Raw genomic sequence first — 56338 nt, forward strand, 5'->3', positions numbered from 1 at the left:
CCCGCATAGCGTGCAGGTCAGCCAGCAGGATGACTGGCTGGATATCGAAATTGGCATTGGCGGGTTGAGCTGGCACCGGGCCGAGGTCATTGCACAGAAGCTGCGTAACCTGGTGTGTGTGGGTGAGGTGAGCCTGACCAACTTGCAGCGAGTGGCGTTGGCAGTGGTCTGAACCACCCTCTCTGCCGGGCCGGTACCGCATGGCACTCAAGGCCCGTGCGATCCCTGTAGGAGCGGGTTCACCCGCGAAGCGTCCGGGACAGGCGCAGCAAAATCCCGAAACCTTTCACCTCCGATAGCCACCCGCCGCCCGGCTAGCCTTGATCAACACTACCCGATCAGGCACGGACGCCAACCATGCACACCCCCGACAACCTGGCACTCGACCTCAAGCGCGTGCTCCAGGCCCTGCTCGCTGACCAGCACCTGCACGCCAGCGATACCCTGCAAGTACTCGAACACGCCGCCGCCCACCCCGCTAGCCACCCGCTGGAACACATCGCCGCCTGCAGCCTGGAAAGCCGCCAGCACCCCGGCCAGCCCCTGGACCTGGAGCACCTTTGCCAGTGGCTGGCCGACAAGGTCGGCCAACCCTACCTGCGCATCGACCCCATGCAACTCGACCTGCCCCAGGTCACCGGCCTGATCTCCCCAGCCTTCGCCCAGCGCCACGGCATCCTCATCGTCGCGGCTGATGCCTGCAGCGTCACCGTCGCCAGCGCCCAGCCTTTCCAGGATGACTGGCAGGCCGACCTGGCCCGCAGCCTCGGCCGGTCGATCCGTCGCGTACTGGCCAGCCCGCAGCAGATCCGTCAGTCAGCGCAGTCGTTCCACCGCCTGGCCCAGTCGGTAAAAGGCGCGCAATACCAGCAGTCGGCCAGCCTGGGGGAACTTGAGCAATTGCTTGAGCTGGGCAAACGCCAGGCCGAGGCCAGCGCAGACGACGCGCATATCGTGCATATCGTCGACTGGCTGTTGCAGTACGCCATCGAGCAACGCGCCAGTGATATCCACCTGGAACCACGCCGCGAACAGGGCCAGCTGCGCTACCGTATCGATGGCCTGCTGCACACCGTCTATGCCTTCCCCGCCGGGGTCACCCTGGCCCTCGTCAGCCGCCTGAAACACCTGGGCCGCATGGACGTTGCCGAGAAGCGCCGGCCGCAGGACGGCCGGCTGCATAGCCGCCTACCCGGGGGTGGCGAAGTGGAGCTGCGGCTTTCGACCCTGCCCACCCCGTTTGGCGAGAAACTGGTGCTGCGCCTGTTCGACCCGCAACAGTTGCAAGAGGGCTTCGACCGCCTTGGCCTGCACGGCCAGCAACTGGCCCAATGGCAGCGCCTGCTTCGTCAGCGCCAAGGCATCATCCTGGTCACCGGCCCCACCGGCTCCGGCAAAACCAGCACGCTGTACACCAGCCTCAAACTGCTGGCCACCCCACAGGTCAACCTGTGCACCATCGAAGACCCGATCGAGCGCCTGGAGCCAGCCTTCAACCAGCTGCAGGTACAGCCCGCGCTGGACCTGGGGTTTGCCAACGCGGTCAGGGCCATGCTGCGCCAAGATCCCGATATCATCATGATCGGCGAAATCCGCGACCGCGAAACCGCTCTGGTGGCGGTGCAGGCAGCGCTGACCGGGCACCTGGTGCTATCGACCCTGCATACCAACGACGCCTGCGCAGCAATCACCCGTTTGCAAGAGCTGGGTGTGGCCGACTACCTGATCAAGGCGACGCTTATCGGGGTGATGGCCCAGCGCCTGGTGCGAACCGTCTGCACCGACTGCCAGGCAGGTTCATCAGCCACCTGCCGAGCCTGCCGCGGCACCGGTTTTCAGGGGCGCACGGGATTATTCGAACTGCTCGAGCCCAGCGATACCTTGCGCGCATTGATCGGCCCTGATGCCGACCTGACCTGTTTGCGGCGCCAGGCGCTGGCCGATGGCCTGGTTGACCTGCGCCATTGCGGCGAGGCCAAAGTAGCCGCTGGGCAGACCCGTGCCGAGGAAGTGCTGCGCGTCTGCAACTGACGAAAAGTCCTTTGTATTCAAGGAACTTGCCTTGTCCGAAAAGATCCAAGCGCGCATCTTCAACCATCACCCTTCGAGGTGTTTCAACATGCGTCTCAAAACCGCCATTGCCGCCGCTACCTTGCTTTCGCTGCCTATTGGCTCGGCCATGGCCGATACCTTCTGGCGTAACGTGATGACTTCCGGTGCTACCACGGCATCGAGCTACCTGACCTCGCGGGATCACAAGCTGGTAGTGGCCGCGCAGGATGACGCCAGCAGCTTCGTCGCCAGCGAAGGCGCGATCCGCGGGCCGTTCCTGGAAGCGGCCATGCGCGAGGCACGGGCAGAGAACCCAGGGATGCAGGCTTCCGACATGGAGTTGGCCAATGCCATCCTGGCCAAAAATGCAGTAGCCGAGTAACCGCGTCGCCTGCTTCGCGGGTAAACCCGCTCTACAGGCACCCGCGAAGCATCCAACACCAACCTTAGCGATAAGCCTCCACCGGCACACACGCACAGAACAGGTTCCTGTCCCCATACACGTTGTCTACCCGGTTCACCGCCGGCCAGTATTTGTGCTGGCGCACGTGAGCACTGGGGGCCACCGCCTGCTCCAGGCTATACGGCCTGTCCCATACCCCCAACACATCAGCCAAGGTATGCGGTGCATGTTTCAGCGGGTTGTTCTCCGCTGGCCAGTTGCCCTGCTGTACTTCGTCAATTTCCGCCCGTATCGCCAGCATCGCCTCGACGAACCGGTCCAGCTCGGCCTTCGATTCACTCTCGGTCGGCTCCACCATCAACGTACCCGGCACCGGGAACGACATGGTCGGTGCGTGGAAGCCATAGTCCATCAGGCGCTTGGCCACGTCCTCTTCGCTTATGCCTGTCAGTGCCTTCAACGGCCGCAGGTCGAGGATGCATTCATGCGCCACGCGCTGGTTGCGCCCACGGTAGAGCACCGGGAACGCCGCGCCCAACTGGCTGGCCAGGTAGTTGGCCGAAAGGATAGCCACCTCGCTGGCGTCGGCCAGCTGCGGGCCCATCATGGCGATGTACATCCAGCTGATCGGCAAGATGCTTGCGCTGCCCCAGGGCGCGGCGCTGACCGCGCTGTTGTTCGGGTCCAACCCAGGCACCGGCACCACCGGATGGCTGGCGACGAACGGCTTGAGGTGCGCGCGGATACCGATCGGCCCCATACCCGGGCCGCCGCCGCCGTGGGGAATGCAGAACGTCTTGTGCAAGTTCATGTGTGAAACATCGGCCCCAATGTCTGCGGGGCGCGCCAGGCCCACCTGGGCGTTGAGGTTGGCACCGTCCATGTAAACCTGGCCGCCGTGCTGGTGCACCACATCGCAGATTTCGCGTATCCCCTCCTCGTACACGCCGTGGGTCGAGGGGTAGGTAATCATCAGGCACGACAGACGCTCCCCGGCCGCGCGTGCCTTGGCTTTGAGGTCAGCCAGGTCGACGTTGCCATCGTTGTCGCAATCAACGATCACCACTTCCATGCCGGCCATCTGTGCCGATGCCGGGTTGGTGCCGTGGGCCGACGACGGGATCAGGCACAACGTGCGCATCGGCTGGTGGCGGCTGCAGTGATAGCGCGTAATGGCCATCAGGCCGGCGTATTCACCCTGAGCACCGGAGTTGGGCTGCATGCAGATCGCATCGAAGCCGGTGATCGCGCACAGCCAGCTTTCCAGTTCGTCGATCATCGCCTTGTAGCCTGCCGCCTGGGCCGCCGGGGCGAACGGGTGCAGCTGGGCAAAACCGGGCCAGGTGATGGGGATCATCTCACTGGTGGCGTTGAGTTTCATGGTGCACGAGCCCAGCGGGATCATCGACTGATTCAGCGCCAGGTCCTTGTTCTCTAGCTGCTTGAGGTAGCGCAGCATCTCTGTTTCGCTGTGATGCAGGTTGAACACCGGGTGGCCGAGGAATGACGTGCGTCGCACCAGGCTGGCGGGTATGCCTTCAGGCAGGGCCAACTGGTCGAGGGCGGTGATTTCCAGGCCATGATCCACCCCCAGGAAGATGTCGAGCAGGCGCAGCACCGTCTGTTCGTTGCAGGTTTCGTCCAGGCTCACGCCCAGGTGCCCGCGACCGAGGATGCGCAAATTGATGTGCGCGGCCTCGGCGCTTTCAATGATGGCCGCCTGGGCACCGCCAACATTCAGGGTAAGGGTGTCGAAGAAGTGCTGATTGAGGCGTTTGATGCCTTTGGCCTCAAGGCCGGCAGCCAGGATGAAGGTCAGCCGGTGCACACGCTGAGCGATGCGTTGCAGGCCTTCCGGGCCGTGGTACACCGCGTAGAAGCCAGCAATGTTGGCCAGCAGCACCTGGGCCGTGCAGATGTTGGAGTTGGCCTTTTCGCGGCGAATATGCTGCTCGCGGGTCTGCAGGGCCATCCGTAACGCGGTGTTGCCACGGGCATCGCGCGACACGCCGATGATGCGCCCCGGCATGGCCCGCTTGTAGTCGTCGCGACAGGCGAAATAGGCCGCGTGAGGCCCGCCGTAGCCCATCGGCACACCAAAGCGCTGGGTCGAGCCCAGCACCACATCGGCGCCCAGCTCTCCGGGCGGTGCCAGCACCACCAGGCTCAGCAGGTCAGCGGCTACGCAGGCCAAGGCCTGCTGGCTGTGCAACTGGTCAATCAGCGGGCGCAAATCGCGCACTTCGCCGTGGGTGTCGGGGTACTGCAGCAAAGCGCCGAACACCGAGTGTTTGGCAAGGTTATCCACAGAATCGACGATCAGCTCGAAGCCGAAGCCTTCGGCGCGGGTCTTGAGTACCGATAGGGTCTGCGGATGGCAGTGCTCGTCGGCAAAGAAGGCGTTGCTCTTGTTGCGTGCCACCCGCTTGGCCAGGGCCATGGCTTCGGCGGCAGCGGTGGCTTCATCGAGCAGCGAGGCATTGGCCAGAGGCAGGCCGGTGAGGTCGATGACCATTTGCTGGAAGTTCAGCAGCGCCTCCAGCCGGCCTTGGGCAATTTCGGGTTGATAGGGCGTGTAGGCGGTATACCAACCGGGGTTTTCCAGCACGTTGCGCAGGATGACCGTGGGGGTGATGGTGCCGTGGTAGCCCATGCCGATGAGACTGGTCCAAACCTGGTTCTGTTCGGCATAACCGGCGAGCTTGGCCAGGGCGGCTTGCTCGTCCAGTGCCGCTGGGAGGTCGAGGGGGCGATTGAGGCGGATGTCTGGCGGAACGGTCTGCTCGATCAGCTCCTTGCGGCTGGCGATACCCAGCGCGTTGAGCATGGCCTGCTGCTCTGTGGCATCGGGGCCCAGGTGGCGACGCAGAAATGGGTTGAGCTCTTGCAGTTGATGCAGGGATGGCGACTGGGACATGACGACGCTCTCTTCCTAGACCAGGTCTCATGGAGACTTACAAGTCTAGGAAGGGATTGCCGATTGTGCGGGGAAACTTGTTTGCAGGCCCGGCCTCTTCGCGGCTAAAGCCGCTCCTACAGGGGCTGCACCCGTCTCGAGTGCAGCGCTGCACCTGTGTAGGAGCGGCTTTAGCCGCGAAGCAAGCGACACGGTCTTACTCGCCAATCAGCGCCTGGTAACCAGCCGCATCCAGCAAGTTGTCCAGCTCGGCCGGGTTGCTTGGCTTCAATTTGAAGATCCACGAATCGTAAGGCTCTTCGTTGAGCAGTTCCGGGTTCTCAGCCAACTCTTCGTTGACCGCAATCACTTCGCCACCGACCGGGGCGTAGATGTCCGAAGCGGCCTTGACCGACTCAACTACACCCGCAGGGTCGCCAGCGCCAAACACTTTGCCGACTTCCGCCAGTTCGACGAACACCACATCACCCAAGGCTTGCTGGGCGTGATCGCTGATACCCACGGTCACACTGCCGTCGGCTTCCAGGCGAGCCCACTCATGGCTTTCGGCAAAACGCAGTTCGGCGGGGATATTGCTCATGTCTTGAATTCCTCGATTGGCTCAGCGGTACGCCCGCCGGTTATAAATTGTTCAGATCAGGATCTTGCCGTGGCGCACGAAGGTCGGTTTGACCACCCGCACCGGGTACCACTTGCCGCGAATTTCCACCTCGGCCCGATCACCGGTAGCCATAGGCACGCGCGCCAACGCAATGGACTTGCTCAGCGTAGGCGAGAAACTACCACTGGTGATCTCCCCTTCGCCAATGCCGGCTACACGCACGACCTGATGGGCGCGCAGTACACCACGCTCTTCCAGCACCAGACCCACCAGTTTTTCCTGCACGCCGTGCTCGATTTCCGCAAGCAGGCCGACACGGCCGATGAAGTTGCGCTCGGCCGGTTCCCAGGCGATGCTCCAGCCCAGGTTGGAGGTGAGCGGGGTGTGGTTTTCGTCGATGTCCTGGCCGTACAGGTTCATGCCGGCTTCCAGGCGCAGGGTATCGCGGGCGCCCAGGCCGCTTGGGGCGATACCGGCGCCGACCAGGTCATTGAAGAAGGCCACCGCCTGATCGCCCGGGAAAATGATCTCCAGGCCGTCCTCGCCGGTATAACCGGTGCGGGCAATGAACCAGTCGCCATCGGCAACGCCCTCGAACGGGCGTAGTTCGCGGATGAGTGCAGCGCGCGCGGGGCTGAGCAGGGCCGCGACCTTTTCGCGGGCCCGCGGCCCCTGGATGGCAAGGATGGCCAAATCAGGGCGAACCTGGAAGTCCACGGAAAAACCGGCACGCTGCGATTGCAGCCAATCGAGCACCTTGGCACGGGTGGCGGCGTTGGTGACCAGGCGATATCCGGTTTCAGTGCGGTAGACGATCAGATCATCGATCACCCCGCCCTGTTCGTTCAGCAGTGGGCTATACAGCGCCTTGCCGGTGTCGTCGAGGCGGGCCACGTCGTTGGCCAGCAAGTGCTGCAGCCAAACAGTGGCATCATTGCCGCCAACATCGATCACGGTCATATGGGAGACATCGAAGACGCCGCAATCGCTGCGCACCTGGTGGTGCTCCTCGACCTGCGAGCCATAGTGCAGGGGCATGTCCCAGCCACCGAAATCGACCGTCTTGGCGCCTAACGCCAGGTGCAGGTCATACAAAAGCGTGCGCTGTCCCATGGGTTTCTCCTTCCGGGCGTGGCGAAGCGGCGGCGGTCGATGACGTTGGGTCGTCAGCTTTTCTTGTTACTCACACCCGCCGCGCGAATGCCGCGCATTGTAGCCGCAAGGTCGCAAACTGACATCCTCAGTGACTGTGACCGGGTCGACGTGCCGAACGGCGAATCAGGCCGATGACCGGCAGCAGCCCCACCAATACCAAGGTCAGTGCCGGCAGCGAGGCTCGCGCCCACTCGCCTTCGCTGGTCATCTCAAACACCCGCACGGCGAGGGTGTCCCAGCCGAACGGCCGCATCAGCAAGGTGGCGGGCATTTCCTTGAGCACATCGACGAATACCAGCAGCGCGGCGCTAAGTGCCCCCGGCACCAGCAGCGGTAGATACACCGTGAAAAACAATCTTGTGCCGCCAACACCCAGGCTGCGCGAGGCTTCAGGGAGTGACGGGCGGATGCGCTCCAGGCTGCTCTCCAGCGGCCCGTAGGCCACCGCGATGAAGCGCACCAGGTAGGCCAGCAGCAACGCCGAGAGGCTACCTAGCAGCAGCGGCTTGCCGGCGCCACCCAGCCAGCTGGACAACGGGATGACCAGGTGGTTGTCGAGGTAACTGAAGGCCAGCATGATCGATACCGCCAACACCGAACCGGGCAGGGCATACCCCAGATTGGCCAGGCCAACCCCGGCGCGGATACCGCCCGTCGGTGCCTGGCGCCGGGCAAAGGCCAGCAGCAGCGCCACACATACCGTGACCAGCGCCGCCATGCTGCCCAGGTACAGGGTGTGCAGCACCAGGCCGACATAACGCTCATCCAGGTCATGCCGACCGCGTTGCCAGAACCACACCAGCAACTGCAACAGCGGGATGACGAAAGCGCAGGCGAACACCAGCAGGCACCAGCCACTGGCCAACAGTGCCTTGAGACCACGCAGGTGATAAAGCGCCTGCGCGCGCGGCCGTTCGTTGCCGCTCCGACTGGCACCGCGGGCGCGGCGCTCGCCGTACAGCACCAGCATCACCGCCAGCAGCAGCAGGCTGGCCAGCTGGGCCGCACTGGACAAGCTGAAAAAGCCGTACCAGGTCTTGTAGATGGCTGTGGTGAAGGTGTCGAAGTTGAATACGGCCACTGCACCGAAGTCAGCCAGGGTTTCCATCAGCGCCAGGGCGATACCGGCACCGATCGCCGGCCGAGCCATGGGTAAGGCCACCCGCCAGAAAGCCTGCAGGGGCGATAACCCAAGTACCCGCGCCGCCTCCATCAGGCCCTTGCCCTGAGCCAGGAAAGCCGTGCGCGCCAACAAGTAGACATAGGGATAGAAGACCAGCACCAGGACGGTGATTACCCCACCGGTGGAACGCACCCGAGGCAGGCGCATTGGCCCAAACACCTCGCGCAGGGCGCTTTGCACCGGGCCGGCAAAGTCCAGCAGGCCGACGAAGACAAACGCCAGCACGTAGGCCGGGATGGCGAACGGTAACATCAGCGCCCAGTCCAGCCAGCGTCGACCGGGGAAGTCGCAGAGGCTGGTAAGCCAGGCCAGGCTGACGCCCAGCACGGTCACACCAATGCCCACGCCCACCACCAGGGTCAGGGTATTGCCGAGCAGGCGCCCCATCTGGGTGTCGAGCAGGTGGGACCAGATCTGCAGGTCGATGGATTGCCAGGACAACAGCAGCACGCTCAGGGGCAGCAGCACCAAGGCGGCGATCAGGGAGACCGGGAGGTACCAGCGGCGTTGGGGGGTGTGGGGCAAATTGAATGTCTCTGTGGCTGATTTGCGACCGCTTTGCGGTCGTTCGCGGGTAAACCCGCTCCTACAGGGACCGCGCAGCCTTCAAAGGCAGTGCAGATCCTGTAGGAGCGGGTTTACCCGCGAAAGGGCCCTAACGGGCCCAAAGAGGATAAAGCCTGGCGCTTAGTTGTAACCAGCCCGATCCATCAGGCGAATGGCTTCAGCCTGGCGCTTGCCGGCAATTTCCACCGGAATGCTATCGGCCTTGAAGCTGCCCCACGCCGCCACTTCCTCCGATGGTTTCACCTTCGGGTTGGCCGGGAACTCCTGGTTGATATCAGCAAAAAGCTTTTGCGCTTCTTCGCCGGTCATCCATTCCACCAGTTTCTTCGCGGCTTCCGGGTGTGGCGCATGCTTGGTCAGGCCGATGCCCGACAGGTTCACGTGCACGCCACGGTCACCCTGATTGGGCCAGAAGATCTTCACCGGCAGGTTCGGGTTCTGCTTGTGCAGACGGCCGTAGTAGTAGGTGTTGACCACGCCCACATCACACTGCCCGGCCTCGATGGCCTGGATCACCGCGTTGTCGTCGGAGAACACATCGGTGGACAGGTTGTTGACCCACCCTTTGACGATTTTCTCGGTCTTGGCCTCACCGTGGGTTTCGATCAGGGTGGCGGTCAGCGACTGGTTGTACACCTTCTTGGCCGTGCGCAGGCACAGACGGCCTTCCCACTGTTTGTCAGCCAGGGCTTCGTAGGTGCTCAACTCCTCGGGTTTGACCCGCTCGGTGGAGTAGATGATGGTGCGGGCGCGCAGGCTCAGGCCGGTCCAGTCATGGGACGAGGCGCGGTACTGCGCCGGGATGTTCTGGTCGATGACGTCGGACTCGATCGGCTGCAGAATGCCCATCTGCTCGGCCTGCCACAGGTTGCCTGCATCGACGGTCAGCAGCAGGTCGGCCACACCATTGTCGCCCTCGGCCTTGATGCGCTGCATCAGCGGGGCTTCCTTGTCGGTGATGAACTTGATCTTGACCCCGGTCTTGGCGGTATAGGCATCGAACACCGGCTTGATCAGCTCGTCGATGCGCGAGGAGTACACCACCACTTCGTCCGCTGCCTGGGCAGTGCCGCCGAACAGGGTCAGGGCCAAGGCGGCCAGTAGGGGCTTGCGTGGCAACATTTTAAGCACTCCTCGATCATATGAGAGGTGCGAATGGTAGTGAATCCCATTTTCTGGCTCACCTATCTAGGCGTTACCGGATGTTGCAAAGGACTGCTACGCAGCCGATCACGACACAAGGCCACAGGTTGGTTGCGCTGTGGGAGCGGCCTTGTGTCGCGAAAGGGCCGCAGAGCGGCCCCGCCACTCTCAAGCCTTGGCCAGATCTGGCAGGTCACCACTCAAACCCAACGCCTGGCGCACAAATAGCGCCTTGGCCTCCGGCATTTGCTCAACCAGTTTCAACCCGCTGTTGCGCAACCAGCGCAACGGCAGCGGATCAGCCTGGAACAATCTCTCGAAGCCCTCCATCGCCGCCATCAACGCCAGGTTGTGTGGCATGCGCCGGCGCTCGTAACGGCTCAGCACCTTCACATCGGCCAGTCTCTCGCCGCGCTCGCAAGCATTGACCAGCACCTCAGCCAGCACCGCCGCGTCGAGAAAGCCCAGGTTCACACCCTGCCCGGCCAGCGGGTGAATGGTGTGTGCAGCATCACCGATCAAGGCCAGGCCTTCATCTACGTAGCGCTTGGCGTGACGCTGGCGCAGCGGCACGCACACCCGTGGGTCGGCCTGCAGCACCTCCCCCAGACGCCCTTCGAAGGCCCGCTCCAGGGCCTGCAGGAAGGCCGCTTCATCCATCGCCATCAGCTGCTCGGCATGCTCCGGGGTGGTCGACCAGACGATCGAGCACCAGTCCTGCTGACCATCGCGGGTCAACGGCAGGAACGCCAGTGGACCTTCGTCAGTGAAGCGCTGCCAGGCCGTGGCCTGGTGCCCGGCGCTGCAACGCACGCTGGTGACAATGGCATGGTGCAGGTAATCCCATTCGCGGGTTTCGCAGCCGGCCAGACGCCGCACCGCCGAATTGGCACCGTCGGCAGCGATCACCAACGGTGCCCGCAGTTGCCGGCCATCCGCCAGGGTCAGCAGCCACTCATCGCCGGAGCGACGTAATTGCTCCAGCCGCGCATTGGCCAGCAGGCCGATGTCGCTGTCGTGCAGGCGCTCCAGCAGGCCGTCCTGCACCACCCGGTTCTCGACGATATGGCCGAGCACCTGGGCATGCACACTGGCCGCCGAGAAGTGAATCTGACCGGTGCCGCTGCCATCCCACACATGCATGTCGGAATACGGCGTGGCGCGCCGCTGGGCAATGCCGTCCCAGGCGCCGAGGCGCTCGAGGATGCGCTGGCTGGCCGCCGATAGCGCGCTGACACGCGGTTCGAACGGAGCCTGGGCATCGAAGGGTACGACCGTCAGCGGGCCACCATCGAGCAACAGAATTTGCAGGCCACTGTGGCGCAACGCCAAGGCCAGGGCGCTGCCGACCATACCGGCACCGACAATCAACAGATCTGCGCGCATTTCCATGCCTTACGCCTGCCTCGCTTGCGGCTTGAGCCGCACGTATAGGGTTTTATCGACCCGCGCCACCAACTCGCCGGCGCCATCGCGGATATCGACCTGCAAACGCGGCAGGCATTTCTTGCCGGTGGCGGCCTGCTGGCGGATTTCGTCCAGCAGCGCATCATCGACGTGGAATTCGGCATAAACCGGGCCTTTGCCCGGCGAGATGAAATCGATGCTGGCGGCCTTGTCCCAGACGATGTAGTCGCGCCCCAGCTGCTCAATCAGCAACAGCATGTAGAACGGGTCGACCATGGCATACAGGCTGCCACCGAACTGGGTACCGACGTAATTGCGGTTCCAGCGAGTCAGTTTCATCGCCACCTTGACACTACGCAGGTCCGGGCTGATGTGCTGCACACGGATACCGGCACCCAGGTACGGTGGGTAGAGGTTCAGCATCCAGCGCAGCATGCGCGCCCGACGCGCCAGTTTACGCGGGTTGCTCATGCCTGGCCCCGCGGATCAGGGCGGGTGCCCAGGCCCATCGCCTGGCGTGCGAACCAGCTTTTTGCCGGTGGCAACAGGTCGAGCCCGAGCAGGCCAAGGTTGCGCCCGGCCGTCAGCAACGGCTGATTGCTGCCGAAGAGGCGGGTGACCTGGTCGGAGAAGCCGATGGTCATCGCCTGGTCCAGGCGCTGGCGCTGGTGATAGGCCTGCAACGTGGTCAGATCGCCAGGCTGCTGTGGCCCCGCCAGCAGCGCTTCGGCCAGGGCCTGCACATCACGCAACGACAGATTGAAACCCTGGCCCGCGATGGGGTGCAGGCTGTGTGCTGCGTTGCCCAGCACCACCAGGTGCGGCCGCACCTGCTCCTGGGCCTCGATCAAGGACAGCGGGTAGAGGTGCCGTGCGCCCACCTGGCGCAGCGCGCCCAGGCGGTATCCGAACACACCCTGCAGTTCGCGCAGGAAGCTGCGCTCGTCGATGTCGGCCAGACGCCGCGCATCCATGCCCTGGCGGGTCCACACCAGTGCGCAGCGGTTTTCCGGCAACGGCAGCAAGGCCATGGGGCCCTCTTCGGTGAAGCGCTCGAAAGCCTGGCCGCCGTGGGCCTCACCCGGGGTAATGTTGGCGATCAACGCGCTCTGCTGGTACGGCGTGTGGCGCACATGGATACCCAACTGCTCACGCAGGCCAGAGCGGCCACCATCGGCCAGTACCGCCAGGTCACATTCCAGCTGGGTGTCATCGTTCAGCCGCAGGCGATAACCGCGCTCGATGGCCTGCATCGAGGTCACTTCGGCCGGGCAGCGCCAGCTCACCACCTCGCTGTCCAGCCCTTGCCACAGGCACTGGCCGAGCCAGGCGTTTTCCACCACGTAACCCAGCGCCGGTACGCCCTCTTCCAGGGCATCCAGGCGGGTGGCGCCAAAGCGACCACGGTCGGACACGTGAATCTGGCGAATAGGCTCGGCGCGGCGACCGATGGCCTGCCACAGGCCCAGTTGCTGATAAATCTGCTGGGTGCCGAAGGACAATGCCGACGAGCGCGCATCGTAGCTGGGCTGGTAGCTGTCGCCGGGGGCGAACGGCTCGATCAGCAGGATCTTCCAGCCGCGCGCCTTGGCGCCGGCCTGCAGGGCCAAAGCCAGGCTTGCGCCAACCAGGCCACCGCCGATGATCGCCAGGTTTACCCGGCTCATGCCACGGCCTTGCGGGCAGCCTGCATCAGCGCCTCGATCTCGGCGACCGTACGCGGCACGCCCGAAGTCAGGATTTCACAACCTTGCCTGGTCACTACCACGTCGTCCTCGATCCTTACCCCAATGCCGCGCCACTTTTTGGCCACAGCCTGATTGTCGGCGCCAATGTAGATACCCGGCTCCACGGTCAGCGCCATGCCAGGTTCCAGTACCCGCCACTCGCCGCCCACCTTGTACTCGCCCACGTCGTGCACATCCATGCCCAGCCAGTGCCCGGCGCGGTGCATGTAGAAGGCGCGATACGCTTCGCTGTCGATCAGCGCCTGCACATCACCTTCGAGCAAGCCCAGCTCCACCAGGCCCGCGGTGATGACCCGCACGGTCGCCTCATGGGCGTGGTTCCAGTGCTTGCCGGGGGCTATTTCGGCAAACGCCGCCGCCTGAGCCTTGAGCACCAGCTCGTAGATGGCCTTCTGCTCTGGCGAAAACCGCCCACTGACCGGGAAGGTGCGGGTGATGTCGCTGGCATAGCAGTCGATTTCGCAGCCGGCGTCGATCAGCACCAGGTCGCCATCCTTGAGCGGCGCATCGTTCTGTTGATAGTGCAGGATGCAGCCATTGCGCCCGGCCGCAACGATCGAGCCGTAGGCCGGCATCTTCGCCCCGCCCTTGCGGAATTCGTAGTCCAGCTCGGCTTCCAGGCTGTACTCGTGCAGCCCGGCGCGGCAGGCCTGCATGGCCCGCACATGGGCCCGCGCAGAAATGTCTGCAGCAGCACGCATCACCTTCACTTCCGCCGCCGATTTATACAGGCGCATATCGTGCAGCAGATGATCCAGCGCAACGAACTCGTTCGGTGGCTGGGCGCCCAGGCGTGCCTTGGAGCGGATCACGTTGATCCAGTCCATCAGACGGCGGTCGAACTCCGGGTTGCTGCCCATGGCGCTGTAGACCCGCTCGCGGCCTTCGATCAGGCCAGGCAGGATCTCGTCGATATCCGTGATGGGGAAGGCATCGTCAGCGCCGAAATCGCGCACCGCCCCTTCCTGGCCGGCCCGCAGGCCGTCCCACAGCTCGCGCTCGGGGTTGCGTTCACGGCAGAACAGCACGTACTCGCCATGCTCACGCCCTGGAATCAAAGCAATCACCGCCTCGGGCTCCGGGAAGCCGCTGAGGTACTGGAAGTCGCTGTCCTGGCGGTACACGTGCTCGACGTCGCGGTTGCGGATGGCAACCGCAGCGGCGGGCAGAATGGCGATGCTGTTGGGGACCATCTGCGCCATCAGCGCCTTGCGCCGACGGGCATACTCGGCCTTGGGAATGTGGCTCATGGGCAGACTACCCTTGGTTGATCAGTGCAGCGAGGGCTTGGGCGCGGGTGCGGCCGGCTTGGCCAGCTCGGAGAACAGCAGCAGGGGCGCCACGCGCAGGTATTCCATGACTTCCATGTAGTCGCTCTCACCGTCCTCGGACTCTTCGAGCGCTTCCTGGACCTGCGAAATGGCCACCAGGTCCTGCAGCACTTCCTTGGCCTCGTCGGACAAGTCCTTACCGCCAGCGTTCAGGCCGAAACCGGTCACGAAGCCTTGGCACCACTGGCCCAGCGCGGTGGCGCGGTCGCTCAGTGCAGCATCATCGGAAGGCAGCAGCAGGACAATCGCCATGTCGTCGCTGGTCAGCTCACCCTTGACCATTTCCTGCAAGCCGACCAAGGCATTGCGGACACTGTCACCAGGCTCGATTTCCAGCAGTTGGGCGGCATCGGCCAACCAGGCATCGGCATCGAAGCCGGCGCCGGCGCAGCTGCGGCCAATCAGCAGGCCGTGCAGTTCGGCCGGGGTGACAGGATGGCCATTGCTCGAGAGCAGCATGGCGAAAGCGTTGTAGGGCGATTGAGTATTGGGCATGGGCAGCTAGGCGCCAGACGGCGCAATGTCTAGAATGAAGACCTTGTATCCTAGCACCGGCAGGCGCGCCAAGACCATCGGCACTGGCCGTTGCCGCCCAGGGAGAGGCATCATCGCCAGGTGAGTCAACGACGGAGCGAATCGAGTGCAACCCACGCAAGAGAACGACCTGCAGGCACTGATGAGCCGATTCGAGTTGCTGATCGAACGCGTCGAGCAACTAAAACGGCAAAATGCACTCCTAGTAGCTCAGGAAAAATCCTGGCGCGAAGAGCGCGCCCACCTCATCGAAAAGAACGAGATCGCCAAGCGCAAAGTCGAGTCGATGATTTTACGCCTCAAGGCTCTGGAGCAAGACTCATGAGTTCAAGCAATAGCGTCACCGTGCAGATCCTCGACAAGGAATACTCGATCATCTGCCCGCCGGAAGAGCGCAACAACCTGGTCAGCGCTGCGCGCTACCTGGACGGCAAGATGCGCGAAATTCGCAGCAGCGGCAAGGTGATCGGTGCCGACCGCATCGCGGTCATGGCAGCGTTGAACATTACCCACGAAATGCTGCACCGCCAGGAAGACCGCAACGACGCGCCAGTCACCGGCACGAACCGCGAACAGGTGCGCGACCTGCTGGATCGGGTAGATAAGGCTTTGTCCGACGACACGGATACCAAAATCGGCTGAGATTGGTATACTGGCGCCACTCCCTGGGGGATGCGCCAGTCGGTTATGTCCCTGAGCCGATACGCACAACCACGGGGGTTGCACGCTGGGGCCGGTGTGCATGTCCGCCCGACGGAAAGCCTTAACGCCCCCTGCAATCTCCACCTTGAACTTTCGGGTTCAAGGGCTACACCGATAGCGGTCTTATCGGGGAGCCTGAATTTCCTTGCCCGCCCACCGGCGGGCAATTCGTTTTGGCCGACTTTATTCAAGCTTTGTACGACGATTCACCCGCAGGCACTGTTCGTACTAAAGCCAGCACATCTGGGATCGCCCGTGCCATGACCGAAAACGTGCCGCTCACCCGCCCCCAGCTACGTCGCCTGCTTCGCAATGCCCGCCGCGCCCTTACCCCTGCCCAGCAACGCCAGGCCACCCTCGGCCTGTACCGCCAGCTGGCGCAACACCCCTTGTTCCGCCGCGCCCGCCACATTGCCCTGTACCTCCCCAACGACGGTGAAATCGACCCTCGCCTGCTGATGCGCGAAGCCCAGCGTCGCGGCAAGTGCATCTACCTGCCGGTACTGCACGCCTGGCCGCGCACGCGCATGGTGTTCCAGCGTTTTGAGCAGGGTGAGAAGCTCAAGCCCAACCGCTTTCGTATTCCAGAGCCGATTATCGATCGCAAACGCCAGCGGCCGATCTGGGCGCTGGACCTGATTCTGCTACCGCTGGTCGGGTTTGACGAAGTGGGCGGCCGCTTGGGTATGGGCGGTGGCTTCTATGATCGCAGCCTGGCCTACCAGGCGCGTCGGCAAACCTGGAAAAAACCATTGCTGCTGGGGCTGGCGCATGAATGCCAGAAGGTCGAGCGGCTGGCGCAGGCCAGTTGGGATGTTCCGCTGCAGGGCACGGTCTCGGACCGTGGCTGGTACCTGGCGCCACGTTGAGCGGCGCCAGCGGGGGGGGGGTATCAACGTTGTGGCTGGCTGGCGTCGACCGGCATCTGATAGGCGTTGTCCAGCTTGCGCTCCCAGAAGCCTTGCGCATAACCGGTAGTGACCACACCCAGGCCAAAAATGAACACCAGGATCCACAGCAGATCCGGCTTTTTACGTTGATTCATCGAAGATTGCCCCCCAGGCAAACTGTTCAGTACTCGGCGATATTCTGGGTACCGCCGGCGCACGCGCTTTAAACGGGGCGCATTTTCCGACAACATGCGTCCGCACGCAAACCTTGACGCCAACCGGCTGTCGGTTTGGTGCAACAGGTTATTTCAAACCTTTTCAGGAGCAGCATTCATGGCTTACTGGCTGATGAAATCCGAGCCCGACGAGCTCTCCATCGAAGCCCTTGCACGCTTGGGTGAAGCGCGCTGGGACGGCGTGCGCAACTATCAGGCGCGTAATTTTCTGCGGGCCATGAGCGTGGGTGACGAATTCTTCTTCTACCACTCCAGCTGCCCGCAACCCGGCATCGCCGGCATTGCCAGAATCACCCGCGCAGCCTACCCCGACCCGACCGCGCTGGACCCTGAAAGCCATTATCACGACGCCAAGGCCACGACCGACAAGAACCCGTGGAGCGCGGTGGATGTGGCCCACGTACAAACTTTCCCAAGGGTGCTGGAACTGGGGCGACTGAAACAGCAGGCCGGTCTGGTCGAGTTGCCGCTGGTGCAGAAAGGCAGCCGCCTGTCGGTCATGCCGGTAACGCCCGAGCAATGGGCGGTGATTGTCGCATTGCGCTGAATAGGCAGCTAAGGTCAAGGGCTTGACCGATATCAACACGCCACACATGGCCGCCAGGCATGATGTACCGTGCATGACCGCAAGGATGCTGAACGATGAACCGATATGCCCCTAGAATCTTCGCCACTGCACTGATCGCACTGCTCGCTGCAGCCGGCGGGCTGGGGTACTGGAAGTCGCTCCACGACCAGTTGCCCGAAGGCCTGAGCATGGGCAACGGCCGCCTTGAAGCCACCGAAGTGCAGATCGCCAGCAAGATCCCCGGTCGCCTGGCCGAAGTACTGGTCGATGAAGGCGACAACGTGACCCGTGGCCAGCTACTGGCGCGCATCGACACCCGCACCATGGAAGCCCAGCGCAGCCAGGCCGAAGCCGAAGTGCTGCGCGCCCGGGAAAACTACGCCGCCGCCCAGGCCAGCGTGCAACTGCGCCAGAGTGAACTGCTGTTGGCCAGCCAGGAGCTCAAGCGCGTACGCGAAATCTTCCAGCGCAAGTTCGCCAGCCAGCAGTTGCTCGACCAACAGCAGGCGCGCTTTGACACGGCAAACGCAGCAGTAGTGGCTGCCCGCGCCCAACTGGCAGCGATCAAGGCCGCCATTGGCGCCGCCGAAGCTCAAGTGGCGCAGCTCACCAGTGAAATCGACGACAGCAGCCTGCGTGCGCCCATCAACGGCATCATCCAGCTGCGCCTGGCCGAACCCGGTGAAGTGCTGGGTGCCGGCGGTCGTGTGCTGATGCTGATCGACCCCAGCGACCAGTACATGAACCTGTACCTGCCGGCGTCCACCAGCGGCCGACTGACCGTAGGCGACCAGGCGCGCATCGTGCTCGACGCCCTGCCCGAGCGCGCGCTGCCGGCCAAGGTGGCCTTTGTCGCAGCCAAGGCCCAGTTCACCCCTAAACAGGTGGAAATCCGCGACGAACGGCAAAAGCTGGTGTTCCGGGTCAAACTGCGCCTGAGCGACCCGGGCGCCGTGCCGCAAGCCAAACCAGGCATGCCAGGCGCCGGCTATGTACGCACGGCTGAGGTGGACTGGCCGGCCAACCTGCAATGAACGCCCCGGCACTGCTGGCCGAAGGCATCAGCCACCGTTACGGCGATCTGATAGCCCTCCACCCACTAGGCTTCAGCCTCCCTGTGGGTACCCGCTGCGCGCTGATCGGCCCTGACGGGGCTGGCAAATCGACCCTGCTGGGGCTGATCGCCGGCGTGAAACGCCTACAGCAGGGAGAGCTGCAGGTGCTGGGCGGCTCGATCCGCCAACGCCGCCATCGCACGGCGCTCTACCCCAAAGTGGCGTTCATGCCGCAGGGGCTGGGCAACAACCTGTACCCGGAACTGTCGATCAGCGAGAACATCCGCTTTTTCGCCACCCTGTTCGGGCTGGGCCGCCGCGAGAGTGAGCAGCGCATGGCCAATCTGTTGCAGGCCACCGACCTGCAGCGCTTTGCCCAGCGCCCGGCCGGCAAGCTGTCGGGTGGCATGAAGCAGAAGCTGGGCCTTTGCTGCGCGCTGATCCACGAGCCAGACCTGCTTATCCTGGACGAGCCGACCACCGGCGTCGACCCACTGTCGCGGCGGCGCTTCTGGGAGCTGGTTGAACAGGTTCGCGCACAACGCCCGCAACTGACCCTGCTGGTGGCTACCGCCTACATGGAAGAAGCCGAACAGTTCGAGCATTGCCTGATGCTCGATGGCGGCCGGCTGCTGGCCGCCGGCCCTAGCCACGAACTGGCTGCAGTCACCCCGAGCGGCAAACTGGATGACGCCTTTACCCATTACCAGGGCGCGGGCAAGGCGCAGCATCAACCACTGGCAATCCCGCCGCGCCAAGCCACGGACGGCCCGGTCGCCATCGAGGCACACGACCTGACCCTGCGTTTTGGCGACTTCACAGCGGTGAACAAGGTCAGTTTCGCCATTGGTCGCGGGGAGATCTTCGGCTTCCTGGGGTCCAACGGTTGCGGCAAGACCACCACCATGAAAGTGCTTACCGGCCTGATGCCGGCCAGCGAGGGCAGCGCCAGCCTGCTGGGTCGCCCGGTGGACGCCAGCGACCTGGCCACACGCAAGCGGGTCGGCTTCATGTCGCAGAGTTTCTCTCTGTATGGCGAGCTCAGCACCCGGCAGAACCTGGCCCTGCATGCCCGCCTGTTCGACTTGCCCAAAGCCGAGAGCGCCCAGCGCATCGATGAGCTGATCGAGCGCTTCGACCTTGCAGCTATCGCCGACCAACCGTCTGGCGCCCTGCCCCTTGGTTTGCGCCAGCGCCTGTCGCTGGCAGTGGCGGTTCTACATCGTCCGGAAGTGTTGATCCTCGACGAACCGACCTCCGGCGTCGACCCGGCCGCCCGCGACGACTTCTGGCGCCTGCTGGTAGAGCTGTCCCGCGAGCAGGGCGTGACCATTTTCCTCTCCACCCACTTCATGAACGAAGCCCAGCGCTGCGATCGTATTTCCCTGATGCACGCCGGGCGGGTGCTGGCCTGCGACACGCCCGATGCCCTGCAGCACCAGTACCAGGGCGACACACTGGAGGACGCGTTCGTCCGCTGCCTGGAACAGGCCCAGGAACTGGCGCCAACCGCCACCGACAGCAGTGTGCTGGAACAGGCGTCCACCCCCACCCTACCGCTACGCCAGGGCTTCAGCCTGCGCCGCCTGCTGGCAGTGGCCGGCCGTGAGGGCAAGGAGCTGCTGCGCGACAAGGTGCGCCTGGCCTTCGCCTTACTGGGTGCAGTGTTCATGATGGTGATCTTCGGCTACGGCATTTCACTGGATGTGGAAAACCTCGCCTTTGCCGTGCACGATCAGGACCAGAGCCCGCAAAGTCGTGCCTACCTCGAAGCCTTCCGTGGCTCACGCTACTTTGCCGAACAGGCGCCGATCCGCGACAGCAGCGAGCTGCACCAGCGCCTGCAACGCTCGGAAATCAAACTGGCACTGGAGATTCCGCCCGGCTTTGGCCGCGACCTGTACGCAGGGCGCCAGCCGGTGGTGGCTGCCTGGCTCGACGGTGGCATGCCGTTCCGCGCAGAAACCAGCCGCAACTACGTGGAAGCCGTGCACCAGGCCAACCTGGAGCAACTGGCAAAGGTCAGCCCACAACCGCAGCCACGCCAGGACCCGGTGCGCCTGGAAACGCGTTTCCGCTACAACCAGGATGTGGTCAGCGTGAACGCCATCGGACCGGGCGTGATGGCACTGATACTGGCCTTCATTCCGGCCATGCTCACGGCACTGGGCATCGTGCGCGAGAAGGAGCTCGGCTCCATCACCAACTTCTACGCCACCCCCCTCACCCGCCTGGAATTCCTGCTTGGCAAGCAGATGCCTTACCTGGCTGTGAGCCTGGTCAACCTGGCGCTGCTGGTGGCGATGAACCGCTGGCTGTTCGCCGTACCGCTCAAGGGCAGCGTACTGGCTTTGGCATGTGGCGGTGTGGCCTACCTGCTGGCAACCACCAGCCTGGGCCTGCTGATTTCGGCATTCACCCGCACCCAGATCGCCGCCATTCTCGGCACCATGATCATTACCAGCCTGCCGACCATCCAGTTTTCCGGGCTGATCGTGCCACGCTCGTCGCTGGACGGCGCAGCAGCGGTGATGGGCCAGTTGTTCCCGGCGGGCTACTTCCTCGACATCGCAGTCGGCACCTTCACCAAGGCGTTAGGCCTGCGCGAATTGTGGCCGCAGTGCCTGATTCTGCTGAGCTTCTTTGCCGCGTTCACCGGCCTGAGCCTGGCAATGCTGAAAAAGCAGGAGGCCTGACATGTCGCGCCTGAACCACACCCTGCGCGTGGGCCTGAAAGAACTGACCAGCCTGCGCCATGACAGCGTCCTGCTGCTGTTCCTGCTATATGCCTTCAGCGTGGCGATCTACATGCCGGCAGCCGGCTCGGTGATCGGCGTACACAACGCCAGCGTGGCGGTGGTGGATGAAGACCATAGCCTGCTCTCGCGCAAGCTCAGCGAAGCCCTGCAACCGCCCGAGTTCCAGCCAGCCGTGCCGCTGCCCCCGGACCGCCTGGACCAGGCCATGGACAGCGGCCAGTACACCTTCGTCATCAACGTACCGGTGAACTTCCAGAGCGACCTGCTGGCCGGGCGCTCGCCGGAGCTGCAGATCAACGTCGATGCCACGGCCATGAGCCAAGCGTTCATGGGCGCCGGCTACATCGGCCGCATCTTCGAGCGTGAGCTGCTCGACTACAGCCAACGTGGCAACGTGCAAAGCCCGGTGCTGATCAACCCCAAGGCGCTGTTCAACCCCAACCTGGAGGGGGGCTGGTTTCTGGCTGTGATCCAGATCGTCAACAACATCACCATCCTGGCGATCATCCTCACTGGCACCGCGCTGCTGCGTGAGCGTGAGCACGGCACCCTCGACCACCTGTTGGTGCTGCCGCTGACCGCGCTGGAGATCATGCTGGCCAAGATCGGCAGCAACGCGCTGGTGGTGGTGATCTGCACCTGGATTTCGTTGGTGGTAGTCGTCAAAGGTGCACTGGGCGTGCCGCTGTCTGGCTCGATGGGGCTGTTCCTGGCCGTGACCGCGCTGTACCTGTTCGCCAGTACATCGCTGGGTATTTTCCTCGCCACCCTGGCGCGCTCGACGCCGCAGTTCGGCCTGCTGGCGATCCCGGTGATCATCCCGATGCTGTTGCTGTCCGGCGGCAGCACACCTCTGGACAGTATGCCGCAGTGGCTGCAGTGGGTGATGCAAGGGTCACCCTCAACGCACTTTGTCAGCCTGAGTGCCGCAATCCTGTTCCGGGATGCCGGGTGGGCGGTGGTATGGCCGGATATCCTGGCGCTGGGCCTGATCGGCCTGGTGTTCTTCAGCGTGGCGCTGGTACGGTTTCGTCGGAGCCTGGCGTCTTGAAGGCATGCGCGAGCGTCCGCCGAAAATTGGAAAACTGGCACAAAGACAAAGGGCGCCTTTCGGCGCCCTACTCACAGACAGGTCGACTTGTCATCGCCATATACCTGCCCGGCTCTGTAATTGCTGGTCGAACCAGGATCCTCAGAGTCTTACAAGCCCCTTGCGGGAACAGGCTGATTATCACGCATCGAGCGTAACATTGACAACAGACCGCTCTGTTGCTGGATGTGTGAAACCCAGCGTAAAGCCAACTGCAGCCCTCACGGCGGCGAAATGCTCTGGCCGCATTTTAAAGGTCATGTATTCCCGACCACTTCCTTGCCGCGATTTGACCCGACATCTGTCCAATCTGGAGGTAGCCACCGTGTAGATCATGTCGCACTTGGCCCAGCATGGCTTACAGGAAAGACAGAAGGGTCCTACACACGGGGTAAGCCTGGATTCAATCCGACTTACCAGTGATGGACCTCACACTGTTTCAGGTCACTGCACAATCAGGTTGTTGAACAGCAAGTCTTCAACGATCGGCTTGCCCTCTTCCGCCTCCAGCACCTGCTGCACCTGTTTCAGCGCCTCTTGGCGAAGATGCTCCTTGGCCTCGACGTTGCTCATGCTGTCCACCGTCTGCTGGGTGAACAGTGCCACCAGCTGGTTACGGATCAGCGGTTCGTGGTGCTTCACCGTCTTGGCCGCTTCGTCGCCCGTCACGCGCAGGGCCACGTCAGCCTTGTACACGCGCAGCCGCGGGCTGCCGTCGAGCGCATAGTTGCCAACGAAGGGCGGGCTCAGACTGATGTAGGCGACCTTGGGCACCCCTTCCTTGGCTTCCTCGGCCATGGCCGCAGCCGGCAGCAGCAGCGCCAGCACCATCATGATCCACGCTTTCACGAATTCGCTCCTCAATACAGTTGGCGCCAGCTTACCCAGCACACCGCTCAAACCCAAGCCCGGGCTTATGCCGGCCCATCAGGGCGGGCCATGCTCGTTGACCTGCCAAGCGGCCCTCCTACACTTATCGGCCACTACCCGCAAAGGAATAGCCCCGATGAAAGCTGTGTTGTGCAAAACCCTGGGTCCGGCGCGTAACCTGGTGCTGGAAGAAGTGGCCAGCCCACTGCCGAAGAAGAACGAGATCCTGCTGGACGTGCAGGCTGCCGGGGTCAACTTTCCCGACACCTTGATCATCGAAGGCAAGTACCAGTTCCAGCCACCGCTGCCGTTCTCTCCAGGTGGCGAGGCAGCGGGCGTGGTGGCCGCCGTCGGCGAAAAGGCCGGCGCGTTCAAGGTAGGTGACCGGGTCATGGCGCTCACCGGCTGGGGTGCGTTCGCCGAGCAAGTGGCGGTGCCGTTCTATAACGTTCTGCCGATCCCGGTAAGCATGGACTTCACCACCGCTGCGGCCTTCGGCATGACCTACGGTACCTCGATGCACGCCCTGCGCCAGCGTGGCCAGTTGCAAGCCGGCGAGACCCTGCTGGTACTGGGCGCTTCCGGCGGGGTGGGCCTGGCGGCGGTGGAGATCGGCAAGGCCATGGGCGCGCGGGTGATCGCGGCGGCCAGCAGTGCCGAGAAACTGGCCGTGGCCAAGGCTGCCGGGGCGGATGAGCTGATCGACTACAGCCAGGCCAACCTGCGCGAAGAAATCAAACGCCTGACCGGCGGCCAGGGCGTGGACATGATCTATGACCCGGTCGGTGGCGAGCTGTTCGAACAAGCGGTGCGCGGGCTGGCCTGGAATGGCAGGCTCTTGGTGGTGGGTTTTGCCAGCGGCAGCATTCCACAACTGGCGGCCAACCTGGTGCTGCTCAAGGGCGCGGCAGTACTGGGCGTGTTCTGGGGGGCATTTGCCCAGCGCCAGCCGGAGGACAACGCGGCCAACTTCCACCAGCTGTTTGCCTGGCATGCCGAGGGCAAGTTGAAGCCGCTGGTGTCGCGGACTTATCCACTGGCAGAAGCCGGGGCTGCTATCGAGAAGCTGGGGCAACGGCAGGCTGTGGGTAAGTTGGTGGTGCTGGCCAGGTAAGGCAGTACGGGCCTCTGCGCGGTCGCCTGTAGGAGCGGGTTTACCCGCGAAGGGGGCGGGCCTGCCGGCCAATTCCACCCGCCGTTCACCGTTGTCGCCACCACCGTATTCGCGGGTAAACCCGCTCCTACAGGGTTTACCCGCGAAGAGGCCGGAACAGGTTGCTCAGACTTCGCGCAGATTGTGGCAACGCCTGAATCGCGCTTCCAGGTTGCGATCGGGCATCTGGTGACTGCGCAGTGCATTCAAGGTCTGCTCGACATAGTCCCGCGTGGTGCCATAACGCCCCTTGGCACTGGCCAGGATCTGGCTGAGCAAGGTATCCGGCAAGTTGCCGGCATAGCACGGCAGATGCCGCTCCAGTACAAAGCCCAAGGCCTGCACCTTGCTACCATCGCCCAGGCGGCAGTTGAGCCAGTGCGGCCGGTAGGCCGGATAGGGCATCTCGCGTTGCCACAAGGCCATCAGTGAGTCGTCCAGGTTGCGTTCATCCAGCCGGTAGGCAAAGCCGCTGCAGGAACCACCGCGGTCCAGGCCAAACACCAGGCCGGGCGTTTCCGGGGTACCGCGATGTTCATGCGACCACAGGTACAAGCCACGGTGATAGCCATGTACCCGCGCGCGCTGGCGCTCCACCGAATTGCACTCCGGGCGCCAGATCAACGAGCCATAGGCAAACAGCCACACCGGCCCGCCCTGGTGCCTGGACATGGTTGTTTTCATGGAGCTGAACAACTGTTCGCGAGTATGTTGCTGACCGAAATCGAGTGCCGGAGGGTATGAAACTTCCCAAGACATACTTTCAAGTGCCGACATAAGCTGCCGCCATTATTCCTGTGAACTACGGATGTAGCGAGATTCGATTACGCTGCGGCCCCAGGCCGCTGTACCAAGGGCGCTTGCAGTAACCATAGGCCAGAATTGCAGGAATACTCAAGCCTTTGAGCACGCGTTTCATACGCGTCTCCGACGATTGGGAAGTACTGTTTCAGCAGCGGTGAAAGTTATTGGCCAAGGCGGTAACAATTACCGCCTTATACCGACACTTTCAAACTTCGGTTATTAACCGCGCGGCGCGTAGGCAAACACATCGGCACGCATGCGGTGCGCATCCATACCGGCTTCGACCAGGGCGTCGAGCGTGGCATAGATCATGTTCGGTGAGCCGCTGGCATACACATGCACGCTATTGAGGTCGGCAATGTCTTCGCAGACCGCTTCATGCAGCATGCCGCAGCGACCTTCCCAGCCGCACAGGTCGCTGACCACTTGATGCAGGAACAGGTTAGGCAGGCGCTGCCATTCGTCCCAGTGTTCGATCTGATAGAAATCCTCCGGCCGGCGCACCCCCCAGTACAGGTGTACCGGGTGCTTGAAGCCCTGAGCCCGGCAGTGCTCGACCAGGCTGTGCATCTGGCCCATGCCGGTGCCAGCGGCAATCAGCACCAGCGGCCCGTCAGGCAGCTCGGCCAGATGGGTGTCGCCAAACGGCATTTCGATGCGCGCCAGGCCATTTCGCCTGAGCTGGTCGATCAGTTGCACCGCACTGGGCTCACGCGCCAGCACATGCAGCTCCAGTTCACGCCCGGCATGTGGCGCGGACGCCAGCGAGAAGGCTGCCTGCTTGCCGCCCTCACGTTCGATCATCAGGTATTGCCCCGCGTGGTAGCGCAGAGGCTTGCCGGCAGGCGCACGCAGGCGCACCCGCCAGACGTCGCCGCCGACGTCGACGCACTCACTGACGCTGCACGCCAGCTTGCGCACTGGCAGTTCGCCCAAGGCAAGCACACCGTCCCAGAGCAACACGCAGTCCTCCAGCGGTTCGGCAATGCAGGTGAACAACTCGCCATGGTCGCGGACTTCGCCATCCTGGCGAACCCGCCCTTCAACCAACAACGCGGCGCAAACATGGCAATTGCCATTGCGGCAGCTGTTTGGGCAGTCATAGCCCAGCCGCCGTGCTCCATCCAGGATCCTTTCCCCGGGTTCAAGCGCCAGCACCGCCCCGGACGGCTGCAACGTTACCTGCATCAATCTATTCCCAACTGATCCCACAGCTCATCGATACGGCGGGTGACGGCCTCATCCTTGACGATGACCCGGCCCCATTCGCGTGTAGTCTCGCCCGGCCACTTGTGAGTAGCGTCCAGGCCCATCTTCGAACCCAGCCCCGACACCGGTGACGCAAAGTCCAGGTAGTCGATCGGAGTGTTGTCAATCATTACCGTATCACGCTTGGGGTCCATGCGCGTGGTAATGGCCCAGATCACATCGTTCCAGTCACGAGCGTTGATATCGTCATCGGTGACAATAACGAACTTGGTGTACATGAACTGTCGCAGGAACGACCACACACCCAGCATTACGCGCTTGGCGTGGCCGGGGTACTGTTTCTTCATGGTCACCACCGCCATGCGGTACGAGCAGCCTTCCGGCGGCAGGTAGAAGTCGGTGATTTCCGGGAACTGCTTCTGCAGGATCGGCACGAAGACTTCGTTCAGCGCCACGCCGAGAATGGCCGGCTCATCTGGCGGCCGGCCGGTGTAGGTGCTGTGGTAGATCGGTTTTTGCCGGTGGGTGATGCGCTCGACAGTGAACACCGGGAAACTGTCCACTTCGTTGTAGTAGCCCGTGTGATCGCCGTACGGGCCTTCCGGGGCCATTTCGCCCGGGTGGATCACCCCTTCCAGAATGATCTCGGCGGTTGCCGGTACCTGCAGGTTGCTGCCACGGCACTTGACCAGCTCGGTGCGATTGCCCCGCAGCAGGCCGGCGAAGGCGTACTCGGATAGGGTGTCCGGGACCGGGGTCACGGCGCCGAGAATGGTCGCCGGGTCAGCGCCCAGGGCCACGGCGACCGGAAACGGCTGGCCGGGGTTCTTCTCGCACCACTCTCGGTAGTCGAGGGCGCCGCCACGGTGGCTGAGCCAGCGCATGATCACCTTGTTGCGGCCGATCACCTGCTGGCGGTAGATGCCCAGGTTCTGGCGGTCCTTGTTCGGGCCCCGGGTCACTGTGAGGCCCCAGGTAATCAGCGGCGCCACGTCGCCAGGCCAGCAGTGCTGAATCGGCAGCGTGCCAAGGTCGACATCGTCACCCTCGACCACCACTTCCTGGCACACCGCGTCCTTGACCACTTTTGGCGCCATCGACACGACCTTCTTGAAGATCGGCAGCTTCGACCAGGCGTCCTTCAGGCCCTTGGGCGGCTCGGGCTCCTTGAGGAAGGCCAGTAGCTTGCCGATTTGCCGTAGTTCGCTGACCGACTCGGCGCCCATGCCCATGGCCACCCGCTCCGGGGTACCGAACAGGTTGCCCAGCACGGGGATATCGAAGCCGGTGGGCTTTTCGAACAGCAATGCCGGGCCCTTGGCGCGCAGGGTGCGGTCGCAGACCTCGGTCATTTCCAGGACGGGGGAGATCGGTACCTGGATGCGCTTGAGCTCGCCGCGCTGTTCCAGGCCACGGATGAAGTCGCGCAAGTCGCGATACTGCATGCAGGAGCCTCGTGTTGGCCGTATCGGTCGGGGTGCAGAGTGTAGCGCCGTTCGGGCCTTGTTTGGGGGTGAAAATGCATTGGGGCCGCTATGCATCCCTTCGCGGGCAAGCCCGCTCCTACAAGGGCCGCAATGACCTGTGCAGGAGCGGGCTTGCCCGCGAAGGGCCGCAAGGCGGCCCCAATCAATCCAGCCTGAAACGCTCGCTTACTTGCGCTTCATCGACAGGAAGAACTCATCGTTGGTCTTGGTCTGCTTGAGCTTGTCGACCAGGAACTCGATGGCAGCGATTTCGTCCATCGGGTGCAGCAGCTTGCGCAGAATCCACATACGCTGCAGCTCGTCGTCAGCGGTCAGCAACTCTTCGCGGCGGGTGCCGGAGCGGTTGATGTTGATGGCCGGGAACACACGCTTCTCAGCAATGCGGCGGTCCAACGGCAGCTCCATGTTGCCGGTGCCCTTGAACTCTTCGTAGATCACTTCGTCCATCTTCGAGCCGGTTTCAACCAGCGCAGTGGCGATAATGGTCAGCGAACCGCCTTCCTCGATGTTCCGCGCAGCACCGAAGAAGCGCTTGGGCTTCTCGAGGGCGTGGGCGTCGACACCACCGGTCAGCACCTTGCCGGAGCTCGGGATCACGGTGTTGTAGGCACGTGCCAGTCGAGTGATCGAGTCCAGCAGGATAACCACATCTTTCTTGTGCTCGACCAGGCGCTTGGCCTTCTCGATCACCATCTCGGCAACCTGCACGTGGCGGGTTGGCGGCTCGTCGAAGGTGGAAGCAACCACTTCGCCACGCACGGTGCGCTGCATTTCGGTCACTTCTTCCGGGCGCTCGTCGATCAGCAGGACGATCAGGTGGCACTCGGGGTTGTTGCGGGTAATATTGGCCGCAATGTTCTGCAGCATGATCGTCTTACCGGCTTTCGGCGGGGCAACGATCAGGCCGCGCTGGCCTTTGCCGATCGGGGCGCAAAGGTCGATGACGCGACCGGTCAAGTCTTCGGTGGAGCCGTTACCGGCCTCCATCTTCAGGCGCTTGTTCGGGAACAGCGGCGTCAGGTTTTCGAACAGGATCTTGTTCTTCGCGTTTTCCGGGCGGTCGAAGTTGATGGTATCGACCTTCAGCAGGGCGAAGTAACGCTCCCCTTCCTTCGGTGGGCGGATCTTGCCGACGATGGTGTCGCCGGTACGCAGGTTGAAACGGCGGATCTGGCTGGGCGAGACATAGATGTCGTCTGGGCCGGCCAGGTAGGACGCATCAGCCGAACGCAGGAAACCGAAACCATCCTGGAGAATCTCCAGCACGCCGTCACCCGAGATCTCTTCGCCGCTTTTCGCATGCTTCTTCAGCAGGGCGAAAATCACGTCCTGTTTGCGCGAACGGGCCATGTTTTCGATGCCCATCTGTTCGGCCATTTCCAAAAGATCGGTAATCGGCTTTTGCTTGAGTTCAGTCAGGTTCATAAGGGGAATGACGTAATCATGTAAGAAGGGAGAATTAAGCTTCTGGCTTAATGAGGCCGCGCCGCTGGATGGCGACAGGATCGCGTACTGATTCGAATTAGGGATGCTTCGGCGACGGCATGTAGAGGGCACTGGAAAAGCAGTGCGAGGCCGAATGTAACACTTGCTTTTTTCTGCGTCTAGTGCTCTGAAAAAGAAAAGCCCCGCATTTGCGGGGCCTTTTCACATCACAGGTGGGCGTCGAGGAATGCGGCCAGCTGCGATTTGGACAGTGCACCAACCTTGGTGGCTTCGACGTTGCCGTTCTTGAACAGCATCAGCGTCGGGATACCACGCACACCGTGCTTGGCCGGGGTTTCCTGGTTCTCGTCGATGTTCAGCTTGGCGACGGTCAGTTTGCCCTCGTAGGTGGAAGCGATGTCGTCCAGAACCGGAGCGATCATCTTGCATGGACCGCACCATTCAGCCCAGTAGTCGACCAGTACCGCGCCTTCGGCCTTCAGGACATCGGCTTCGAAGGAGGCGTCGGTGACATGTTTGATCAGATCGCTGCTCATGGATATCTCCAGGGTCGTAAGCAAAAAACGTGGCCCATGATAGCCGCACCTACGCCGGACAGGAAGCCACGGACGATTGAGTGTAACTATAGTTGCGCAAGACGCCGCGAATCGAAACTGTCATATGGCCGTCATAGAATCGAATGGCACATTGCCTTGCATCAAGGCCAGTACAACGGCTGAGTGTCACGCGTTGGCGATAGCCTGCTATCGTGGCACGATTGCCAGGTTAACGACCGAGAACAACCAGATCATGCCGCATACCATCGCGAAGAACCTGTCCCTGATCGCCGCCATCGACCTTGGCTCCAACAGTTTTCACATGGTCGTGGCCAAGGCCCACCATACCGAAATCCGCATCCTTGAGCGGCTCGGCGAGAAGGTTCAACTGGCCGCAGGCATCGACGAAGAGCGCATGCTCAGTGAAGAGGCAATGGAAAGAGGCCTGGATTGCCTCAAGCGCTTTTCCCAGCTGATCAACGGCATGCCGGCAGGCTCCGTGCGCATCGTCGGCACCAACGCCTTGCGCGAAGCGCGCAACCGTAACGAATTCATCCAGCGCGCCGAAGCCATCCTCGGCCACCCGGTGGAGGTCATCTCCGGCCGTGAAGAGGCGCGCCTGATCTACCTGGGCGTGTCGCACACCCTGGCCGACACACCCGGCAAGCGCCTGGTGGCCGACATCGGCGGCGGCAGTACCGAATTCATCATTGGCCAGCGCTTCGAGCCGCTGCTGCGCGAAAGCCTGCAGATGGGTTGCGTGAGCTTTACCCAGCGCTATTTCCGCGACGGCAAGATCACCCCGGCCCGCTATGCCCAGGCCTACACTGCCGCGCGCCTGGAACTGATGAGCATCGAAAATGCCCTGCACCGCCTGACCTGGGATGAGGCCATCGGCTCATCCGGCACCATTCGCGCCATCGGCGCGGCCATCAAGGCCGGCGGCCTGGGCAATGGCGAGGTCAACGCCGAAGGCCTGGCCTGGGTCAAACGCAAGCTGTTCAAGCTGGGCGAAGTCGACAAGATCGACTTCGACGGCGTCAAGCCGGACCGCCGCACTATCTTCCCGGCGGGCTTGGCGATTCTCGAAGCCATCTTCGATGCCCTTGAATTGCACCGTATGGATCACTGCGACGGCGCCCTGCGCGAAGGTGTGCTGTTCGATCTGCTCGGCCGTCACCACCACGAAGATGTGCGCGAACGCACCCTGAACTCGCTGATGGAGCGCTATCACGTGGACCAGGGCCAGGCTGCGCGCGTCGAGCGCAAGGCGTTGCACGCATTCGACCAGGTGGCCGATGCCTGGGACCTGAAAGACGGAAACTGGCGCGATCTACTGGGCTGGGCCGCTAAAGTTCACGAAATCGGGCTGGACATTGCCCATTATCACTACCACAAGCACGGCGCCTATCTGATTGAGCACTCGGACCTGGCAGGCTTTTCCCGGGAAGATCAGCAGATGATGGCCCTGCTGGTGCGTGGCCACCGCCGCAACATTCCCAAGGACCGTTACGCCGAACTGGGTGATGAAGGGGTCAAGCTGCTGCGCCTGTGCGTGTTGCTGCGCTTCGCCATCCTGTTCCACCACATCCGCGGCACCCAGCAGATGCCAACGGTAGAACTGCACGGCGGGGACAACAGCCTGGATGTAGCCTTCCCTGAAGGTTGGCTGGAGCAGAATCAGCTGACCCAGGCTGACTTCGCCAACGAGGCGGAGTGGCTGGCCCGGGTCGGCTTCGTCCTCAGCGTACGTTGAGGACCGGGTTGCTCAGGCGCTCCAGCAGGGTCGCCTGAACGCTGCGCGGGTTCTGGTTGCCGGTCGGGGTGCTGCGCACGTAGCGCCCGTCGGGCTGCAAGGTCCAGGCGTGGGTATTGTCGGTCAGGTAGCCTTCCAGCTCCTTCTTCACCCGCAGCAACAGTTTCTTGCCTTCCACCGGGAAGCAGGTCTCGACACGCTTGTCGAGGTTGCGCTCCATCCAGTCGGCGCTAGACAGGTAGATCTGCTCTTCGCCGCCATTGAGGAAGTAGAACACCCGCGTGTGCTCGAGGAAGCGGCCAATGATCGAGCGCACCTGGATGTTGTGCGAAACCCCCGGAATGCCCGGGCGCAGGCAGCACATGCCACGCACCACCAAGTCGATTTTCACGCCCGACTGGCTGGCCTTGTACAGCGCCTTGATGACTTTGGCGTCGGTCAGCGAGTTGAACTTGGCGATGATGTGCGCCGGCTTGCCTTCGAGGGCAAACTGGGTTTCCCGCGCGATCATGTCGAGCATGCCCTTTTTCAGGGTGAACGGCGCATGCAGCAGCTTCTTCATGCGCAGGGTCTTGCCCATGCCGATCAGCTGGCTGAACAGCTTGCCGACGTCTTCGGTGAGCGCATCGTCAGAAGTCAGCAGGCTGTAGTCGGTGTACAGGCGGGCGTTGCCGGCGTGGTAGTTACCGGTACCCAGGTGCGCGTAACGCACGATCTCGCCCTGCTCGCGGCGCAGAATCAGCATCATCTTGGCGTGGGTCTTGAAGCCAACCACACCGTAGATCACTACCGCACCAGCCGCTTGCAGGCGGCTGGCCATCTGCAGGTTGGACTCTTCGTCAAAACGCGCACGCAACTCGATCACCGCAGTGACCTCCTTGCCGTTACGCGCCGCGTCCACCAGGGCGTCGACGATTTCCGAGTTAGCCCCCGAGCGGTACAGGGTCTGGCGCACGGCGAGCACGTGCGGGTCCTTGGCGGCCTGGCGCAACAGGTCGACCACTGGCGTGAAAGACTCGAACGGGTGCATCAGCAGGATGTCCTGCTTGCTGATCACACTGAAAATGTTGTCAGCGTTCGCCAGCAGCTTGGGGATCGCCGGGGTGAACGGCGTGTATTGCAGTTCCGGGTGGCTGTCCAGGCCGGTGATGCTGAACAGGCGGGTGAGGTTGACCGGGCCATTGACCTGGTACAGCTCGCTTTCGCTGAGGCTGAACTGCTTCAACAGGTAGTCCGACAGGTGTTTCGGACAGGTGTCGGCCACCTCCAGGCGCACGGCGTCACCGTAGCGGCGCGAGAACAGCTCGCCGCGCAGCGCGCGGGCCAGGTCGTCGACCTCTTCAGAGTCCAGCGCCAGGTCGGCGTTGCGCGTCAGACGGAACTGATAGCAGCCCTTCACCTTCATGCCCTGGAACAGGTCGTCGGCATGCGCGTGGATCATCGACGACAGGAACACGTAGTTTGCACCCGGGCCGCCCACCTCTTCCGGCACGCGAATAACCCGCGGCAACAGGCGTGGTGCCGGGATGATCGCCAGACCCGAGTCGCGACCGAAGGCGTCCACCCCCTCGAGCTCGACTATGAAGTTGAGGCTCTTGTTCACCAGCAGCGGGAACGGGTGAGTCGGGTCGAGGCCAATCGGGGTAATGATCGGGGCAATTTCGTCGCGGAAGTAGCGGCGTACCCAGGTCTTGAGCTTGGGTGTCCAGTAGCGGCGGCGGATGAAGCGGATCTGGTGCTTTTCCAGCTCAGGCAGCAGCACGTCGTTGAGGATCGCATACTGACGATCCACCTCGATGTGCACCAGTTCGCTGATGCGCGCCAGCGCCTGGTGCGGCTGCAGGCCATCGGCGCCGGCCTGTTCACGGGCGAAGTTGATCTGCTTCTTCAGGCCGGCGACGCGAATCTCAAAGAACTCGTCGAGGTTGCTGGAGAAGATCAACAGGAACTTGAGGCGTTCCAGCAGCGGGTAGTTCTCGTCCAGTGCCTGCTCCAGCACCCGGATATTGAACTGCAGTTGCGAGAGTTCGCGATGAATGTACAGGCTGCTGTCGTCCAGGCCAGGGACGGCGATGGCCGGGGACGGCGCGGGCACCGGAGCCACAGGCTCGACCACCTGTTCCGCTACAGCCTCGGCCACCGGAGGCAGGTCTGGCGGGGTCTGCAGCATCTCTTCTGGGAGCTCCTGAGCATCCTTGATCGCGACAGGGCTTAGCACTTCATTATTCATCTGGCGTTCCTGAGGACGTTAACGCCCTATCATCTATTGAGCGGCAAGATAAGCGCTCATTATGACGCCCGTGTTACACACATCGGCAAGCCGTGGCAAGTGGCCTCTGGCATTGTCTGCGCTGGAAATGTTCACGTCGAGACACATTTGGACACTTTCACGAACGCGCGCGAAGGGGTAGGCTGCGCGTTCATTTCGCCAGCACCTCAGAAAATGCTTCAACAATTCCTGCAGGATTTCGGCTACTTCGCCCTTTTTCTAGGCACCTTCTTTGAAGGCGAGACCATTCTGGTGCTTGCGGGATTCCTTGCGTTCCGCGGTTACATGGATATCAATCTGGTATGCCTGGTGGCCTTCTTCGGCAGCTACGCGGGCGACCAGTTGTGGTACTTCATGGGCCGACGCCACGGGCGCAGGATCCTGGCGCGCAAGCCGCGCTGGCAGGCAATGGGTGACCGGGCGCTGGACCACATCCGCCGCCACCCCGATATCTGGGTGCTGAGCTTCCGCTTTGTCTATGGTTTGCGCACGGTCATGCCGGTGGCCATCGGCCTGTCGGGTTACCCGCCACGCCGTTACCTGCTGTTGAACGGGATAGGCGCGGGCGTCTGGGCAGTGGCCCTGGGCGCCGCCGCCTACCACTTCGGCGCCATCCTCGAAGGCTTGCTGGGCAACGTCAAGCGTTACGAGCTATGGGTGCTTGGCGGCCTGGTGGCGCTGGGCGGCCTGCTGTGGCTGCGCCGGCGCTTCCGTACTCTGCGCGCAGAGCGCAGGGCGGCGAGCCAGGCCCAGCCCCCAGAGGCTGAGCAGGCTGTAGGCCACGAGCAGAAGCCAGGCCAGCGGCGCGACCACCGCTAAGCCCAAGGCGCCGGCCAGGTACAATGCCGGCGCATTCAGACACAACCGCGCCAACTCCAGGCGTGCAGACCAGGGCCGGTTCTCCAGCAACGCGCCCAGCACGAACAAACCAAACGCCATCAGTGACCAGCCGAGCACCAGCGCGGCGACCGACACGCGGTCGGCCACGTCCATCAGGTAGCTGCCCAAGGCCACATAAACCACGAACTGCGCCGCCACATAGGCTTGTTGCCCGCGCCCCAGGGCAATCTCGAACTTGCGAAACAGCGCCAGGTCCTGCTTGGCCTGTGGGTAGCGTGCGGCCACATCGGCCGGGCGCCAGCCGGTAGGCATGAACCAGATACGCAGCTTGTCCCACAGGCTGGTGGTGCGCCGGGCGTCATGCCAGAGCTGGGCATAGAACTGCAGGTTGGCCCATAGCGGGTTCCAACTGGCCAGCGGTGTGGTCACCCCGAACACCACCGGTTCGGCCGGGTCCTCCTCCTTGAAAGTGCCGAACAGACGGTCCCAGAGAATGAACACACCACCGTAATTGCGATCCAAGTAAGCAGGGTTTTGCGCATGGTGGACGCGATGATTGGACGGCGTGATCAACACCCACTCCAGCCAGCCAAGCTTGGGAATATGCCGGGTATGTACCCAGAACTGATACAGCAGGTTGAGCGAGGCCACGGTAATGAACACCAGTGGCGGCACGCCCAGCAGCGCCAGCGGCAGGTAGAACAGCCACGAGAAGATGAACCCGCTACTGGTCTGGCGCAGCGCCGTGGTGAGGTTGTACTCCTCGCTCTGGTGATGCACCGAGTGCGCAGCCCACAGCACGTTGCGCTCATGCCCCAGGCGGTGCAGCCAGTAGTAACAGAAGTCGTACAGGACGAAGGCCAGCAACCAGACCCACCCTGCCTGCGCCGGCAATTGCAGCAGCGCCAGGTGCTCGAAGACCAGGGCATAGGTGACCAGCCCTACGCCTTTGGTCAGCAGGCCGGTACTGGTCGACAGTGCGCCGGTACTCAGGCTGTTGATCGAGTCGGCCAGGGTGAAATTGCGCTGGCCGCGCACGCGGTCGGCGACCAGCTCTACGGCTATCAGCACAAAAAAGAACGGTACGGCCAGCAGTATCAGGTCCATGGGCGCGACCTCAGGCGTTATCCACCAAGATTAGGCCGCCCCCACAGGAATCCCTATGGCGACATCTGCCAAACTAGAGGACATTTAGCGCCTCGACACTGGAGTAATGAGCATGACAAAAAAAGTAGCGGTGATTCTTTCCGGCTGTGGCGTGTATGACGGCGCCGAAATCCACGAAAGCGTGATCACGCTGCTGCGCCTCGACCAGCGCGGTGCGCAGGTGCAGTGCTTCGCGCCGAACATCGCACAGATGCATGTAATCAACCATCTGACCGGCGAAGAAATGCCCGAATCGCGCAATGTGCTGGTGGAGTCGGCGCGCATCGCCCGCGGCGAGGTCAAGGATATCCGTGAGGCCAAGGCCGAAGACTTCGATGCGCTGATCGTGCCGGGTGGTTTCGGGGCAGCAAAAAACCTCTCCAACTTTGCCGTGGAAGGCGCCAATTGCAGCGTGAACCCAGACGTGCTGGCTTTGGCCGAAGCCTTCGCCGACGCCTGCAAACCCGTTGGCCTGATCTGCATCTCGCCGGCGCTGGCGGCGAAGATCTATGGGCCGGGCGTGGTCTGCACCATCGGGAGCGATGCCGGCACTGCGGCGGCTGTCGAAAAGATGGGTGGCACCCATGAAGAATGCGATGTACACGACATTGTCGAAGACACCCAGCGCAAGCTCGTGACTACCCCGGCGTACATGGAGGCCAAGTCGATCAGCGAGGCGGCGGGCGGGATCTACAAGCTGGTGGACCGAGTGCTGGAGCTGACGCACGAGTAAGTTACTGCGTTAGCTTCTTCGCGGGCATGCCCGCTCCCACAGGTCCAGCGCAGGCTTCAAGGCCACGCGGTACCTGTGGGGCAACTGTCTTGCTCAAATCTGAAAAGCCTGCGCGATCGCCTGTAGGAGCGGGTTTACCCGCGAACACCGGCAGAGCCGGTGCCATCCACCGCGCCAGGCTGGGCTGTCGCCTACAGGAATCTGTCAGCCTTTCGAGAGCCGGGCAATGATCCGGTCCAGTGCATTGGCAAACGCCTGTTTCTCACGTTCGCCATAGGCCGCCTGCCCGCCCCCCACCTGGCCCTGCTCACGCAGCTCGGTGAACAGGTTGCGCGCCGCCAGGCGGTCGCCCATGTTGCGCTCGTCGAACTCACGCCCACGCGGGTCCAGCGCGGCCACGCCCTTTTTCACCAGGCGGTCGGCCAGCGGCACGTCACTGCAGATCACCAGCTCGCCCGGCACGGCGTGCTCCACAATGTAATCGTCGGCCGCATCCATGCCGCTGGGCACCACGATCAGGCGCACGATCGCGAACGCTGGCTTGGCCACCGCCTGCCCCGCCACCATCACCACCTCAAACTTGCGCTTGAGGGCGAACTTGACGATCAGATCCTTGGCTGCCTTGGGGCAGGCGTCAGCATCGATCCATACACGCATTGGACACTCTCTACATGAACTCACTGCGCCCATCATGCCTGAAGCGCAGCGAAAGCTGGAGCAGCCGAACGCTGGAAAAATGGCGCCAAAATTTCAATTACCGCTTATCCGACCCCGCCACTCAGGCTAAACTCGCCACAGCTTCAATGGCCTGCCCGAGCGCGCAATGAACCACCCTCACGAAATCCGCCCTGACCTGGACGAAGGCATCGACCGCAAGGTCCTGGCGACATTGCGTGCGCGCTTCCTGCATCTGAACCAGGGCCGACTGCAGCGGGCAAAGGAAGGCCTGTCAACGCGCCAGCAACAGGTACTGTCATTGCTGCCGCTGCTGTTTCACGTGAACCACCCGCTATTGCCGGGTTACGTCTCCGGCAGCACCCCCGCGGGCGTATCGGCTTACGAGCCAAGCGCCGAACTGGTGGCAGATGCCCAACGCCTGGCCCGCTCGTTCACTTACAAGGCACAGCTTGGCAACCCGCCACGCCCGATCCACGGCCTGTTCCTGATGGGCAGCCTGGGCTCGCTGGCACAGGCCGAGCACAGCGACATGGACCTGTGGGTGTGCCATGCACCCGGCTTGCCCGAACAGCTGCTGGGTGAGCTGCGCCGCAAGTGCCAGCTGCTGGAGGCCTGGGCGGCAAGCCTGGGCGCCGAAGCACACTTTTTCCTGATCGACACACAGGGCTTCGCCCAGGGTCAGCGCGATGGCCAGCTCGGCTCCGACGACTGCGGCACCACCCAGCATTACCTGCTGCTGGACGAGTTCTACCGCACCACCCTGTGGCTGGCCGGGCGCACGCCGCTGTGGTGGCTGGTACCGGTGTACGAGGAGCACAACTATTACAGCTACACCCAGACCTTGCTGTCCAAGCGCTTCATCCGCAGCCAGGAAGCCCTTGACCTCGGCAACCTGGCGCACATTCCGCCCGGTGAGTTCGTCGGCGCGGGCCTGTGGCAATTGTTCAAAGGCATCGACTCGCCCTACAAATCGCTGCTCAAACTGCTGCTGACCGAAGCCTACGCCAGCGAACACCCTGCGGTGCGCTGCCTGAGCCTGGACTACAAGCAGGCAGTGTTTGCCAACCAGCTCGACCTCGACGAGCTGGACCCCTACGTGATGGTCTACCGGCGCATCGAACGTTACCTGCTGCAACGCGGCGAAACCGCGCGCCTGGAGCTGGTAAGACGCAGCCTGTACCTGAAGGTGAACAAGAAGCTCAGCGACCAGGGCCGCAGCCATGGCTGGCAACGCCGGCTGCTGCAGCGCCTGGCCGACGAGTGGGGCTGGGACCAGCGCCAGTTGGCCCTGCTGGACAGCCGCAGCCAATGGAAAGTGCAGCAGGTCGCCGTCGAGCGGCGTGAGCTGGTGGCCGAGCTTAACCTCAGTTATCGCTTCCTCAGCCAGTTCGCCCGCACCCAGAACGCCAGCAGCCGCGCCGACCAGCGCGATCTCAATGTGCTGGGCCGGCGCCTGTACGCCGCCTTCGAGCGCCGCGCCGGCAAGGTCGAAGTGATTAACCCCGGCATCGCCCCTGACCTCGCCGAAGACACCCTGACGCTGGTCCAGGCACCCAACCGCAAGGAGCCGGGCAGCTACCACTGGGAGCTGTACAGCGGCAACCTGAGCACCCATGAGGTAGAGCACTTCAGCCCGATGAAGCGCTGCCGTGAGCTACTCGAACTGCTGACCTGGGCCCATCGCAACGGGGTGATCGACAGCAGTACCCGCATGGCACTGCATCCAGGGGCCAGCGACCTCGGGGAGTTCGAGCTGTTCAACCTGCTGGGCTGTCTGCGGCAAAGTATCCCCCTGCCCTTGCCGACCGTCAGCGAAGTGCGCCTTTTGCAGCCCAGCGTTGCCGATGAAGTGTTGTTGCTGGTCAACGTCGGCGTCGACCCGCTGCGCCACCACCGCGACCTGAACGTGCTGATGACCACAGAGCGCACCGACGCGTTGAGCTACGCTGGCGTGCGCGAAAACCTGGTGCTGACCCTGGACCAGGTCACCGTCAACAGCTGGAACGAGGTGCTGGTCCAGCGCTATGACGGCGAACACGCGCTGGTGCGCTGCCTGCGCGACTTCCTCAACAGCCCGGCGCAGCGCGGCCACCGGCCACGGGTGCGGGTACGCTGCTTCTGCCAAAGCCGCGCCCAGCCTATCGGCCAGCGCGTAGAGGAAATTTTCGACACAGTGCAGCTGCTGCGGGACCAAGGGCTCCACCACCGCTACCTGCTACAAGTGGCCCAACACACCCATGTACTGGAGCTTTTGCCCGAGCATGTCAGCCTGACGACCCTGGCCGAGCATGAGGCGCTACTGGCCTACCTGGGCGAAGAACGCAGCGCCTACAGCCCGCTGTACCTGGATGCCAATGCCCTGCAGGATCACGACCTGCGCCTGGTGCTGGAGCAAGGCCGGCCAGCCTGTATTCAGGTGTTCTACCGCCTGCAGGGCGGCTGGGCCGACGTGTATGTGCTGGATGAATACAACGCATTGTGGCAACAACGCCTGCCGCTGCATGACGAAGCGCATCTGCTGTTGCCACTGCAACGCTTTCTGCGCTCGGTGGTGATGCGCCGCGATGCACGCCTGCCCCTCGATAGCCTGCGGCCCGCCTCGCTGGATATCCACTTCGCGCAACTGTTGCCCACCGGCCCAGGCAAGGCACGCAGCATCGAGGCGCGCCTGGCCCCGGCCGAGGGCAGTGACCAGCCTTACTATGAGGTACAGGCGATTATCCAGGCCGGTGTGGCGGGTGTGGCGCATGTGACGCTGTACTGCGACCAGCAGGAGTTTTCCGAACTGGAACATGGTGAGCAGCTGTATGCGGTGGTGGCCCGGCAGATCATCGGTCAGCGCCGTGGCGCAGAGCAGTACCGGTGCTATATCACCGACCTGGATTTGTCCGAGCTGCTGGATGACCGGCTTGGGGCAACGCAGATCTACCTGAGCTACAAGCGGGTGCTGGAGCAGGCTTTGAATGAGGGGCTGGAACAGGTTTTGGCGCAGGGCGCCTGAACTCGCAGCACAAGACCACTGTGGAACAGCCTTGTGCTGCAATCGTGCCGCGAAGCGGCCCCCTGGCCCTTACAGGTCGTAATCGCCCGCTGCTTCCGGCTGGTACTCCACTTCCAGCAGCTTCAGCTTGAGGGTCTTGCCCCCCGGTGCCGGCCAGTCGATCTGCTCGCCCACCGACAGCCCCAGCAAGGCGCAGCCAATCGGCGCCAGGATCGAGACCTTGCCTTCCGGCCCGGCATCCTTGGGGTACACCAGTGTCAGGTGGTAGTCCTTGCCGCTGGCTTCCTCACGGCAGTGCACCCGCGAGTTCATGGTCACCACGCCTGCCGGCACTTCCTCGTGACCGACCACCTGCTCGGCGCGGTCAAGCTCGTCCTGCAGGGCGAGCACACCCGGCGTACTCTCGTCGAGGCTGTCGATCAGACGCTCCAGACGTTGTACGTCCAATCGGGTGAGGATGAGGGAAGGCTTGGTGCTCATGATCCAGTCAGACTCCTTTGAACAGGCAGTTTTCAATGTGCAAATAAAGCAAAACCCCGCCCAAGGGCGGGGTTTGAGAAGGCTTTGGCGTCACCGACGCAGAACCCGACACTACCACAGCCGGGCAAATACTCAAGCCCCTGCGCTCAGTGTGCCTTAGCCTGCTCGCGCAAGACCTGGGCCTCGCGGCAGATCTGCCGGCGCCGTTCGTCATCGGCCGAGCGCCATTCGCGAATGTGCTCGACATGCCGATGGCAACCGGTGCACACCCGCTGTTCGTCCAGCCGGCATACGCTGATGCACGGTGACGGCACTGCAGGGCTGACGTTGCTGTAAAGCGGCTTGGGCGGCCGGGCCTGGGCGCTACTCATGTCAGATTTCGTCGAAGTCCAGCTTCTCGCCGGCCCGCTCCCAGACGATACGCTCGAGCATTTCACCCAGCAACTCTTCGCTCTTTTCGCACACCCACTTGCCACTGTCTTCATCGTAATCGAAGTGGAAACCACCGGAGCGGTCGGCAAGCCACAGCTGGCGCAGTGGCTCCTGACGGCTGAAGATCAGCTGGGCGCCACCCTCGAACTTGACGGTCAGGACACCGCCGGAGTTCTCCATGTCCAGGTCCAGGCCGCTCTCGTCGAACAGATCTTCCAGGGCCTGTTGGGTCGCGTCGACCAGATCATGGAAACGCGCTTCACTCAAACTCATTGCAGGAACCTCGAAATTGGCTGCGTTACAGGCAAGCCGGGCAAGATACGGGCGCTTGCCGCCGAATGCAAAGGTTTAGCCGTTGCGTTCACCGGCCTCTTCGCCGGCAAGCCCGCTCCTACGGGGGGCTGCGCAGAGGCTAAGCATAGCCCGCCCGGCGGACCGGTCCTTGCATAGGCAAGCCGCCGGTCGCTCGGTATACTCGGGCGCAATACTGCATTTTTCTAAGGATTTCACCCATGAAGCGCCTGATTTCCTCCTTCGCGGCGCTGGTCGCTGTTGCCTGCCTCGTTTCGGCCTGTGGCCAGAAAGGCCCGCTGTATCTGCCTGAAGATGGCGATAACGGCAAAGCGCACACGTCGCACCAGCACCAGCAAAAAGCCAAGCCGGCCCCGGCACAAGAACAGCAGCCCGAGCTGCAGTCCGAGTCCGAGCCCGAGCAGTCGCCAGCGCAGTAAGGAAACCAGATGAACGCTTTCAACTACCGCGACGGTGAGCTGTTCGCGGAAGGCGTGGCCCTGTCGGCCATTGCTGAACGTTACGGCACCCCCACCTATGTGTACTCGCGCGCCCACATCGAGGCCCAGTACCGTAGCTACGCAGACGCCCTGCAAGGCACCGAGCACCTGGTGTGCTTCGCGGTCAAGGCCAACTCCAACCTTGGCGTGCTGAACGTGCTGGCGCGCCTGGGCGCAGGCTTCGACATTGTTTCCGGTGGTGAACTGGAGCGTGTGCTGGCCGCTGGCGGGCGTGCCGACCGCGTGGTGTTCTCCGGCGTCGGCAAAACCCGTGAAGACATGCGCCGCGCCCTGGAAGTTGGCGTGCACTGCTTCAACGTCGAATCCACCGACGAGCTGGAGCGCCTGCAAGTGGTCGCCGCCGAAATGGGCAAGGTTGCCCCGGTGTCACTGCGGGTCAACCCGGACGTCGATGCCGGTACCCACCCGTACATCTCCACCGGCCTTAAAGAAAACAAGTTCGGCATCGCCATTGCCGATGCCGAGGCCATCTACGTACGTGCCGCACAGCTACCGAACCTGGAAGTGGTCGGTGTCGACTGCCACATCGGCTCGCAGCTGACCACCGTCGAGCCATTCCTCGACGCCCTCGACCGCCTGCTGGTGCTGGTCGACCGCCTGGCCGAGTGCGGCATACACCTGCGCCACCTGGACCTGGGTGGCGGTGTCGGCGTGCGCTACCGCGACGAACAGCCACCACAGGTGGCCGACTACATCAAGGCCATCCGCGAGCGCGTGGGCGAGCGCGACCTGGCCCTGGTGTTCGAACCAGGCCGCTACATCGTCGCCAACGCTGGCGTGCTGCTGACCCGCGTGGAATACCTCAAGCACACCGAACACAAGGACTTCGCCATCATCGATGCAGCGATGAACGACCTGATCCGCCCGGCCCTGTACCAGGCCTGGATGGGTGTCAGTGCGGTCAAGCCACGTGCAGGCGAAGGCCGTGCCTATGACCTGGTCGGCCCTATCTGCGAGACTGGCGACTTCCTCGGCAAGGACCGCGTCCTCAACCTGGCCGAAGGTGACCTGCTGGCCGTAGAGTCCGCGGGCGCCTATGGTTTTGTCATGAGTTCCAACTACAACACCCGCGGCCGTTGCGCTGAAATCCTGGTCGACGGCGACCAGGCGTTCGAAGTACGCCGCCGCGAGACCGTCGCCGAACTGTATGCTGGCGAAAGCCTGCTGCCGGAGTAAGCCCATGCTGCTGCGTTTTACCAAGATGCATGGGCTGGGCAACGACTTCATGGTCCTGGACCTGGTCAGTCAGCACGCGCACATTCAGCCCAAGCACGCCAAGCAATGGGGTGACCGCCATACCGGTGTCGGCTTCGACCAGTTGCTGATCGTCGAGGCGCCGAACAACCCGGAGGTGGACTTCCGCTACCGCATCTTCAACGCCGACGGCTCCGAGGTCGAGCAATGCGGCAACGGTGCGCGCTGCTTTGCCCGCTTCGTGCTGGACAAGCGCCTGACCGCGAAAAAGCGCATCCGCGTGGAAACCAAGAGCGGCATCATCGTGCTGGACGTGCAGAACGACGGCCAGGTGAGTGTCGACATGGGCCCACCCCGCTTCATCCCTGCTGAAATCCCCTTCGTTGCTGACGCGCAGGCGTTGAGCTACCCACTGGAGGTCGACGGCCAGCTGCATTCCATAGCCGCCGTGTCCATGGGTAACCCGCACGCCGTGCTGCGTGTCGACGACGTGCATACTGCCCCCGTGCACGAGCTGGGCCCGAAGATCGAAAACCACCCACGCTTCCCACAGCGGGTGAATGCCGGCTTCATTCAAGTCATCGACCGCCACCGCGCCAACCTGCGCGTATGGGAACGCGGCGCCGGCGAAACCCAGGCTTGCGGCACCGGCGCCTGCGCCGCGGCCGTGGCGGCGATCAGCCAGGGCTGGATGGACTCCCCGGTGTCCCTCGACCTGCCCGGTGGCCGCCTGCACATCGAATGGGCCGGCCCCGGCAAGCCCGTGATGATGACTGGCCCGGCCGTACGCGTCTATGAAGGACAGGTTCGTCTCTAAACGAGTAACCGCCATGACCGATCAGCCCAAGGTTGTACCCAAGCAGTCCGCCGAGCTCGATGCCGAAGCGGTGGTCGCCTACCTGCGCGCCCACCCCACCTTCTTCGCCGAGCACGACGAGCTGCTGATCGAACAGCACATCCCGCACCAGCGAGGAGACAGCGTGTCGCTGGTGGAACGCCAGCTCAAGCTGCTGCGTGACCGCAATATCGAAATGCGCCATCGCCTGTCGCAACTGATGGACGTGGCCCGCGACAATGACCGGCTGTTCGACAAGACTCGCCGGCTGATCCTTGACCTGCTCGATGCCGGCAGCCTGGAAGAAGTGGTAATGGCGGTTGAAGACAGCCTGCGCCAAGAGTTCCAGGTGCCCTTCGTCAGCCTGATCCTGTTCGGCGACAACGTCGCGCCGGTCGGGCGCTGGGTCAGCAATGCCGAGGCGCAGCAAGCCATCGGTGCCCTGCTGGGCGGTGGCAAGACCGTCAGTGGCAACCTGCGCGAGCACGAGCTGGCGTTCCTGTTCGGTGAAGAACAGCGCCGGGAAGTAGGCTCCAGCGCCGTGGCAGCTCTTGAGTACCAAGGGCTGCATGGGGTTCTGGCCATTGGCAGCCGCGACCCGCAACACTACAAGAGCAGCGTCGGCACCCTTTTCCTCGGTTATATCGCCGAGGTACTCGGCCGCGTTGTGCCACGCGTTACCCAGACCCTGCGCCCGGTACGCTGATGAAACGCCAGCTGGAGGCTTATTGCGCACACCTGCGCAATGAGCGCCAGGTGTCGGAGCACACCTCGCAGGGCTACCGTCGCGACCTGGAAAAAGTCATCGCATACTGCGAAGAACACGGCATTGCCGATTGGCAGGCGCTGCAAATCCAGCAGCTGCGCCAGCTGATCGCCCGCTTGCACCACCATGGCCAGTCTCCGCGCAGCCTGGCACGCCTGCTGTCGGCAGTGCGCGGCCTGTACCGCTATCTCAACCGCGAAGGCCTGTGCCAGCACGATCCGGCCACCGGCCTGAGCGCGCCCAAAGGTGAGCGGCGGCTGCCCAAAGTACTGGATACCGACCGCGCACTGCAGCTGCTCGATGGTGGCGTCGACGACGACTTCATCGCCCGGCGTGACCAGGCGATCCTCGAACTGTTCTATTCCTCGGGCCTACGCCTATCGGAACTGACCAACCTCGATCTTGATCACCTCGACCTCGCCGCCGGCCTGGTGCAGGTACTGGGCAAGGGTGGAAAAGCCCGCGTACTGCCGGTGGGTCGCAAGGCTCGCGAGGCGTTGCAGGCCTGGTACCGTTTGCGCGGCATCGGCAACCCACGCGACCGTGCAGTGTTCATTACCCGCCAGGGCAATCGCATCAGCCCCCGGGCAGTGAGGCTGCGGGTAAAGGTTGCCGGTGAGCGTGAGCTGGGCCAACACCTGCACCCGCACATGCTTCGCCATTCCTTCGCCAGCCATGTGCTGGAATCATCCCAGGACCTGCGCGCGGTGCAGGAGATGCTCGGCCACGCCGACATCAGCACGACGCAAATCTACACCCACCTGGACTTCCAGCACCTGGCCGCGGTGTACGACAGCGCCCACCCTCGGGCCAAACGCAGCAAAGGCACAGACTCATGAGCATCAAGCTGATCACCTTCGACCTCGACGATACCCTGTGGGACACCGCGCCGGTGATTGCCACCGCGGAAGTCGTGCTGCGCGACTGGCTCGAAGCCAACGCACCAACCCTCGGCAGCGTGCCGGTGGAACACCTGTTCGCCATCCGCGAGCGTCTGGTGCAAGCAGAGCCCGGCCTCAAGCACCGCATCAGCGCCCTGCGCAGGCGCGTGCTGTTCCATGCCCTGGAAGAGGTCGGCTACAGCGAGCAGCACGCACAGGCGCTGGCCAACGAAGGCTTCGAAGTGTTCCTGCATGCGCGCCACCAGGTGGAGATTTTCCCAGAGGTACAACCGGTGCTTGAGATCTTGCGCCATCAATACATCCTGGGCGTGGTCACCAACGGCAATGCCGACGTCAGCCGGCTGGGGCTGGCCGATTACTTCCGTTTTGCCCTGTGCGCCGAGGACTTGGGCATTGGCAAGCCAGACCCGGCGCCGTTCCTCGAAGCGCTACGCCGTGGCGAGGTGGACGCGGGTGCGGCGGTGCACATCGGCGATCACCCTGGCGATGACATTGCCGGTGCTCAGCGCGCCGGTTTGCGCGCGGTGTGGTTCAACCCGCAGGGCAAGGCCTGGGCTGGCGATCAGGCGCCGGACGCCGAGATCCAGCGCCTGTCGCAACTGCCCGACGTGCTCGCGCGCTGGCGCTGACGAGGGCCGCTTTGCGGCCCATTCGCGGGCACGCCCGCTCCCACAGGGACCGCGCAGGCCCTGGCCCCTGTGGTGAACCTGTGGAAGCGGGCATGCCCGCGAAGAGGCCGGCGCAGGCAACACAAAACCCACAGGCATAAAAAAGCCCGCAGCGACGGCGGGCTTTTTTGCGATCAGCCACTCAGATAGGGCGGCTGCCGTACTTGTTGTCCGGCTTCTTGGGCGGGTCAGCGACCACGTTGGCCTCGACTTCCTGCACCTTGCCACCACGAGAAAGGAATTCTTCCATCGCCTTGGCCAGTGCATCACGCTCTTTCTGCTTGGCTTCCATGCTAGGCATCTCGTCTACCGAGACTGCTGCCTTGGATTTGCCCTTGGCAACGGGTGCCGGGCTGCTGTCGTCATCGCCAGCGTCTTCCACGCCGTCGTCAGCCGCCCCTTCAAGGACCTCATCACCCTCGTCTTCGTCGCCTACTTCGAGGTCATCATTTTCCAGATCGTCGTCGCTCATGTTCTACCTCATGACTTGCGAAAAGCAGGTTGGTTATAGACCAGTGCAGCCGTAGACCGGCAACCACCAGTGAAAATTCAACTGGCCGTGGGTTAGGCCACTGCCCTTGGGTCGGCACTCGTGATGGGAGGCGGCACCCAGCAGGCCCTGCTCCTGGCAGGACCTGACAAATCCATTAGCCCCTGCTGGCCACACGCTATTGGCAAGCCTAGCAAAGGCTGGCGAAGTGTGTGGACTACTCGTCAAACACCCTTCGGCGCGCATTCTAGCGCGCCCGTGGAAAAAGCAAAGCACCATAAACGCCCTGTGGCTTGTAAGTTTTTTACCTACGTCACGAACGTGTCGAATAAACCGTTTGCCGTGCGGGAAATGCTGAAAAACTGGCAAAAAAATGCCCGGCAAGCCGGGCAAATTTTTACCGCGCCGCAGTTACAGGTTGTAGCCGCGTTCGTTGTGCTGAGCCAGGTCGAGGCCGACCGACTCTTCTTCTTCGTTGACCCGCAGGCCCATCACCACATCCAACACCTTGAGAATCACGTAGGTGACGATGGCGGTGTAGACCACGGTGAAAATCACACCTTTGGCCTGGATCCAGACTTGCATGCCGATGTCGGTGACGGTACCGAAGCCGCCCAGCGCCGGGGCCGCGAATACACCCGTCAGGATGGCGCCGATGATGCCGCCAACACCGTGCACGCCGAAGGCATCCAGCGAATCGTCATAGCCGAGTTTGCGCTTGAGCGTGGTGGCGCAGAAGTAGCAGAGCACACCCGAAACCAGGCCGATGATCAGCGCGCCAATCGGCCCGACGGTGCCCGCAGCCGGGGTGATGGCGACCAGGCCAGCAACCACGCCCGAAGCGATGCCCAGAGCACTTGGCTTACCGTGACCGACCCACTCGGCGAACATCCAGCCCAGGGCGGCGGCGGCGGTAGCGATCTGAGTGACCAGCATGGCCATGCCGGCAGTACCGTTGGCGGCAGCAGCAGAGCCTGCGTTGAAACCGAACCAGCCGATCCACAGCATCGCTGCACCCATCAGGGTATAGCCGAGGTTGTGCGGGGCCATCGGCGTGGTCGGGTAGCCCTTGCGCTTGCCCAGTACCAGGCAGCAGACCAGGCCTGCGATACCGGCGTTGATGTGCACCACGGTGCCGCCAGCGAAGTCCAGTACGCCCCAGTCCCACATCAGGGCACCGTCACCGCTCCACACCATGTGGGCGATCGGCGCATATACCAGGGTGAACCAGATACCCATGAATACGAGCATCGCCGAGAACTTCATGCGCTCGGCAAAGGCACCGACGATCAACGCCGGGGTGATGATGGCGAACGTCATCTGGAAGGTGATGAACACCGCTTCAGGGAACAGCGCGGTGGCCGAGGTCAGGCTGTCAGGCGTGACACCGCTGAGGAAGGCCTTGGAGAAGCCGCCAACGAAGGAGTTGAAGTTGAGCACGCCCTTTTCCATACCGGCAGTATCGAAGGCCATGCTGTAGCCGTAGACGACCCAGAGAATGCTCATCAGCCCGGTGATTGCAAAGCATTGCATCATCACCGACAGCACGTTCTTGGATCGCACCATGCCGCCATAGAACAGGGCCAGGCCCGGAATGGTCATGAACAGCACCAGCGCCGTTGCGGTCAGCATCCAGGCGGTGTCGCCGGAATTAAGCGCTGGGGCAGCTTCCTCTGCCAGGGCAAGCCCGGGCATTACGAGGGACAATAGGGCTCCTAGCCCTGCGATCTTACGCAGAGTCATGTTGTTTTCTCCTGGGGCGTTGGGTTTGGTGAGGCTTTTTTTGCTGCTTAGATCGCGTCGGTATCGGTTTCGCCGGTACGGATGCGGATCGCCTGCTCCAGATTCACCACGAAAATCTTGCCGTCACCGATCTTGCCGGTGTTGGCTGCCTTGGTGATGGCTTCGATTACCCGATCAAGGTCTTTGTCATCGATGGCGACATCGATCTTCACCTTGGGCAGGAAATCGACCACATATTCAGCACCGCGATACAGCTCGGTGTGGCCCTTCTGCCGACCGAAACCTTTGACTTCGGTGACGGTGATGCCCTGCACGCCGATTTCCGACAACGACTCGCGCACGTCGTCCAGCTTGAACGGCTTGATGATGGCTGTGACTAGCTTCATGAAACTCTCTCCCGATTTGGTGGACTTGCCCCAGGAAAACAAACCCGTCTCAAGTCTAAGCGCAGCGGTTGGCTTTGTAACGCGTCGTCGGCATCCGGCTCCGCGTGCGCACTGCCTGGTCACAAGGAACTGCTTCAGTGCATGGCTCGTACAGGTCTTTGCAGAAACCTTGCCAGTTCCGACAAAGCGCCGAAAAACAGAGCGTTATGTGATTTGGTCGGGATTGGCCAGTCGCCAGCATGGAAAACATGCACAATTTCGGTGCGCAGCAGCGGGGCAGGTTGCGCGAAAAATGTGCAACGGATTAGAAACCGCAGATCATTCTTTTGGGAGCAACTGTCTTGCTCAATTTCTAAAAGTTGGCGCGATCGCTGTGGGAGCGGGCTTGCCCGCGAACACGGGCGAAGCCCGTGGCATCCACCGCGGTGTCTTCTTCGCGGGTAAACCCGCTCCTACGAAGGCCAATGTGCACTCAGGCGCCAGGTTTGCGCGTGCTACACTGGCGGCCATTTTTCTCAGTTTCAGTGGACAGCCCCATGCTCCCGCCCAAAGCCCTTCTCGATGCCCTGAGCGAACAGGCCTCGCGCCTGTTCAGCAGCGATGCCGCCCAGCCCCGTGCGGAACTGGAAAGCCAGTTCAAAGTGTTGATGCAAGGCGCCTTCAGCAAGCTGGACCTGGTCAGCCGCGATGAATTCGACAGCCAGATGGTCGTACTGGCGCGCACCCGCGCACGCCTCGAAGCCTTGGAAAAACAGGTAGCCGAGCTGGAAGCCCGGCTGAACCCAACTTCACAGGATGAATGAATGCAGCCCTCCAGCGCATACCCGGTACTGTTGTTTTCCTACGGCACCTTGCAGGATAAAGCCGTGCAACTGGCCAACTTTGGCCGTGAGCTGAACGGCCAGGCCGACCGTATGCCGGGCTACCGCATGGACTGGGTCGAGATCACCGACCCAGGCGTACTGGCGACCAGCGGCAAGTCCCATCACCCCATCGTTTCCCCCAGCAGCCAGGCCAACGACAGCGTCGCCGGCATGGTCTTTCAGATCAGCGAAGACGAACTGGCAGCGGCGGACCTCTATGAAGTTGCCGACTACAAGCGCGTCGCTGTCACCCTTGCATCGGGCCTGACAGCCTGGGTTTACGTGCGCGCCTGAGCCCGTCCGCTGCAGGTTGAACTTGCAACGACTCGGCGTGGGTAAAGGTCTGTTTCGGTGGTAGCTCACTCGCATGCAGTGTGCCGCGGAACAACGCCGCCCCGCACTGAGTAAACAACGTCTTCACCCGGTTGTGCGAATTGAGGACCTGGGCCTGGATATCACCAATGGCCGTATCCCTCGGCTGCAAGCTGGCCGCTCGGTTGACCCATTGGATGGCGGCAAAGCGGCTTTGCTTGCGGGTGCCACGCCCCTGCATCCAGGCCAGCCCCAGTTCGGCGCTGGCACGCCCTGCAAGCCACGGGTCCGGGTGCTCGACCAGGCTCAGCAGGTAAGCAACCGCCTCACTTCGCTCCTGCGCCTCACCAAACCGGCGTAACAAAATCCCCAGGTGCAACCGCGCACACGCATTGGTCTGCCCGTTGCCCAGCGCGTCGACAAGCAGGCGCCTGACCGCCAGCATGGCACTGCGCTCGTTCAAATCCTCATCGCCGTCCATGCGCAGGCAGGCCAGGTTGTATTTGGCCTGCCTGCTGCCCGCCTCCACCGCACGCTGCAGCCAGTACCCGGCTGCCTCGTCATCTAGGTAATGCGCCGGGGTGTTGGCCAGGCCGCCATGGTGCAGCTCGTACAAGGCCAGGGCAGCACCCGGCAGGTTCAGTTCGGCGCAGCGTTCATACAGGTAGCAGGCCACTTCATGCCGGTTGGCTGCCCACAGCAGCCGTGCCACTTCAAGCACTTCGAACCCCGGTGCCTGGCCCGCGCACTGGCGATTCACCGCCCGTTGCAACCATAGCCTTGCCTGCTCGGCCGAGCGTGGCAGCGCCCACAGCCCGAAACGGTGCCCGGCCGCGCGTAATGCACAGGCAGCAGCATGTGAACGGCCGTCACACAGGCGCTCAATGGCGCTGTGTAACAGTTGCCTCTCATCTGCCATGCCATCGCGCAGTATCAGCTCGGCCAAACAGCGAAAAGGCACGCCCATGGCGCGGATGGCGCCGAGATCGGCATTGCACGCCACGCTCGCGGCAAAATCGCGCATAGCGCCAGCATGGTCGCCCGATGCCCTGCTGCGCAGTGCCCCCCGCCATGCCAGAACGACAGCACGTTCCCTGGGCCTCAACGGGCGTTGTGACCAGTCTTCGAACACGTGCTGCCAGTCGGCGACAGCCTGCACCTTGTCAGCCTGTGGCAGCATCAGCCGGCCTTCGACGGCCATCCAGTGCAGCGCATTACGCAAGCGCTCGTCCCAGGTTGCGCACAACGGGCCATTGACCAACAGCTCGAACGCATCGAGGCTGCCGCCCAAGCGGGGCAGCAGGTACACAGCAAGGGCCTGGATCGCTTCGAAGCAACCGGAGCGGGCGATCAGCGCATGGCGCAGCCAGTAATAGCGAGGGTCCTCGTTTTCATGGTCGACCCGCTTGCCCAGGTAGCGCGGCAGCGACTGTGGCAGCTCGGCCAAGGGCAACAGACCATGCCTCACCAGCAACGGCGCTGCAGCTTCCTGTACCTCTACATCGGCATGGGCACTGGGCCTGAAGCGTGCAGGCTCCCCCTGAAACAGTTGCAGCAACCAACCAGGCTCATGGAACTGCGCACTGATGCGCAGCATGCCAATGGCCGCTGCCACGGGGTGCGCAGAGCGGTCCATCGCACGCAACAGGTGCGCGGTGGCGGATTCACAAATTTGCGCGACAGCCAGCAAGCGTGCAGCGTTGCGTTGGCCATCAACCTGCACCTGGCAGGCCCGGTGAAAGCAGTGCATACCCATTACCACCTGTGGGTGGTACGCCCTGGGGCACGCGTCGATCCAGGCTCTGAGCACTTGGCTCAGGGCCCTGTCACTCTGGTTTTCCTGGTCGAGCAGCATGTGCCCTTCAATGGCCGCCAGGTAGGCCGGGAACTCGCCGGGCGGGGCCTGACGCCACTGAGCCTCGAGCCTGTCGAAAAAGCGGTTGAGTTCAACGAATGCACTGGCCTGCACCAGTTCGCGCATTACCTGGTGCGTGCGGGTGAGCATTTGCACGGTGCAATACCTCAAGTCCATTTGAAAGAAGACGCAGTGCCATCCCATGGCAACTGCGGTTGCCCAACAACACTAAGTCATACCTGACGACTGCGCAAAACCTATTGGATCCATTTTTGCCGAAGCGCATGAAAACGCAGGGAAAACCCCTGCCCTGAAAAACCACGACGCACACTTGTTGCGCCAGCGTTGGCAGCACTGGCTATTCTTTGCCCAGCCGCAGGAAGCGGCATTTTCCAGCAACAACGGAGTGTTCATGTCCCTAGCCCTCGTCCACAGCCGCGCCCAGGTAGGCGTGCAGGCACCGGCGGTCAGCGTCGAAACCCACCTGGCCAACGGCCTGCCTCATCTCACCCTGGTCGGCCTGCCGGAAACCACGGTCAAGGAAAGCAAGGACCGGGTGCGCAGCGCCATCGTCAACTCCGGGCTGAAGTACCCACAGCGGCGCATTACCCAGAACCTCGCCCCCGCCGACCTGCCCAAGGATGGCGGCCGATATGACCTGGCCATCGCCCTGGGCATCCTCGCCGCCGACGGCCAGGTGCCGATTGCCACCCTGACCGATATGGAATGCCTGGGCGAACTGGCGCTGTCGGGGAAATTGCGCCCGGTGCAGGGCGTGCTGCCTGCGGCACTGGCGGCACGCGAAGCAGGCCGGGCGCTGGTGGTACCACGGGAAAATGCCGAGGAAGCCAGCCTGGCCGGCGGGTTGGTGGTGTATGCGGTGGGCCACCTGCTGGAGTTGGTCGCCCACCTGAACGGCCAGGTGCCGCTGCCGCCCTACGCAGCCAACGGCCTGATCCTGCAGCAACGCCCCTACCCGGACCTGAGCGAGGTGCAGGGCCAACTGGCAGCCAAACGAGCCTTGCTGCTGGCTGCTGCCGGGGCGCACAACCTGCTGTTCACCGGGCCGCCCGGCACCGGCAAGACCTTGCTCGCCAGCCGCCTGCCCGGGCTGCTGCCACCGCTGGACGAGCACGAGGCGCTGGAAGTGGCGGCAATCCAGTCGGTCAGCGGGAAAGCGCCGCTGAACAGCTGGCCACAGCGCCCCTTTCGCCATCCCCATCACTCTGCGTCCGGCCCGGCGCTGGTCGGTGGCGGTAGCCGACCGCAACCAGGTGAAATCACCCTCGCCCATCACGGCGTGTTGTTTCTCGACGAACTTCCGGAGTTTGAGCGGCGCGTACTGGAAGTGCTTCGCGAGCCACTGGAGTCAGGTGAAATCGTGATTGCCCGTGCCCGCGACAAAGTGCGTTTCCCCGCGCGCTTCCAGCTGGTGGCAGCGATGAACCCCTGCCCTTGCGGCTACCTGGGCGACCCCACTGGCCGCTGCCGCTGCAGCACCGAGCAGATCGCGCGCTATCGCAACAAGCTGTCCGGGCCACTGCTGGACCGCATCGACCTGCACCTGACCGTGGCTCGCGAGAGCACTACATTGAACAACCAGCCTTGCGGTGAAACCAGTGCCGATGTCGCCGTCAGGGTGGCTGAAGCGCGGGAGCTGCAGCACAGGCGACAAGGCTGTGCGAATGCATTTCTCGACCTTGAAGGTTTAAGGCATCACTGTGGGTTGTTAGCGGCGGACCAGGTCTGGCTGGAAGGGGCCTGCGAGCGGCTGACCTTGTCGCTACGGGCGGCGCACCGGTTGTTGAAGGTGGCACGGACACTGGCGGACCTGGAGGGATGCGAGACGATTGGCCGGGCGCACCTGGCCGAGGCCCTGCAGTACCGACCGGGGAGCAGTTAGATTGCCAGGGTTGTGATGCCACCCTGTAGGAGCGGGTTCACCCGCGAAGAGGCCGGCACAGCCATACCTCACAGACCGCCAGCCAAAGCCTCTTCAACCACCCTCAGCAGTACCTCTTCAGAAAACGGCTTGCCCAGGCAGGCCAGTGCCCCAAGGCCCATCGCTGCCCGTACCGAGCCATCATCCCAATGTGCCGACATGCAGATCACCGGCAAGCGCCTCCCCCGCTGTGCCAGCTCACGCTGTACCTCCAGCCCGCTCATCCCCGGCATTTTCAGGTCCAGCAACACACAGCCCGCCTCGCCCGCCAGTGGCGAGGCCAGGAATGCGTGCCCGGCGGAAAACGACAAGGTCTCGAACCCCGCCGAGCGCAGCAGGTTGGCCAGGCTTTTGCGCACCGAGGCATCGTCGTCGACGATGCACACCCCTCTGCTCATGCGCCGCCCAGGCTCGCAGACCGCGCTCCGAGGAGGTTGTGCATGGCCGCAAGCTCCAGCAGCGAGCGGGACTGCATCTTGTTCATGATGTTCTTCTTGTGCACCTTGGTCGTCACCTCGCTGGTGCCGATCTGCCTGGCGATCTGCTTGTGCGACAAGCCGCCTGCCACCAGCGAGAAGACCTGGCGCTCACGCTGAGTCAGGCGCTGGTACTTCTCCTCGACCTGCCGCGCCTGCAGCCACTTGCGGCCTTCGGCCACGGCCCGGGCGCGCACTGCCTGCAGCAGGGTCAGCAACTGGTCTTCATCGAACGGCTTGGTCAGAAACTCCACCGCGCCGGCGCGCATGGCCTGGACGGTCATCGGGATGGTGCCGAAACCAGTCATGAACACGATCGGCCAGGGCAGCGCCAGCCGGCACAGCGCATCCTGTACCTCCAGGCCACTTGTGCCAGGCAAGTGCATGTCCAGCAGCAGGCAGGCACAGGGGGTTTCCAGGCGGGCCTCGAACAGCGCCTCGGCACTGGCAAACAAGTGGTGCGGAATGTCCTGCGAGCGCAACAGCCGGCCCAAGGCGGTGCGCACCGACGGGTCGTCATCCACCACCAGCACCGGCACATTCACGCGCTCATCGAGCGGCTCGACAGTCTCGGCCAGGCTGCGCAGCAACGACCTGCCCAATGCCTCACCAGGCTCCTCGAGGCTGATCTGCGCGGCCAGGCGATAGCCCCGGCGCGGCACGGTCTGGATCAGGCCACGGTCGCCAAAGGCCTTGCGCAGCAAGGACACCTGCACCTGCAAGTTATTGTCCTCGACCACCGTGCCGGACCACACCTGGCTGAACAACTCGTCCTTGCCGACCAAGCGGCCCTTGGCCCTGATCAGCGTGGCCAGCACGTCGAAAGCACGCCCACCCAACAGGATCGGCTTGCCATCGACAAAGACTTCGCGCCGCTCCAGCGACACCTGGGCATTGCCTATTCGGATCATGGCTTCCTCGCGCGGGACGGGCGTTTTCGCTGCCCTGGGCAGCCTAGGCCAGCGTAGGCGTTCAGACAATTATCCCGAGGGATAGGTTGGCCCAAGGACTATACAAAAGCCCGCCTGCCCCAAGGGGACGATAACGGACAACAGCGTGCCCGTTCCTGCCAAGCAGGCTGTAACCCGCAGCCATGCTGGGCCCGCTGCGTATACTCGCGCCTCAGGAGTCGCTAGCGGGGGTGCTTTATGCTCGATGAACGCCTTGCCCACAGGCCCATCGATTACGACCAGTCAATCGACGAGGGCTGGCTGAAGCGGTGCGAGATCAGCGCGCTGGGCCCGGAAGGTGAACTCAGCTATTTCCGCCTGCGCGACCCAGCCACAAATCAGGCCTGGATCGCCGTGCGCGCGCCGCTCGAGGCCCCTTCCGCCTGTCAGCGCCTGGAACGTGACTACCGCCTGCAACTGGACCCACAGTGGGCGGTGATCCCCTCGGCGTTTGTGCGCTCGGCCGAAGGCCCGTTGCTGGTGTACCCGGCCGGGCGCTCAGTCGCCGACCTGATCGCTGAAGGCCCTGCGGCGCTGGAGCCGTTTCTCGACATCGCGGTGAACGCTGCCCATGCGTTGGCGCAAGCGCACGAACACAATGTGCTGCACGGTACATTGCAGCCCGAGCATGTGTACCTGCGCGCCCACCAGCGGGTGCGCCTGGGCTTCTTTCGCGCCGACCCGGCAGAGCGGATCAGCGAACAGGGCACCCCGCTCGGCAACTGGGCCTACCTGGCGCCGGAGCAGGTTTGCCCACACGGAAGCAGCAGCGACCGACGCAGTGACATCTATGCCCTGGGTGCAATCCTCTACCAGTTACTGGTAGGCGAACTGCCGCTGGCCGGGCGCGACACCCAGCACTGGCGACAGCTGCATGCGGGTGTGCAGCCGCGGGCGGCCAGCGAAGTGGACAGCAAGGTGCCGCCCCCCCTCAGCCTGGTCCTGGCAAAGGCCTTGGCCAAA

53 protein-coding genes, 1 other RNA gene and 1 pseudogene (2 of these 55 cut by a window edge) are annotated in these 56338 nt (G+C 63.1%); 26 read left to right on the forward strand and 29 right to left on the reverse strand.

Annotated features, from left to right (window positions below):
• From ACF8FG_RS21130 to ACF8FG_RS21140, 3 genes are all read left to right on the forward strand, one after another.
• Positions 1-172, forward strand: partial view of a hypothetical protein gene (locus tag ACF8FG_RS21130; protein ID WP_003253715.1) — the 3' portion only. It extends 134 nt beyond the left edge of the window; 172 of the gene's 306 nt are visible here — the last part of the coding sequence; the start codon falls outside the window, past its left edge; the stop codon is at positions 170-172.
• Positions 173-357: 185 nt separating this feature from the next.
• A complete protein-coding gene (locus ACF8FG_RS21135) occupies positions 358-2031 on the forward strand; it encodes a GspE/PulE family protein (RefSeq protein WP_318080659.1) in 1674 nt (557 codons plus the stop codon).
• An 88-nt stretch (positions 2032-2119) separates the two neighbouring features.
• The gene (locus tag ACF8FG_RS21140; RefSeq protein WP_004575834.1) at positions 2120-2434 is read left to right on the forward strand and encodes a DUF2388 domain-containing protein; all 315 of its coding nucleotides are present in this window, start codon (positions 2120-2122) and stop codon (positions 2432-2434) included.
• Between the two features lie 64 nt (positions 2435-2498).
• Here the strand turns inward: ACF8FG_RS21140 and gcvP are convergent, their stop codons facing one another.
• From gcvP to ACF8FG_RS21190, 10 genes are all read right to left on the reverse strand, one after another.
• Positions 2499-5372, reverse strand: coding sequence for an aminomethyl-transferring glycine dehydrogenase (gcvP, locus tag ACF8FG_RS21145; protein ID WP_014592790.1), 2874 nt, complete (start codon positions 5370-5372; stop codon positions 2499-2501).
• Between the two features lie 196 nt (positions 5373-5568).
• Positions 5569-5952, reverse strand: coding sequence for a glycine cleavage system protein GcvH (gcvH, locus tag ACF8FG_RS21150; RefSeq protein WP_014592791.1), 384 nt, complete (start codon positions 5950-5952; stop codon positions 5569-5571).
• A 51-nt stretch (positions 5953-6003) separates the two neighbouring features.
• The gene (gcvT, locus tag ACF8FG_RS21155; protein ID WP_019437294.1) at positions 6004-7086 is read right to left on the reverse strand and encodes a glycine cleavage system aminomethyltransferase GcvT; all 1083 of its coding nucleotides are present in this window, start codon (positions 7084-7086) and stop codon (positions 6004-6006) included.
• Positions 7087-7213: 127 nt separating this feature from the next.
• Positions 7214-8836 (reverse strand): iron ABC transporter permease, encoded by a 1623-nt coding sequence (locus tag ACF8FG_RS21160; protein ID WP_019437295.1) that lies wholly within the window; start codon positions 8834-8836, stop codon positions 7214-7216.
• 162 nt (positions 8837-8998) lie between these two features.
• Positions 8999-10000: an extracellular solute-binding protein gene (locus ACF8FG_RS21165; protein ID WP_019437296.1), complete on the reverse strand. Its 1002-nt coding sequence runs from the start codon at positions 9998-10000 to the stop codon at positions 8999-9001.
• A 189-nt stretch (positions 10001-10189) separates the two neighbouring features.
• Positions 10190-11407: a 2-octaprenyl-3-methyl-6-methoxy-1,4-benzoquinol hydroxylase gene (locus tag ACF8FG_RS21170; protein WP_162912022.1), complete on the reverse strand. Its 1218-nt coding sequence runs from the start codon at positions 11405-11407 to the stop codon at positions 10190-10192.
• A gap of 9 nt (positions 11408-11416) precedes the next feature.
• Positions 11417-11899 (reverse strand): DUF4442 domain-containing protein, encoded by a 483-nt coding sequence (locus ACF8FG_RS21175; protein WP_010955722.1) that lies wholly within the window; start codon positions 11897-11899, stop codon positions 11417-11419.
• Complete coding sequence (gene ubiH / locus ACF8FG_RS21180; RefSeq protein WP_014592796.1) at positions 11896-13095, reverse strand: 2-octaprenyl-6-methoxyphenyl hydroxylase; 1200 nt, start codon at positions 13093-13095, stop codon at positions 11896-11898. Before ubiH ends, ACF8FG_RS21175 begins: the two co-directional genes overlap by 4 nt.
• A complete protein-coding gene (gene pepP, locus ACF8FG_RS21185; RefSeq protein ID WP_003253692.1) occupies positions 13092-14426 on the reverse strand; it encodes a Xaa-Pro aminopeptidase in 1335 nt (444 codons plus the stop codon). The genes ubiH and pepP overlap by 4 nt, the downstream gene beginning before the upstream one ends.
• A gap of 21 nt (positions 14427-14447) precedes the next feature.
• Positions 14448-15002, reverse strand: coding sequence for a YecA family protein (locus ACF8FG_RS21190; protein ID WP_014592797.1), 555 nt, complete (start codon positions 15000-15002; stop codon positions 14448-14450).
• 181 nt (positions 15003-15183) lie between these two features.
• On the opposite strand from ACF8FG_RS21190, the gene ACF8FG_RS21195 reads away from it, so the two are divergent.
• The 4 genes from ACF8FG_RS21195 (at position 15184) to ACF8FG_RS21210 (ending at position 16612) form a co-directional block, all read left to right on the forward strand.
• Positions 15184-15366 carry a TIGR02449 family protein gene (locus tag ACF8FG_RS21195; protein ID WP_029886233.1) on the forward strand — a complete coding sequence of 61 codons (183 nt, stop codon included), beginning with the start codon at positions 15184-15186 and terminating at the stop codon, positions 15364-15366.
• Positions 15363-15683: a cell division protein ZapA gene (locus ACF8FG_RS21200; RefSeq protein WP_010955726.1), complete on the forward strand. Its 321-nt coding sequence runs from the start codon at positions 15363-15365 to the stop codon at positions 15681-15683. The genes ACF8FG_RS21195 and ACF8FG_RS21200 overlap by 4 nt, the downstream gene beginning before the upstream one ends.
• Before the next feature lie 17 nt (positions 15684-15700).
• A non-coding RNA gene (gene ssrS, locus ACF8FG_RS21205) (6S RNA) lies at positions 15701-15880 on the forward strand.
• A 123-nt stretch (positions 15881-16003) separates the two neighbouring features.
• On the forward strand, positions 16004-16612 hold the full coding sequence (locus ACF8FG_RS21210; RefSeq protein ID WP_010955727.1) for a 5-formyltetrahydrofolate cyclo-ligase: 609 nt from the start codon (positions 16004-16006) through the stop codon (positions 16610-16612).
• A 23-nt stretch (positions 16613-16635) separates the two neighbouring features.
• Here the strand turns inward: ACF8FG_RS21210 and ACF8FG_RS21215 are convergent, their stop codons facing one another.
• Complete coding sequence (locus tag ACF8FG_RS21215; protein WP_003253683.1) at positions 16636-16788, reverse strand: hypothetical protein; 153 nt, start codon at positions 16786-16788, stop codon at positions 16636-16638.
• A gap of 178 nt (positions 16789-16966) precedes the next feature.
• On the opposite strand from ACF8FG_RS21215, the gene ACF8FG_RS21220 reads away from it, so the two are divergent.
• The 4 genes from ACF8FG_RS21220 to ACF8FG_RS21235 all read left to right on the forward strand — a co-directional run bounded on the left by ACF8FG_RS21220 (position 16967) and on the right by ACF8FG_RS21235 (position 22302).
• A complete protein-coding gene (locus ACF8FG_RS21220; RefSeq protein WP_010955729.1) occupies positions 16967-17416 on the forward strand; it encodes an EVE domain-containing protein in 450 nt (149 codons plus the stop codon).
• A 95-nt stretch (positions 17417-17511) separates the two neighbouring features.
• Positions 17512-18471, forward strand: coding sequence for an HlyD family secretion protein (locus tag ACF8FG_RS21225; protein WP_392519184.1), 960 nt, complete (start codon positions 17512-17514; stop codon positions 18469-18471).
• A complete protein-coding gene (gene rbbA, locus ACF8FG_RS21230) occupies positions 18468-21188 on the forward strand; it encodes a ribosome-associated ATPase/putative transporter RbbA (RefSeq protein ID WP_014592800.1) in 2721 nt (906 codons plus the stop codon). Before ACF8FG_RS21225 ends, rbbA begins: the two co-directional genes overlap by 4 nt.
• Position 21189: 1 nt before the next feature.
• On the forward strand, positions 21190-22302 hold the full coding sequence (locus ACF8FG_RS21235; protein WP_053867777.1) for an ABC transporter permease: 1113 nt from the start codon (positions 21190-21192) through the stop codon (positions 22300-22302).
• A gap of 483 nt (positions 22303-22785) precedes the next feature.
• Here the strand turns inward: ACF8FG_RS21235 and ACF8FG_RS21240 are convergent, their stop codons facing one another.
• Positions 22786-23190 (reverse strand): flagellar basal body-associated protein FliL, encoded by a 405-nt coding sequence (locus ACF8FG_RS21240; protein ID WP_014592802.1) that lies wholly within the window; start codon positions 23188-23190, stop codon positions 22786-22788.
• A gap of 157 nt (positions 23191-23347) precedes the next feature.
• Between ACF8FG_RS21240 and ACF8FG_RS21245 the strand changes: the two genes are divergently transcribed.
• Entirely contained in the window at positions 23348-24325 is a 978-nt protein-coding gene (locus tag ACF8FG_RS21245) for an NADPH:quinone oxidoreductase family protein (protein WP_318080046.1), read from the forward strand.
• 165 nt (positions 24326-24490) lie between these two features.
• On the opposite strand, the gene ACF8FG_RS21250 is transcribed toward ACF8FG_RS21245, so the two are convergent.
• The 5 genes from ACF8FG_RS21250 to trxA form a co-directional block, all read right to left on the reverse strand.
• Positions 24491-25141, reverse strand: coding sequence for a gamma-glutamylcyclotransferase (locus ACF8FG_RS21250; RefSeq protein WP_012054059.1), 651 nt, complete (start codon positions 25139-25141; stop codon positions 24491-24493).
• 246 nt (positions 25142-25387) lie between these two features.
• Positions 25388-26356: a CDP-6-deoxy-delta-3,4-glucoseen reductase gene (locus ACF8FG_RS21255; protein WP_014592804.1), complete on the reverse strand. Its 969-nt coding sequence runs from the start codon at positions 26354-26356 to the stop codon at positions 25388-25390.
• Positions 26356-27822 carry a 4-hydroxy-3-polyprenylbenzoate decarboxylase gene (gene ubiD / locus ACF8FG_RS21260; RefSeq protein WP_392519187.1) on the reverse strand — a complete coding sequence of 489 codons (1467 nt, stop codon included), beginning with the start codon at positions 27820-27822 and terminating at the stop codon, positions 26356-26358. The genes ACF8FG_RS21255 and ubiD overlap by 1 nt, the downstream gene beginning before the upstream one ends.
• 207 nt (positions 27823-28029) lie before the next feature.
• The gene (gene rho, locus ACF8FG_RS21265) at positions 28030-29289 is read right to left on the reverse strand and encodes a transcription termination factor Rho (protein ID WP_003253661.1); all 1260 of its coding nucleotides are present in this window, start codon (positions 29287-29289) and stop codon (positions 28030-28032) included.
• A 227-nt stretch (positions 29290-29516) separates the two neighbouring features.
• On the reverse strand, positions 29517-29846 hold the full coding sequence (trxA, locus tag ACF8FG_RS21270) for a thioredoxin TrxA (RefSeq protein ID WP_003253660.1): 330 nt from the start codon (positions 29844-29846) through the stop codon (positions 29517-29519).
• Between the two features lie 253 nt (positions 29847-30099).
• Between trxA and ppx the strand changes: the two genes are divergently transcribed.
• Complete coding sequence (ppx, locus tag ACF8FG_RS21275; RefSeq protein ID WP_019437344.1) at positions 30100-31602, forward strand: exopolyphosphatase; 1503 nt, start codon at positions 30100-30102, stop codon at positions 31600-31602.
• On the opposite strand, the gene ppk1 is transcribed toward ppx, so the two are convergent.
• Positions 31589-33832, reverse strand: a complete 2244-nt coding sequence (ppk1, locus tag ACF8FG_RS21280; protein ID WP_135198824.1) for a polyphosphate kinase 1 — start codon at positions 33830-33832, stop codon at positions 31589-31591. The two genes, ppx and ppk1, sit on opposite strands and share 14 nt — an antisense overlap.
• Before the next feature lie 213 nt (positions 33833-34045).
• Between ppk1 and ACF8FG_RS21285 the strand changes: the two genes are divergently transcribed.
• Complete coding sequence (locus ACF8FG_RS21285) at positions 34046-34690, forward strand: DedA family protein (protein WP_080771103.1); 645 nt, start codon at positions 34046-34048, stop codon at positions 34688-34690.
• A gap of 501 nt (positions 34691-35191) precedes the next feature.
• Here ACF8FG_RS21285 and ACF8FG_RS21290 read toward each other — a convergent pair.
• A pseudogene (locus ACF8FG_RS21290) lies at positions 35192-35818 on the reverse strand (sterol desaturase family protein); the annotation flags it as partial.
• A gap of 112 nt (positions 35819-35930) precedes the next feature.
• Between ACF8FG_RS21290 and elbB the strand changes: the two are divergent.
• Positions 35931-36590 carry an isoprenoid biosynthesis glyoxalase ElbB gene (gene elbB / locus ACF8FG_RS21295; protein ID WP_017148021.1) on the forward strand — a complete coding sequence of 220 codons (660 nt, stop codon included), beginning with the start codon at positions 35931-35933 and terminating at the stop codon, positions 36588-36590.
• A 204-nt stretch (positions 36591-36794) separates the two neighbouring features.
• Here the strand turns inward: elbB and ACF8FG_RS21300 are convergent, their stop codons facing one another.
• On the reverse strand, positions 36795-37247 hold the full coding sequence (locus tag ACF8FG_RS21300) for a YaiI/YqxD family protein (RefSeq protein ID WP_014592810.1): 453 nt from the start codon (positions 37245-37247) through the stop codon (positions 36795-36797).
• 166 nt (positions 37248-37413) lie between these two features.
• On the opposite strand from ACF8FG_RS21300, the gene ACF8FG_RS21305 reads away from it, so the two are divergent.
• Positions 37414-40269: a class I adenylate cyclase gene (locus tag ACF8FG_RS21305; RefSeq protein WP_019437348.1), complete on the forward strand. Its 2856-nt coding sequence runs from the start codon at positions 37414-37416 to the stop codon at positions 40267-40269.
• Positions 40270-40338: 69 nt separating this feature from the next.
• Here ACF8FG_RS21305 and rnk read toward each other — a convergent pair whose 3' ends face one another.
• From rnk to cyaY, 3 genes are all read right to left on the reverse strand, one after another.
• Complete coding sequence (gene rnk / locus ACF8FG_RS21310; RefSeq protein WP_003253652.1) at positions 40339-40749, reverse strand: nucleoside diphosphate kinase regulator; 411 nt, start codon at positions 40747-40749, stop codon at positions 40339-40341.
• Between the two features lie 146 nt (positions 40750-40895).
• Entirely contained in the window at positions 40896-41120 is a 225-nt protein-coding gene (locus ACF8FG_RS21315; RefSeq protein ID WP_003253651.1) for a DUF1289 domain-containing protein, read from the reverse strand.
• Position 41121: 1 nt separating this feature from the next.
• Positions 41122-41454, reverse strand: coding sequence for an iron donor protein CyaY (gene cyaY, locus ACF8FG_RS21320; RefSeq protein WP_014592812.1), 333 nt, complete (start codon positions 41452-41454; stop codon positions 41122-41124).
• 239 nt (positions 41455-41693) lie between these two features.
• Here cyaY and ACF8FG_RS21325 point away from each other — a divergent pair, with 239 nt between their 5' ends.
• The 6 genes from ACF8FG_RS21325 to ACF8FG_RS21350 are packed head-to-tail and all read left to right on the forward strand — an operon-like array spanning position 41694 to position 46319.
• On the forward strand, positions 41694-41912 hold the full coding sequence (locus tag ACF8FG_RS21325) for a lipoprotein (protein WP_014592813.1): 219 nt from the start codon (positions 41694-41696) through the stop codon (positions 41910-41912).
• Between the two features lie 9 nt (positions 41913-41921).
• Positions 41922-43169, forward strand: coding sequence for a diaminopimelate decarboxylase (gene lysA, locus ACF8FG_RS21330; RefSeq protein WP_003253648.1), 1248 nt, complete (start codon positions 41922-41924; stop codon positions 43167-43169).
• A gap of 4 nt (positions 43170-43173) precedes the next feature.
• Complete coding sequence (gene dapF / locus ACF8FG_RS21335; protein ID WP_014592814.1) at positions 43174-44004, forward strand: diaminopimelate epimerase; 831 nt, start codon at positions 43174-43176, stop codon at positions 44002-44004.
• Between the two features lie 13 nt (positions 44005-44017).
• The gene (locus ACF8FG_RS21340) at positions 44018-44728 is read left to right on the forward strand and encodes a DUF484 family protein (RefSeq protein WP_014592815.1); all 711 of its coding nucleotides are present in this window, start codon (positions 44018-44020) and stop codon (positions 44726-44728) included.
• Positions 44728-45627 carry a tyrosine recombinase XerC gene (xerC, locus tag ACF8FG_RS21345; protein ID WP_014592816.1) on the forward strand — a complete coding sequence of 300 codons (900 nt, stop codon included), beginning with the start codon at positions 44728-44730 and terminating at the stop codon, positions 45625-45627. Before ACF8FG_RS21340 ends, xerC begins: the two co-directional genes overlap by 1 nt.
• Positions 45624-46319 carry an HAD family hydrolase gene (locus tag ACF8FG_RS21350; RefSeq protein ID WP_003253644.1) on the forward strand — a complete coding sequence of 232 codons (696 nt, stop codon included), beginning with the start codon at positions 45624-45626 and terminating at the stop codon, positions 46317-46319. Before xerC ends, ACF8FG_RS21350 begins: the two co-directional genes overlap by 4 nt.
• A gap of 181 nt (positions 46320-46500) precedes the next feature.
• Here ACF8FG_RS21350 and sutA read toward each other — a convergent pair whose 3' ends face one another.
• The 3 genes from sutA to glnK all read right to left on the reverse strand — a co-directional run bounded on the left by sutA (position 46501) and on the right by glnK (position 48977).
• Positions 46501-46830 carry a transcriptional regulator SutA gene (gene sutA / locus ACF8FG_RS21355; protein ID WP_003253643.1) on the reverse strand — a complete coding sequence of 110 codons (330 nt, stop codon included), beginning with the start codon at positions 46828-46830 and terminating at the stop codon, positions 46501-46503.
• 429 nt (positions 46831-47259) lie between these two features.
• Entirely contained in the window at positions 47260-48591 is a 1332-nt protein-coding gene (locus ACF8FG_RS21360) for an ammonium transporter (RefSeq protein WP_010955751.1), read from the reverse strand.
• Positions 48592-48638: 47 nt separating this feature from the next.
• Positions 48639-48977, reverse strand: coding sequence for a P-II family nitrogen regulator (gene glnK / locus ACF8FG_RS21365; RefSeq protein ID WP_002555808.1), 339 nt, complete (start codon positions 48975-48977; stop codon positions 48639-48641).
• Positions 48978-49513: 536 nt separating this feature from the next.
• On the opposite strand from glnK, the gene ACF8FG_RS21370 reads away from it, so the two are divergent.
• A complete protein-coding gene (locus tag ACF8FG_RS21370) occupies positions 49514-49780 on the forward strand; it encodes an accessory factor UbiK family protein (RefSeq protein WP_014592818.1) in 267 nt (88 codons plus the stop codon).
• Positions 49781-50134: a gamma-glutamylcyclotransferase family protein gene (locus ACF8FG_RS21375; RefSeq protein ID WP_019437349.1), complete on the forward strand. Its 354-nt coding sequence runs from the start codon at positions 49781-49783 to the stop codon at positions 50132-50134. It begins immediately after the preceding gene.
• Here the strand turns inward: ACF8FG_RS21375 and ACF8FG_RS21380 are convergent.
• Positions 50088-52157 (reverse strand): DUF4034 domain-containing protein, encoded by a 2070-nt coding sequence (locus ACF8FG_RS21380; RefSeq protein ID WP_318080649.1) that lies wholly within the window; start codon positions 52155-52157, stop codon positions 50088-50090. The genes ACF8FG_RS21375 and ACF8FG_RS21380 overlap by 47 nt on opposite strands.
• A gap of 262 nt (positions 52158-52419) precedes the next feature.
• On the opposite strand from ACF8FG_RS21380, the gene ACF8FG_RS21385 reads away from it, so the two are divergent.
• On the forward strand, positions 52420-53910 hold the full coding sequence (locus ACF8FG_RS21385) for a YifB family Mg chelatase-like AAA ATPase (RefSeq protein ID WP_134697382.1): 1491 nt from the start codon (positions 52420-52422) through the stop codon (positions 53908-53910).
• 68 nt (positions 53911-53978) lie between these two features.
• Here ACF8FG_RS21385 and ACF8FG_RS21390 read toward each other — a convergent pair whose 3' ends face one another.
• Positions 53979-54347, reverse strand: a complete 369-nt coding sequence (locus ACF8FG_RS21390) for a response regulator transcription factor (protein WP_076402376.1) — start codon at positions 54345-54347, stop codon at positions 53979-53981.
• The gene (locus ACF8FG_RS21395) at positions 54344-55336 is read right to left on the reverse strand and encodes a response regulator (RefSeq protein WP_267273533.1); all 993 of its coding nucleotides are present in this window, start codon (positions 55334-55336) and stop codon (positions 54344-54346) included. Before ACF8FG_RS21395 ends, ACF8FG_RS21390 begins: the two co-directional genes overlap by 4 nt.
• 237 nt (positions 55337-55573) lie before the next feature.
• Between ACF8FG_RS21395 and ACF8FG_RS21400 the strand changes: the two genes are divergently transcribed.
• Positions 55574-56338: the 5' end (the start) of an AAA family ATPase gene (locus ACF8FG_RS21400; RefSeq protein WP_392519190.1), read on the forward strand. 4284 nt of this gene lie beyond the right edge of the window; the window shows 765 of its 5049 coding nt (coding positions 1-765); it begins with the start codon at positions 55574-55576; its stop codon lies off the right edge, out of view.

The organism is Pseudomonas sp. YQ_6 (assembly GCF_043103245.1).
Taxonomy (GTDB): domain Bacteria; phylum Pseudomonadota; class Gammaproteobacteria; order Pseudomonadales; family Pseudomonadaceae; genus Aquipseudomonas; species Aquipseudomonas alloputida.

Bases quoted from the DNA above. Each gene is read 5' to 3' on its own strand.
- ACF8FG_RS21350 (WP_003253644.1), top strand. From the start codon at position 45,624: ATGAGCATCAAGCTGATCACCTTCGACCTCGACGATACCCTGTGGGAC.
- lysA (WP_003253648.1), top strand. From the start codon at position 41,922: ATGAACGCTTTCAACTACCGCGACGGTGAGCTGTTCGCGGAAGGCGTG.
- ACF8FG_RS21315 (WP_003253651.1), bottom strand. From the start codon at position 41,120: ATGAGTAGCGCCCAGGCCCGGCCGCCCAAGCCGCTTTACAGCAACGTC.
- gcvH (WP_014592791.1), bottom strand. From the start codon at position 5,952: ATGAGCAATATCCCCGCCGAACTGCGTTTTGCCGAAAGCCATGAGTGG.
- trxA (WP_003253660.1), bottom strand. From the start codon at position 29,846: ATGAGCAGCGATCTGATCAAACATGTCACCGACGCCTCCTTCGAAGCC.
- ACF8FG_RS21325 (WP_014592813.1), top strand. From the start codon at position 41,694: ATGAAGCGCCTGATTTCCTCCTTCGCGGCGCTGGTCGCTGTTGCCTGC.
- ACF8FG_RS21395 (WP_267273533.1), bottom strand. From the start codon at position 55,336: ATGATCCGAATAGGCAATGCCCAGGTGTCGCTGGAGCGGCGCGAAGTC.
- rnk (WP_003253652.1), bottom strand. From the start codon at position 40,749: ATGAGCACCAAGCCTTCCCTCATCCTCACCCGATTGGACGTACAACGT.
- ACF8FG_RS21375 (WP_019437349.1), top strand. From the start codon at position 49,781: ATGCAGCCCTCCAGCGCATACCCGGTACTGTTGTTTTCCTACGGCACC.
- ACF8FG_RS21245 (WP_318080046.1), top strand. From the start codon at position 23,348: ATGAAAGCTGTGTTGTGCAAAACCCTGGGTCCGGCGCGTAACCTGGTG.
- ACF8FG_RS21235 (WP_053867777.1), top strand. From the start codon at position 21,190: ATGTCGCGCCTGAACCACACCCTGCGCGTGGGCCTGAAAGAACTGACC.
- ACF8FG_RS21220 (WP_010955729.1), top strand. From the start codon at position 16,967: ATGGCTTACTGGCTGATGAAATCCGAGCCCGACGAGCTCTCCATCGAA.
- ubiD (WP_392519187.1), bottom strand. From the start codon at position 27,822: ATGCAGTATCGCGACTTGCGCGACTTCATCCGTGGCCTGGAACAGCGC.
- ACF8FG_RS21165 (WP_019437296.1), bottom strand. From the start codon at position 10,000: ATGTTGCCACGCAAGCCCCTACTGGCCGCCTTGGCCCTGACCCTGTTC.
- ACF8FG_RS21340 (WP_014592815.1), top strand. From the start codon at position 44,018: ATGACCGATCAGCCCAAGGTTGTACCCAAGCAGTCCGCCGAGCTCGAT.
- gcvT (WP_019437294.1), bottom strand. From the start codon at position 7,086: ATGGGACAGCGCACGCTTTTGTATGACCTGCACCTGGCGTTAGGCGCC.
- ACF8FG_RS21200 (WP_010955726.1), top strand. From the start codon at position 15,363: ATGAGTTCAAGCAATAGCGTCACCGTGCAGATCCTCGACAAGGAATAC.
- ACF8FG_RS21175 (WP_010955722.1), bottom strand. From the start codon at position 11,899: ATGAGCAACCCGCGTAAACTGGCGCGTCGGGCGCGCATGCTGCGCTGG.
- ACF8FG_RS21385 (WP_134697382.1), top strand. From the start codon at position 52,420: ATGTCCCTAGCCCTCGTCCACAGCCGCGCCCAGGTAGGCGTGCAGGCA.
- cyaY (WP_014592812.1), bottom strand. From the start codon at position 41,454: ATGAGTTTGAGTGAAGCGCGTTTCCATGATCTGGTCGACGCGACCCAA.
- rho (WP_003253661.1), bottom strand. From the start codon at position 29,289: ATGAACCTGACTGAACTCAAGCAAAAGCCGATTACCGATCTTTTGGAA.
- ACF8FG_RS21370 (WP_014592818.1), top strand. From the start codon at position 49,514: ATGCTCCCGCCCAAAGCCCTTCTCGATGCCCTGAGCGAACAGGCCTCG.
- glnK (WP_002555808.1), bottom strand. From the start codon at position 48,977: ATGAAGCTAGTCACAGCCATCATCAAGCCGTTCAAGCTGGACGACGTG.
- ACF8FG_RS21225 (WP_392519184.1), top strand. From the start codon at position 17,512: ATGAACCGATATGCCCCTAGAATCTTCGCCACTGCACTGATCGCACTG.
- ACF8FG_RS21210 (WP_010955727.1), top strand. From the start codon at position 16,004: ATGACCGAAAACGTGCCGCTCACCCGCCCCCAGCTACGTCGCCTGCTT.
- pepP (WP_003253692.1), bottom strand. From the start codon at position 14,426: ATGAGCCACATTCCCAAGGCCGAGTATGCCCGTCGGCGCAAGGCGCTG.
- ACF8FG_RS21380 (WP_318080649.1), bottom strand. From the start codon at position 52,157: ATGCTCACCCGCACGCACCAGGTAATGCGCGAACTGGTGCAGGCCAGT.
- ACF8FG_RS21360 (WP_010955751.1), bottom strand. From the start codon at position 48,591: ATGACTCTGCGTAAGATCGCAGGGCTAGGAGCCCTATTGTCCCTCGTA.
- ACF8FG_RS21170 (WP_162912022.1), bottom strand. From the start codon at position 11,407: ATGCGCGCAGATCTGTTGATTGTCGGTGCCGGTATGGTCGGCAGCGCC.
- dapF (WP_014592814.1), top strand. From the start codon at position 43,174: ATGCTGCTGCGTTTTACCAAGATGCATGGGCTGGGCAACGACTTCATG.
- rbbA (WP_014592800.1), top strand. From the start codon at position 18,468: ATGAACGCCCCGGCACTGCTGGCCGAAGGCATCAGCCACCGTTACGGC.
- ubiH (WP_014592796.1), bottom strand. From the start codon at position 13,095: ATGAGCCGGGTAAACCTGGCGATCATCGGCGGTGGCCTGGTTGGCGCA.
- ACF8FG_RS21195 (WP_029886233.1), top strand. From the start codon at position 15,184: ATGAGCCGATTCGAGTTGCTGATCGAACGCGTCGAGCAACTAAAACGG.
- ACF8FG_RS21300 (WP_014592810.1), bottom strand. From the start codon at position 37,247: ATGCGTGTATGGATCGATGCTGACGCCTGCCCCAAGGCAGCCAAGGAT.
- xerC (WP_014592816.1), top strand. From the start codon at position 44,728: ATGAAACGCCAGCTGGAGGCTTATTGCGCACACCTGCGCAATGAGCGC.
- sutA (WP_003253643.1), bottom strand. From the start codon at position 46,830: ATGAGCGACGACGATCTGGAAAATGATGACCTCGAAGTAGGCGACGAA.
- ppk1 (WP_135198824.1), bottom strand. From the start codon at position 33,832: ATGAATAATGAAGTGCTAAGCCCTGTCGCGATCAAGGATGCTCAGGAG.
- ACF8FG_RS21215 (WP_003253683.1), bottom strand. From the start codon at position 16,788: ATGAATCAACGTAAAAAGCCGGATCTGCTGTGGATCCTGGTGTTCATT.
- elbB (WP_017148021.1), top strand. From the start codon at position 35,931: ATGACAAAAAAAGTAGCGGTGATTCTTTCCGGCTGTGGCGTGTATGAC.
- ACF8FG_RS21390 (WP_076402376.1), bottom strand. From the start codon at position 54,347: ATGAGCAGAGGGGTGTGCATCGTCGACGACGATGCCTCGGTGCGCAAA.
- ACF8FG_RS21305 (WP_019437348.1), top strand. From the start codon at position 37,414: ATGAACCACCCTCACGAAATCCGCCCTGACCTGGACGAAGGCATCGAC.
- gcvP (WP_014592790.1), bottom strand. From the start codon at position 5,372: ATGTCCCAGTCGCCATCCCTGCATCAACTGCAAGAGCTCAACCCATTT.
- ACF8FG_RS21135 (WP_318080659.1), top strand. From the start codon at position 358: ATGCACACCCCCGACAACCTGGCACTCGACCTCAAGCGCGTGCTCCAG.
- ppx (WP_019437344.1), top strand. From the start codon at position 30,100: ATGCCGCATACCATCGCGAAGAACCTGTCCCTGATCGCCGCCATCGAC.
- ACF8FG_RS21255 (WP_014592804.1), bottom strand. From the start codon at position 26,356: ATGCAGGTAACGTTGCAGCCGTCCGGGGCGGTGCTGGCGCTTGAACCC.
- ACF8FG_RS21140 (WP_004575834.1), top strand. From the start codon at position 2,120: ATGCGTCTCAAAACCGCCATTGCCGCCGCTACCTTGCTTTCGCTGCCT.
- ACF8FG_RS21190 (WP_014592797.1), bottom strand. From the start codon at position 15,002: ATGCCCAATACTCAATCGCCCTACAACGCTTTCGCCATGCTGCTCTCG.
- ACF8FG_RS21285 (WP_080771103.1), top strand. From the start codon at position 34,046: ATGCTTCAACAATTCCTGCAGGATTTCGGCTACTTCGCCCTTTTTCTA.
- ACF8FG_RS21250 (WP_012054059.1), bottom strand. From the start codon at position 25,141: ATGTCGGCACTTGAAAGTATGTCTTGGGAAGTTTCATACCCTCCGGCA.